The organism is Lederbergia citri, assembly GCF_018343625.1.
In the GTDB taxonomy this organism is placed as follows: Bacteria; Bacillota; Bacilli; order Bacillales; family Bacillaceae_C; genus Lederbergia; species Lederbergia citri.
In genome coordinates this window covers 176,115-233,785 of sequence record NZ_JAGYPG010000004.1, presented here as the reverse complement: position 1 = coordinate 233,785, position 57,671 = coordinate 176,115, and the positions used below count along the sequence as shown (strand labels likewise).

General features: G+C 37.3%; 57 protein-coding genes and 3 riboswitches (1 of these 60 only partly in view). Of the genes, 12 read left to right on the top strand and 45 right to left on the bottom strand.

What is annotated here, in order from left to right; all coding sequences use genetic code 11:
- The first annotated feature begins 115 nt into the window (after positions 1-115).
- On the top strand, positions 116-424 hold the full coding sequence (locus tag KHA97_RS20695) for a DUF3243 domain-containing protein (protein WP_213126693.1): 309 nt from the start codon (positions 116-118) through the stop codon (positions 422-424).
- 85 nt (positions 425-509) lie between these two features.
- Here the strand turns inward: KHA97_RS20695 and acsA are convergent, their stop codons facing one another.
- The 5 genes from acsA to KHA97_RS20670 all read right to left on the bottom strand — a co-directional run bounded on the left by acsA (position 510) and on the right by KHA97_RS20670 (position 6,261).
- Positions 510-2,222 carry an acetate--CoA ligase gene (gene acsA, locus KHA97_RS20690; protein ID WP_213126692.1) on the bottom strand — a complete coding sequence of 571 codons (1,713 nt, stop codon included), beginning with the start codon at positions 2,220-2,222 and terminating at the stop codon, positions 510-512.
- Positions 2,219-2,938, bottom strand: a complete 720-nt coding sequence (locus KHA97_RS20685; protein WP_213126691.1) for an ABC transporter ATP-binding protein — start codon at positions 2,936-2,938, stop codon at positions 2,219-2,221. The genes acsA and KHA97_RS20685 overlap by 4 nt, the downstream gene beginning before the upstream one ends.
- A 14-nt stretch (positions 2,939-2,952) precedes the next feature.
- Entirely contained in the window at positions 2,953-3,792 is an 840-nt protein-coding gene (locus KHA97_RS20680) for an ABC transporter permease (protein WP_213126690.1), read from the bottom strand.
- A gap of 21 nt (positions 3,793-3,813) precedes the next feature.
- Positions 3,814-4,782: an aliphatic sulfonate ABC transporter substrate-binding protein gene (locus tag KHA97_RS20675; protein ID WP_213126689.1), complete on the bottom strand. Its 969-nt coding sequence runs from the start codon at positions 4,780-4,782 to the stop codon at positions 3,814-3,816.
- 134 nt (positions 4,783-4,916) lie between these two features.
- Positions 4,917-5,027: riboswitch (SAM riboswitch) on the bottom strand.
- 88 nt (positions 5,028-5,115) lie between these two features.
- The gene (locus KHA97_RS20670; protein ID WP_213126688.1) at positions 5,116-6,261 is read right to left on the bottom strand and encodes a trans-sulfuration enzyme family protein; all 1,146 of its coding nucleotides are present in this window, start codon (positions 6,259-6,261) and stop codon (positions 5,116-5,118) included.
- A 126-nt stretch (positions 6,262-6,387) separates the two neighbouring features.
- Between KHA97_RS20670 and KHA97_RS20665 the strand changes: the two genes are divergently transcribed.
- The gene (locus KHA97_RS20665; protein WP_213126687.1) at positions 6,388-7,521 is read left to right on the top strand and encodes a zinc-dependent alcohol dehydrogenase; all 1,134 of its coding nucleotides are present in this window, start codon (positions 6,388-6,390) and stop codon (positions 7,519-7,521) included.
- Positions 7,522-7,560: 39 nt separating this feature from the next.
- Here KHA97_RS20665 and hisIE read toward each other — a convergent pair whose 3' ends face one another.
- From hisIE to KHA97_RS20565, 20 genes are all read right to left on the bottom strand, one after another.
- Positions 7,561-8,226, bottom strand: coding sequence for a bifunctional phosphoribosyl-AMP cyclohydrolase/phosphoribosyl-ATP diphosphatase HisIE (hisIE, locus tag KHA97_RS20660; RefSeq protein WP_213126686.1), 666 nt, complete (start codon positions 8,224-8,226; stop codon positions 7,561-7,563).
- Positions 8,216-8,977 (bottom strand): imidazole glycerol phosphate synthase subunit HisF, encoded by a 762-nt coding sequence (gene hisF / locus KHA97_RS20655; protein ID WP_213126685.1) that lies wholly within the window; start codon positions 8,975-8,977, stop codon positions 8,216-8,218. The genes hisIE and hisF overlap by 11 nt, the downstream gene beginning before the upstream one ends.
- Positions 8,974-9,678: a 1-(5-phosphoribosyl)-5-[(5-phosphoribosylamino)methylideneamino]imidazole-4-carboxamide isomerase gene (gene hisA / locus KHA97_RS20650; RefSeq protein WP_213126684.1), complete on the bottom strand. Its 705-nt coding sequence runs from the start codon at positions 9,676-9,678 to the stop codon at positions 8,974-8,976. The genes hisF and hisA overlap by 4 nt, the downstream gene beginning before the upstream one ends.
- Positions 9,679-9,913: 235 nt before the next feature.
- On the bottom strand, positions 9,914-10,501 hold the full coding sequence (gene hisB / locus KHA97_RS20645; RefSeq protein ID WP_213126683.1) for an imidazoleglycerol-phosphate dehydratase HisB: 588 nt from the start codon (positions 10,499-10,501) through the stop codon (positions 9,914-9,916).
- Positions 10,485-11,555 (bottom strand): pyridoxal phosphate-dependent aminotransferase, encoded by a 1,071-nt coding sequence (locus tag KHA97_RS20640; RefSeq protein ID WP_213126682.1) that lies wholly within the window; start codon positions 11,553-11,555, stop codon positions 10,485-10,487. The genes hisB and KHA97_RS20640 overlap by 17 nt, the downstream gene beginning before the upstream one ends.
- Positions 11,552-12,835, bottom strand: a complete 1,284-nt coding sequence (gene hisD, locus KHA97_RS20635; RefSeq protein ID WP_213126681.1) for a histidinol dehydrogenase — start codon at positions 12,833-12,835, stop codon at positions 11,552-11,554. Before hisD ends, KHA97_RS20640 begins: the two co-directional genes overlap by 4 nt.
- Positions 12,832-13,452, bottom strand: a complete 621-nt coding sequence (hisG, locus tag KHA97_RS20630; RefSeq protein ID WP_213126680.1) for an ATP phosphoribosyltransferase — start codon at positions 13,450-13,452, stop codon at positions 12,832-12,834. The genes hisD and hisG overlap by 4 nt, the downstream gene beginning before the upstream one ends.
- Positions 13,449-14,573, bottom strand: coding sequence for an ATP phosphoribosyltransferase regulatory subunit (locus KHA97_RS20625; RefSeq protein ID WP_213126679.1), 1,125 nt, complete (start codon positions 14,571-14,573; stop codon positions 13,449-13,451). The genes hisG and KHA97_RS20625 overlap by 4 nt, the downstream gene beginning before the upstream one ends.
- A 145-nt stretch (positions 14,574-14,718) precedes the next feature.
- Positions 14,719-15,714, bottom strand: coding sequence for an ABC transporter ATP-binding protein (locus KHA97_RS20620; RefSeq protein ID WP_213126678.1), 996 nt, complete (start codon positions 15,712-15,714; stop codon positions 14,719-14,721).
- Complete coding sequence (locus KHA97_RS20615) at positions 15,689-16,717, bottom strand: ABC transporter ATP-binding protein (protein ID WP_213126677.1); 1,029 nt, start codon at positions 16,715-16,717, stop codon at positions 15,689-15,691. The genes KHA97_RS20620 and KHA97_RS20615 overlap by 26 nt, the downstream gene beginning before the upstream one ends.
- Positions 16,718-16,734: 17 nt before the next feature.
- Positions 16,735-17,664, bottom strand: coding sequence for an ABC transporter permease (locus KHA97_RS20610; RefSeq protein WP_213126676.1), 930 nt, complete (start codon positions 17,662-17,664; stop codon positions 16,735-16,737).
- The gene (locus tag KHA97_RS20605; protein WP_213126675.1) at positions 17,664-18,593 is read right to left on the bottom strand and encodes an ABC transporter permease; all 930 of its coding nucleotides are present in this window, start codon (positions 18,591-18,593) and stop codon (positions 17,664-17,666) included. The genes KHA97_RS20610 and KHA97_RS20605 overlap by 1 nt, the downstream gene beginning before the upstream one ends.
- A gap of 224 nt (positions 18,594-18,817) precedes the next feature.
- Positions 18,818-20,512 carry a peptide ABC transporter substrate-binding protein gene (locus KHA97_RS20600; RefSeq protein ID WP_213126674.1) on the bottom strand — a complete coding sequence of 565 codons (1,695 nt, stop codon included), beginning with the start codon at positions 20,510-20,512 and terminating at the stop codon, positions 18,818-18,820.
- Between the two features lie 618 nt (positions 20,513-21,130).
- Entirely contained in the window at positions 21,131-22,084 is a 954-nt protein-coding gene (locus KHA97_RS20595) for an ABC transporter permease (protein WP_213126673.1), read from the bottom strand.
- The gene (locus KHA97_RS20590; protein ID WP_213126672.1) at positions 22,077-22,997 is read right to left on the bottom strand and encodes an ABC transporter ATP-binding protein; all 921 of its coding nucleotides are present in this window, start codon (positions 22,995-22,997) and stop codon (positions 22,077-22,079) included. The genes KHA97_RS20595 and KHA97_RS20590 overlap by 8 nt, the downstream gene beginning before the upstream one ends.
- A 5-nt stretch (positions 22,998-23,002) precedes the next feature.
- Positions 23,003-23,707, bottom strand: a complete 705-nt coding sequence (locus tag KHA97_RS20585) for an ABC transporter ATP-binding protein (protein ID WP_213126671.1) — start codon at positions 23,705-23,707, stop codon at positions 23,003-23,005.
- Complete coding sequence (locus KHA97_RS20580; protein WP_213126670.1) at positions 23,691-24,077, bottom strand: GntR family transcriptional regulator; 387 nt, start codon at positions 24,075-24,077, stop codon at positions 23,691-23,693. Before KHA97_RS20580 ends, KHA97_RS20585 begins: the two co-directional genes overlap by 17 nt.
- A gap of 5 nt (positions 24,078-24,082) precedes the next feature.
- Positions 24,083-24,868, bottom strand: coding sequence for a hypothetical protein (locus tag KHA97_RS20575; RefSeq protein WP_213126669.1), 786 nt, complete (start codon positions 24,866-24,868; stop codon positions 24,083-24,085).
- A 345-nt stretch (positions 24,869-25,213) separates the two neighbouring features.
- Entirely contained in the window at positions 25,214-25,792 is a 579-nt protein-coding gene (locus tag KHA97_RS20570; RefSeq protein WP_213126668.1) for a DNA-3-methyladenine glycosylase, read from the bottom strand.
- Between the two features lie 16 nt (positions 25,793-25,808).
- Positions 25,809-26,753: an alpha/beta hydrolase gene (locus tag KHA97_RS20565; protein ID WP_213126667.1), complete on the bottom strand. Its 945-nt coding sequence runs from the start codon at positions 26,751-26,753 to the stop codon at positions 25,809-25,811.
- 174 nt (positions 26,754-26,927) lie between these two features.
- Here KHA97_RS20565 and KHA97_RS20560 point away from each other — a divergent pair, with 174 nt between their 5' ends.
- The 4 genes from KHA97_RS20560 to KHA97_RS20545 all read left to right on the top strand — a co-directional run bounded on the left by KHA97_RS20560 (position 26,928) and on the right by KHA97_RS20545 (position 31,455).
- Positions 26,928-28,229 (top strand): homoserine dehydrogenase, encoded by a 1,302-nt coding sequence (locus KHA97_RS20560; protein ID WP_213126666.1) that lies wholly within the window; start codon positions 26,928-26,930, stop codon positions 28,227-28,229.
- Entirely contained in the window at positions 28,226-29,287 is a 1,062-nt protein-coding gene (gene thrC, locus KHA97_RS20555) for a threonine synthase (protein WP_213126665.1), read from the top strand. Before KHA97_RS20560 ends, thrC begins: the two co-directional genes overlap by 4 nt.
- Complete coding sequence (gene thrB / locus KHA97_RS20550) at positions 29,284-30,192, top strand: homoserine kinase (protein ID WP_213126664.1); 909 nt, start codon at positions 29,284-29,286, stop codon at positions 30,190-30,192. The genes thrC and thrB overlap by 4 nt, the downstream gene beginning before the upstream one ends.
- Positions 30,193-30,291: 99 nt before the next feature.
- A complete protein-coding gene (locus KHA97_RS20545) occupies positions 30,292-31,455 on the top strand; it encodes an iron-containing alcohol dehydrogenase (RefSeq protein WP_213126663.1) in 1,164 nt (387 codons plus the stop codon).
- 93 nt (positions 31,456-31,548) lie between these two features.
- Here KHA97_RS20545 and KHA97_RS20540 read toward each other — a convergent pair whose 3' ends face one another.
- The 3 genes from KHA97_RS20540 to KHA97_RS20530 form a co-directional block, all read right to left on the bottom strand.
- The gene (locus tag KHA97_RS20540) at positions 31,549-32,319 is read right to left on the bottom strand and encodes a FixH family protein (RefSeq protein WP_213126662.1); all 771 of its coding nucleotides are present in this window, start codon (positions 32,317-32,319) and stop codon (positions 31,549-31,551) included.
- 206 nt (positions 32,320-32,525) lie between these two features.
- Positions 32,526-33,686, bottom strand: coding sequence for a polysaccharide deacetylase family protein (locus KHA97_RS20535; RefSeq protein ID WP_233713696.1), 1,161 nt, complete (start codon positions 33,684-33,686; stop codon positions 32,526-32,528).
- A 168-nt stretch (positions 33,687-33,854) separates the two neighbouring features.
- Entirely contained in the window at positions 33,855-35,585 is a 1,731-nt protein-coding gene (locus tag KHA97_RS20530; protein ID WP_213126661.1) for an AAA family ATPase, read from the bottom strand.
- A 422-nt stretch (positions 35,586-36,007) separates the two neighbouring features.
- Here KHA97_RS20530 and KHA97_RS20525 point away from each other — a divergent pair, with 422 nt between their 5' ends.
- From KHA97_RS20525 to KHA97_RS20515, 3 genes are all read left to right on the top strand, one after another.
- Positions 36,008-36,490, top strand: a complete 483-nt coding sequence (locus KHA97_RS20525; RefSeq protein ID WP_213126660.1) for an RNA polymerase sigma factor — start codon at positions 36,008-36,010, stop codon at positions 36,488-36,490.
- Positions 36,480-37,328: a zf-HC2 domain-containing protein gene (locus KHA97_RS20520; RefSeq protein ID WP_213126659.1), complete on the top strand. Its 849-nt coding sequence runs from the start codon at positions 36,480-36,482 to the stop codon at positions 37,326-37,328. The genes KHA97_RS20525 and KHA97_RS20520 overlap by 11 nt, the downstream gene beginning before the upstream one ends.
- A gap of 128 nt (positions 37,329-37,456) precedes the next feature.
- Positions 37,457-37,606, top strand: coding sequence for a hypothetical protein (locus KHA97_RS20515; protein ID WP_213126658.1), 150 nt, complete (start codon positions 37,457-37,459; stop codon positions 37,604-37,606).
- A gap of 280 nt (positions 37,607-37,886) precedes the next feature.
- Here KHA97_RS20515 and mgsA read toward each other — a convergent pair whose 3' ends face one another.
- From mgsA to KHA97_RS20490, 5 genes are all read right to left on the bottom strand, one after another.
- The gene (mgsA, locus tag KHA97_RS20510; RefSeq protein ID WP_213126657.1) at positions 37,887-38,270 is read right to left on the bottom strand and encodes a methylglyoxal synthase; all 384 of its coding nucleotides are present in this window, start codon (positions 38,268-38,270) and stop codon (positions 37,887-37,889) included.
- Positions 38,271-38,288: 18 nt separating this feature from the next.
- The gene (locus KHA97_RS20505) at positions 38,289-40,406 is read right to left on the bottom strand and encodes a tetratricopeptide repeat protein (protein ID WP_213126656.1); all 2,118 of its coding nucleotides are present in this window, start codon (positions 40,404-40,406) and stop codon (positions 38,289-38,291) included.
- A gap of 169 nt (positions 40,407-40,575) precedes the next feature.
- Entirely contained in the window at positions 40,576-41,562 is a 987-nt protein-coding gene (locus KHA97_RS20500) for a Gfo/Idh/MocA family protein (RefSeq protein ID WP_213126655.1), read from the bottom strand.
- A gap of 328 nt (positions 41,563-41,890) precedes the next feature.
- Positions 41,891-43,084 (bottom strand): MFS transporter, encoded by a 1,194-nt coding sequence (locus tag KHA97_RS20495; RefSeq protein ID WP_213126654.1) that lies wholly within the window; start codon positions 43,082-43,084, stop codon positions 41,891-41,893.
- A 260-nt stretch (positions 43,085-43,344) separates the two neighbouring features.
- Positions 43,345-43,656 carry a hypothetical protein gene (locus KHA97_RS20490; protein WP_213126653.1) on the bottom strand — a complete coding sequence of 104 codons (312 nt, stop codon included), beginning with the start codon at positions 43,654-43,656 and terminating at the stop codon, positions 43,345-43,347.
- 468 nt (positions 43,657-44,124) lie between these two features.
- On the opposite strand from KHA97_RS20490, the gene serA reads away from it, so the two are divergent.
- Complete coding sequence (serA, locus tag KHA97_RS20485; protein WP_213126652.1) at positions 44,125-45,738, top strand: phosphoglycerate dehydrogenase; 1,614 nt, start codon at positions 44,125-44,127, stop codon at positions 45,736-45,738.
- A gap of 162 nt (positions 45,739-45,900) precedes the next feature.
- On the opposite strand, the gene KHA97_RS20480 is transcribed toward serA, so the two are convergent.
- Both KHA97_RS20480 and KHA97_RS20475 read right to left on the bottom strand, forming a co-directional pair.
- Entirely contained in the window at positions 45,901-47,037 is a 1,137-nt protein-coding gene (locus KHA97_RS20480; protein ID WP_213126651.1) for an HAD family hydrolase, read from the bottom strand.
- A 65-nt stretch (positions 47,038-47,102) separates the two neighbouring features.
- Positions 47,103-47,336, bottom strand: coding sequence for an excisionase family DNA-binding protein (locus KHA97_RS20475; RefSeq protein ID WP_213126650.1), 234 nt, complete (start codon positions 47,334-47,336; stop codon positions 47,103-47,105).
- 80 nt (positions 47,337-47,416) lie between these two features.
- On the opposite strand from KHA97_RS20475, the gene KHA97_RS20470 reads away from it, so the two are divergent.
- On the top strand, positions 47,417-47,629 hold the full coding sequence (locus tag KHA97_RS20470) for a hypothetical protein (RefSeq protein WP_213126649.1): 213 nt from the start codon (positions 47,417-47,419) through the stop codon (positions 47,627-47,629).
- 114 nt (positions 47,630-47,743) lie between these two features.
- Here the strand turns inward: KHA97_RS20470 and KHA97_RS20465 are convergent, their stop codons facing one another.
- Positions 47,744-47,881: a DUF2292 domain-containing protein gene (locus KHA97_RS20465; RefSeq protein WP_213126648.1), complete on the bottom strand. Its 138-nt coding sequence runs from the start codon at positions 47,879-47,881 to the stop codon at positions 47,744-47,746.
- A 98-nt stretch (positions 47,882-47,979) separates the two neighbouring features.
- Positions 47,980-48,090, bottom strand: a riboswitch (SAM riboswitch).
- Between the two features lie 184 nt (positions 48,091-48,274).
- Positions 48,275-48,319, top strand: a riboswitch (PreQ1 riboswitch).
- 8 nt (positions 48,320-48,327) lie between these two features.
- Between KHA97_RS20465 and KHA97_RS20460 the strand changes: the two genes are divergently transcribed.
- The gene (locus KHA97_RS20460) at positions 48,328-48,816 is read left to right on the top strand and encodes a QueT transporter family protein (protein ID WP_213126647.1); all 489 of its coding nucleotides are present in this window, start codon (positions 48,328-48,330) and stop codon (positions 48,814-48,816) included.
- A gap of 36 nt (positions 48,817-48,852) precedes the next feature.
- Here KHA97_RS20460 and KHA97_RS20455 read toward each other — a convergent pair whose 3' ends face one another.
- The 9 genes from KHA97_RS20455 to KHA97_RS20415 form a co-directional block, all read right to left on the bottom strand.
- Entirely contained in the window at positions 48,853-49,677 is an 825-nt protein-coding gene (locus KHA97_RS20455) for an STAS domain-containing protein (protein WP_325167519.1), read from the bottom strand.
- A gap of 164 nt (positions 49,678-49,841) precedes the next feature.
- Positions 49,842-50,222 (bottom strand): hypothetical protein, encoded by a 381-nt coding sequence (locus KHA97_RS20450; protein ID WP_213126645.1) that lies wholly within the window; start codon positions 50,220-50,222, stop codon positions 49,842-49,844.
- A gap of 147 nt (positions 50,223-50,369) precedes the next feature.
- The gene (locus KHA97_RS20445) at positions 50,370-51,755 is read right to left on the bottom strand and encodes an extracellular solute-binding protein (protein ID WP_213126644.1); all 1,386 of its coding nucleotides are present in this window, start codon (positions 51,753-51,755) and stop codon (positions 50,370-50,372) included.
- A gap of 112 nt (positions 51,756-51,867) precedes the next feature.
- Positions 51,868-52,767: a carbohydrate ABC transporter permease gene (locus KHA97_RS20440; RefSeq protein ID WP_233713695.1), complete on the bottom strand. Its 900-nt coding sequence runs from the start codon at positions 52,765-52,767 to the stop codon at positions 51,868-51,870.
- A gap of 13 nt (positions 52,768-52,780) precedes the next feature.
- Positions 52,781-53,680, bottom strand: a complete 900-nt coding sequence (locus KHA97_RS20435) for a carbohydrate ABC transporter permease (protein ID WP_213126877.1) — start codon at positions 53,678-53,680, stop codon at positions 52,781-52,783.
- A 296-nt stretch (positions 53,681-53,976) separates the two neighbouring features.
- A complete protein-coding gene (locus KHA97_RS20430; RefSeq protein ID WP_213126643.1) occupies positions 53,977-55,038 on the bottom strand; it encodes a Gfo/Idh/MocA family protein in 1,062 nt (353 codons plus the stop codon).
- A gap of 13 nt (positions 55,039-55,051) precedes the next feature.
- Positions 55,052-55,915, bottom strand: a complete 864-nt coding sequence (locus KHA97_RS20425) for a sugar phosphate isomerase/epimerase family protein (RefSeq protein WP_213126642.1) — start codon at positions 55,913-55,915, stop codon at positions 55,052-55,054.
- A 108-nt stretch (positions 55,916-56,023) separates the two neighbouring features.
- On the bottom strand, positions 56,024-57,004 hold the full coding sequence (locus KHA97_RS20420) for a Gfo/Idh/MocA family protein (protein WP_213126641.1): 981 nt from the start codon (positions 57,002-57,004) through the stop codon (positions 56,024-56,026).
- A 1-nt stretch (position 57,005) separates the two neighbouring features.
- Positions 57,006-57,671, bottom strand: partial view of a Gfo/Idh/MocA family protein gene (locus tag KHA97_RS20415; protein WP_213126640.1) — the 3' portion only. Its footprint extends 306 nt past the window's final position; only the last 666 of its 972 coding nucleotides appear in the window; the start codon falls outside the window, past its right edge — the gene reads right to left on this strand; it ends in the stop codon at positions 57,006-57,008.

The window sequence follows — 57,671 nt, the reverse complement described above, 5'->3', positions numbered from 1 at the left end:
GAATCTGTAATTCTATTTTATATGATTACAAGAGTTTATTCTTCTATATTTTAATAGTTTAACCTGTTCCAGAAAAGGAAATGTAACAGTATCAACTAAAAGGAGATGTATATAGATGGATTCATCAAATTCTCAAGAAAAAGTTGAACAACAGCTACAACAAATGGACGAAGAAAAAAAGGAAGACATTCTAGCTAGTTTCGATTCTTTTAAATCCTATTTAGCTAAACAGGTAAAAAAAGGAGAAGAGCTCGGACTTAGTGAAGAATCTCTTGCAAAAGCTGCTGAAAAAGTAGGAAACTATTTAGCAGCCCATGAGGAACCACGAAATCGTGAGGAACATTTACTCAAAGAAATGTGGAAAACCGCCGACAAGAATCAGCAACATCAACTTGCACATATACTAATAAATATGGTGAAATGATAATTCCCAGCAGTTCCTTAAGCTATGTCAACTCTATTTTCCATCATTAATGCTAAAAAAAGAACCCACAACAATGGGTTCTTTTTCATACTTCTACTGGATATAATTTTTCTATTTCTCTAGCCTTCAATTCTCTACGCAAAATTTTTCCGCTTATTTTTGTTTTCGGTAATTCCTCTATTACTTCAATTTCACGTGGGGCTGAGTGTGCCGCTAATCGATTGCGGACGAAGAGGCGAATGTCGGCTAATAATTCAGGGGACGATGTATATCCTTTTTTCAATACGATATAGGCTTTGACGATTTCTCCACGGATAAAATCCGGTTTTCCAATCACACCAGCTTCGGCAACGGCAGGATGTTCTATTAATTTGCTTTCTACTTCAAACGGTCCGATTCGTTCCCCGGAAGAATTAATCATATCGTCGCTCCTGCCTTGGAAAAAGATATAGCCATCTTCATCTTTTAATGCTAGATCACCTGACAAATACCAGTTGGGTCCAAAAGGAAAATATGATCGATATTTTTCTTCATTTCTCCACACTTCCTTCATAATCGACGGCCATGGACCTTTAATCGCCAAATGTCCAACTTCCCCGACTGGCAACTTGTTTCCATCATCATCTAAAATGGCGGTTTCTATTGTGGGTAATGGTTTCCCCATTGATCCTGGCTTAATCGGTTCCGTCGGCAAGTTCACAATTAATTGTGCACCCGTTTCGGTCATCCACCACGTGTCATGGATTCGCAATTGCAAATGCTCTATACTCCAATAAATGACTTCTGGATTAAGAGGTTCACCAACACTTAAAATGTGGCGGAGCGAACTAGTATCATATCGATTTAAAGTATCAACACCTTCAGCCATTAGCATCCTGAATGCTGTAGGTGCACTATACCAAACTGTCACACCCGCTTTTTCAATCGTTTCATACCAGCTGTCGGCATTGAAACGTCCGCCATGCAACACGATTGTTGCCCGGTTTAGTAAAGGAGCAAATACACCGTACACACATCCCGTCACCCAGCCTGGGTGGGCAGTGCACCAATAAATATCATTTTCTTTTAAATCCAGAACCCAACGCCCTGTAATATATTGTTGAATCATCGCTCTATGGGCATGAATGATTCCTTTCGGTTTCCCAGTTGAGCCGCTCGTATAATGGATATTCAAGCCATCCTCAAGATCCACCCATTCAATAACATTTTCCTCTACCTCTGTCTGGGCAAGCGCTTTTGGAATCGAAATGGCGTGATTTGTCTTAATCTGTTCATCGGTTAAAAAAATTGTTCCTAAGCTTGGTAAATCGTTTAGCGGAACACGCTGTAAATATTCTTCGTTTGTAATTAGATACTTCCCTTCACAATCTGCAATTCTGTCACGAATAGCTTCTTCCATAAATGCTTCAAATAGTGGTCCTACAACCGCCCCTAGTTTAATCGCTGCTAAAATGGCGATATGACATTCAGGATGTTTAGGCAAAAATACGAATAAAAAGTCTCCTTTTTTTACTCCGTGCTTTTTTAAGACAGCAGCCCAACGATCGGTCGCGTCTTTCAGTTTCCGATAAGTTAATGTGGCTTCACTATTTCCCGCTATATAATGAATGGCAATTTTTTCACCAAACCCATCCTCAACATGGCGATCTACACATTCATATGCCATATTGACTTTCCCAGTATTATGCCAACTAAAGTTTTTTTTAATTTCTTTCCAATTAAAAGAATGACTATTGACAAGATCATTCTGGACATTGTAAGAACCACCGCTAGGAGGAATAATCGATTGTCTTGTCATAATTTTACCTCCTTCGAATTATGATTTAAATCAAGTAAGGTTAATATTTCTGCTTTTTTCTCAGCTAATGCAACGTCTCCTCGTGAACGTGGTTTCGCTTGATCTATTTTAATTTCGGCATATAGCTCTCCTGGCTGTCCGCGCAAAATAAAAATTCTATTAGCTAGATACAAAGCTTCGTCTATATCATGAGTGACGAGGATGGTCGTTGTTTTTCTATTTTGCCAAATGGAGAGCAACAAATCTTGGAGCTGCATTTTTGTAAAAGCATCAAGAGCACTAAATGGTTCGTCTAATAGCAACACATCTGGCTCAGTTATAAGGGATCTAGCAATGGCCGTTCTCTGTGCCATTCCTCCAGATAAATCTTTAGGATGATGATCTGCGAATTCTTCTAGACCAACCAATTTTAATAGTTCCTCGGCCAATTCTTTTTTCTGTCCTTTTTGAACTCCGAAGCAAATGTTTTCATGAACGGTAAGCCACGGCATCAAACGCGGCTCTTGGAACATCATGCCTACCGTTCGTTTGGAAAAGGAGAACTGCCCTTCATATTCCTTATCTAGACCCGAAAGCACACGTAATAGCGTACTTTTCCCACAGCCACTCGTACCAAGTATCCCGATCACTTCACCCTCTTCAATGGAAAAAGTGACATTTCGAAAACCAGCTTTTCCGTCATTAAAAGTTCTTGTAATATTTTGTACCGCCAACATTTCGATGTCCTCCTTTAGCGCTGATTAGAAAAGCTATCCTGCCAGCTAAGCGATTTTTTCTCGATATTTTTTAACAATGAATCAGTCAACTTCCCTATAGCGGCAAATAATAAAATACTCGCAATGACTAAATGCGGAGAGTATGTGTTTTGACCAACAACTAATAAGTAGCCTAATCCTTTGCTTGCTCCCATAATTTCAGCTGCTACAACGAACATCCAGCCAAGCCCTAGCCCGCTTCGCAGTCCTACTAGAAAGGAAGGCAGTGATGCAGGTAAAATAATTTTTCTTAATGTTTGCGTAGACGTGAATCCATATATTTTTCCGACTTCAATCAGTTTGCGATCGACCCCTTGAATGCCAGAAACGATGTTTAAATAGACAGGAAAAAATACACCGACAGCAATGAGAGTAACTTTTGATGACTCTCCAATTCCCATCCAAAGGATAAACAAGGGAACCCAAGCTAATGAAGGGATTGATCTAAACGCCTGAATCAATGGATCTAGTAATTTCTCGATGACAGAAAAATATCCAACAGTTGACCCAAGAATGAGTGCGGCTATCGTACCTAGAAAAAATCCGAACGCTACTCGAAAAAGCGTTGTCCCAATGTGTCCCCACAAGGTACCGGTTGCTCCCATTTCAATAATTTCTTTTATTATCTTAGAAGGAGTAGGGAGAAGATGGGCTTCAATGAACCCAAATCTCCCAGCTATTTCCCAAGAAACCAATAGAATTAGAGGAATAATACCTCCAAGTATCCAATTCAAATTAAATTTATTCTTTTTTTGTATATCACGTGTTTTTGGCTTTTTTACAACAACTTCAATCGCTTCACTTCTTCCACTCATAGAAAGCACCGCCTTGTTGTCTTATTTAAAATAACTTGGATTAATTAATTCTTTAACGATTTTTTCGATATCTGCCTCTCCCTCGACTAACCCTTCATTTTTTAACACATCGCCTGCAGCAGTAATGGCAGCTATCTGCTCATCGCTAGGTTTAGAAGTGGAAAAATCATTCCGTCCAATTTGAATTTTGGCAACATCCAAATCAATTTGAGCTTCCTTTGCTAAAATTTCAGCCGTTTCATCAGGATTATCGATCGCCCACTGCCGAGCTTTTTCATAAGCTTCAATGACCTTAGTCACGTATTCTGGGTATTTTTCAGCAAAATCTGTGCGAACGTTTAACGTTCCATACGTATTAAAATCTGGGTTTCGGTAAAAAAGATTCGCTCCAACTTCCTTTTCAACTCTTGCCATATGCGGATCTAGTCCTGCCCATGCATCCACTTCCCCAGACAGGAGAGCTGCTGCTCCATCTGCATGTTGAAGGTTGATGATTTCTACATCTTTTGCAGATAGTCCCTTATCTTCTAATGCGCGTAATAGGAAAATATATGGATCAGTTCCAAGCGTCGCAGCTACTTTTTTCCCTTTCAACTCTTCAACACTATTAATTGAAGAGTCTTTAGAAACGAGTGCTGTCCATTCTGGCTTTGAAAAAATATAGACCGTTTGTATAGGCGAACCTTTCGCTTTTGCGAGAAGGGCGGCTGCACCAGCAGATGAACCAAAGTCAACACTTTTTGAATTTAAAAACTCCAGTGCTTTGTTGCTTCCTTGACTCAGTACAAATTCTACCTCTATCCCTTCTTTTTTAAATAATTCCTCTGCAAATCCTTTTTCCTTTAAAATAAGGCTCGTCGGCGAATAATAAGCGTAATCCAAGATGATTTTTTTCGGTTTACCATTTGCTCCACTCGCGTGACTTGAGCAGCCTGTTATTGTGACCAATGCCAAAAGTAAAAATAATAGTTTAGTAAACGATGATTTCATTTTGCTTCCTCCAATTATGATTAATATGATAGATTTACTCGGCTTAGTAAAAGTAAGTTACTCAACGATTTAACATTTTTAACATCAAAAAGGCCCCCTTCCTAAGAAGAGGGCCTTTATCTATCGGGTGCCTCCTCTTATCTTTCAGATCCATGATCTGTAGGATTTAGCACCTTTGCCAAACATAATGTTTGCAGGTTGCCGGGCTTCATAGGGCCTATTCCCTCCGCCACTCTTGATAAGAGATCGTAATTTAGTTGTTTAAAGCATTAATACATTTCATTTGTAATGAGAGTATAAAACACTTTATTAGATGTGTCAAACCATTTTTTTCTAAATTAATGATGTTTCAATTGCTGATATAAGCTCAGCTAAGATTTCTTTTGGATTTTCTATTCCAATGGATATGCGAATAACACGTTCATTTATACCTAGTTTTTCTTGTGCTTCTGGAGGCAAATTTCGATGAGACGTTCCAAATGGATAAGACACCGATGTTTCCACCCCACCTAACGAAGGAACAATTTTAATCCATCCAAGCGATGCAAAAAAGGTATGGATGTCACATTGAGGTGATAGTTCGATTGTAACGACTGCTCCATTTCCTTTTTCGGACACTGACTTAGGGAAGTACACTTTTTGAACATTGGCATTTTCCTTAAGCTCGTCTGCAATATATTGAGCATTATTATTTTGTTTTTCCATTCGCAAGGCGAGAGTTTTTATTCCTCGACACGTAAGCCACGCTTCAAATGGACTTAAATTTGCTCCGAGACTAATAATTTTTTGGCGGACGGATTGAATCAATTCCTCACTTCCAACAATCACACCCGCGGAAACATCACTATGTCCACCAAGATATTTTGTAGCACTATGAACGACAAGGTCCACTCCTTCTTTATACGGCTGCAAAACATATGGAGTTGCAAAAGTATTATCTACCATTGTAGCAATATTAAATTCTTTGGCTATGCTGACAAGCATCTCTATATTCTCCGCACGTAAAAATGGATTTGTAATTGTTTCTGTATATAATAGTTTCGTATTTTCACGAATAGCCTCTCTAATCTCTTGTTCATTTGCGAAAGACACGAATGTGACATCAATTCCAAAGTTCTTAAGTTCCGTATCAAGTAAATGATATGTACCACCATATAAATCATCACATGCGACAATATGATCGCCATTTTTTGCAACAGAGACTATTCCTGCTAAAATCCCAGACATCCCAGATGAAGCGGCAACTCCTGATTCCGCACTTTCTAAAGCAGCCACTGCAGCACCTAATTCATCTGTATTAGGGTTGCCATAGCGTGTATATAAGTACGGCGTTTCACCCTCAAAGTAACTTTCTAATTCATCCAGATTTTTAAATGAAAATGAGGACGTTTGGTAAATAGGTGTTGCTTTACTCGTAAAATGGTTCTTATTTTTTAGTGATTGGTGGACAGACAATGTATCAAAAGAAACGTCACTCATCTGTAATTCACTCCTAAGTTGATTAATAATTGAGATTATACTTTTAATTCTTTACAGTGTCAAAGGGTGAAAAATCTAGATATGGGCAATATAGAAATATCTGTTCTTAAAGTGAGGGGGATTTCAATGAAGGCAGTAACGTATCAGGGAGCAAAGAAAATTGAAGTGAAAAATGTGCCGGAACCGAAGCTTGAAAAGAAAGATGATATTATCGTTCGTATTACATCCACTGCTATTTGTGGATCTGACCTTCACCTTTATCTTGGAAATATGAAAATGCGTGACGATTATATTATTGGACACGAACCAATGGGAATTGTAGAGGAAGTGGGACCTGAAGTCACGAAGGTGAAAAAAGGGGATCGTGTTGTCATTCCGTTTACTGTAGCCTGCGGGAAATGCTTTTATTGTCAAAATCATATGGAAAGCCAATGTGATAATGCCAATCCTCATTTAGATACTGGAGGATATCTCGGCTATACGGAAATGTTCGGGGATCATCCTGGCGGTCAAGCTGAATACTTAAAAGTTCCGTTCGGAAACTTCCTTCCATTCGTCATACCTGAATCAACGGAACTTGAAGATGAATCGCTTCTTTTCCTTTCGGATGTTTTACCTACAGCTTATTGGAGTATTGAAAATGCGGGTATTAAAAAAGGGGATACTGTCATTGTACTAGGCTGTGGTCCAGTTGGGCTTATGACACAAAAATTTGCTTGGATGAAAGGTGCAAGAAGAGTCATTGCAGTCGATCATGTTGATTATCGTTTGAGACATGCAAAGAAAATAAATAAAGTTGAGATTTACGATTTTACACAAAATGAAGACGCTGGCCTATATTTAAGAGAAATTACAAATGGCGGGGCAGACGTAGTAATCGACTGTGTTGGCATGGATGGCAAAAAAACACCAATGGAAACAGTTGGACAGAAATTAAAACTACAAGGCGGAACACTTAGTGCGATTGAAATCGCGATGAAAGCTGTTAGAAAATATGGAACGATTCAGTTAACCGGAGTATACGGATCCAATTATAATCTATTTCCTTTAGGCGAATTCTTTTCGCGAAATATTACTCTAAAGATGGGACAGGCTCCTGCTGTTCACTATATGCCTGAACTATTTGAAAAAATCGTCACTAAGGAATTCGATCCAACGGAAATTATTACTCATAAAATACCATTGGATCAAGCTGCTCATGCATACCAAATTTTCAACGATCATGAAGATGAATGTATTAAGGTTGTGTTAAAACCATAGTAATGAGATTCAAAAAAGGGGCAGTTTTTTTACTACCCCTTACCAATTTTCAATTTCCGGCCTTTCTTTTTTGGCGTTTCCTTTTTTCGAAGAGCGCTTGCGGAGCTCGGCTTCCACATCTTCTAGTGTAACGCCTTGATTAGCAAGGAGAACGAGGCAATGATACAGTAAGTCGCTCGTTTCATATACTAGCTCTTCCTTGTCATTATTTTTTGCAGCTATAATGACTTCTCCGGCTTCTTCAATAAGCTTTTTAGCGATTTTATCTACGCCTTTTTCAAACAAATAATTTGTGTAAGACCCTTCCACAGGTTTTAATTTTCGATCTTGGATTTCTTCCATTAAATCAGCATAAATCGTTTGGGATTCATCCTGAGCACCACTACCTACTTCGCCTTCCAACTGAACCGAATGGAAAAAGCATGTTTTCTCACCAGTATGGCATGCAGGTCCTAACGGATCCACCTTAATTAAAAGGGTATCACCATCACAATCATACTGTATGGACTTTACAATTTGCTTGTTTCCTGAAGTAGCTCCTTTATTCCAATATTCTTTTCTAGAACGTGAATAAAACCAAGTTTCTTTCGTTTCTACGGTCTTATTAAAGGCAGTTTCGTCCATATAGGCAAGCATAAGCACTTCTTGAGTACGATCATCTACAATAATCGCAGGAAGCAGGCCTTTGGAAAAATCAAGCTTCACTTACTTCAACTCCTCGTTCCTTGCAAAGTGCTTTTACTTCACCAATGGTTACAATACCTTCGTGAAAAATGGAAGCCGCCAAAGCCGCATCTACATTTGTTTTTTCAAACACTTCTACAATATGTTCCGCATTCCCGCAACCGCCCGAAGCTATGACCGGAATTTTAACGGCATCTACTATTGCTTTCGTAAGTTCTAAATCATAGCCATCTTTCACACCGTCACGGTCAACACTTGTCGGCAAAATAGAACCCGCTCCAAGTTCTTCAAGCTTTTTACTCCACTCGATGGCGTCAATGCCAGTATCCTTTAATCCTCCGTGAGTCATAACATGCCATGTGCCGTCCGGAAAAAGTTTAGCATCCACTGCTGCGACGATGCGCTCAGAGCCAAATTTCTCAGCGGATTCTGCAATCAATTCAGGTCGTGCTACTGCGGCAGTGTTAATTCCTACTTTATCAGCACCTGCATTTAAAATTCGTTCAATATCATCCAGTGTTCTGATACCGCCTCCGACAGTAAATGGAACTGTCACTTTTTCAGCTACACGTTTTACAACATCTACCATTGTATCGCGCCCTTCAGTAGTAGCGGATATATCTAAAAACACCAATTCATCAGCACCATTTTCGGAATAGGATTTCGCCATTTCAACAGGGTCTCCCATTTCGCGCATACCTTCAAAATTAATTCCTTTCACGACTTTTCCGTCTTTTACATCTAAGCATGGAATAATTTTTTTTGTTGTCATAAAGCGCCACCCCTTAATTTGATTGTACCTTCATACATCGCTTTCCCAACGATCGCTTCATTGATTCCAATTGCTGATATTCTCTCTAAGTCTTCTTGATTTCTAATACCACCAGAGGCAATAATGTCACATTTAACGGCATCATTGATTTTCTTTAGCTGTTCAAGATTTGGACCTTGCATGGTACCGTCTTTAGAAATATCAGTAAACACAATGCGCTTTACACCGAGTTCTTCCATTTTCTTAGCAAACTCGATATAATCAACATCCGTTTCCGTTTCCCAACCACTGACAGCTACTTTTTCATTTTTAGCATCAATACCAATTACAACATTATCTTTATAGTTTGCTAGAGCTTCTTTTAAAAACTGCTCATCATTTATTGCAGCTGTACCTAAAATCACTCTCGCTACACCAGCTTCAATGTATGCCTTTACTGTTTCAATGGATCGAATTCCTCCACCAATTTGGATGGGAACTGTACTAATTGAGCAAAGCTTTGTAATCAGTTCGATTTGCTCTGGCTTTCCCGAACGGGCTCCGTCTAAATCTACGATATGAATGATTTCCGCTCCATCTTCAATAAACGTTTTCAGCTGGGACTCAGGGTCACTTCCCACCTGAGTTGTTTTATTAAAATCTCCTTGATAAAGCCTTACACATTTTCCATTTATTAAATCCATTGCAGGTAAAATTTTCAATTTGCAGCCCCCTGAAACAAAGATTCTATTTTAAAACATTCCCGTGCAGGTAATCACCTTTGGATATCACTGCATTACTCCCGGATAACACCATGTTACCCTCTGATAAAGTCTATCGGAAAGCAACGCATAAACTGTTTAATTCCTAAATAATACTTTCTTTAGGAGGGTGATTCAGTCCTATTAACGGATAACAACCTCCGTATTGGCGGAGGGATACCACTTAGCCTAAACACTATTCAATTAAACCCTTCGTTGAATTTACCCCTTGTATATTAGGATCAATCCGAATTGCTTCTGCCAACGCACGACCGACCGCTTTAAAAATTGCCTCAATCTTATGGTGTGTATTTTCGCCATACAATACGCGAACATGCAGCGTGATTCCGGCATTAAAGGCAAATGCTCTGAAAAATTCTTTCACTAATTCAGTGTCAAAATTTCCGAGTGATGGTGTTTGAAATTCTCCTTCAAAGTGAAGAAATGGACGGCCGCTTATATCAATTGCAGCAAAACCAAGTGTTTCGTCCATTGGAACGTAGGAAGATCCGTAGCGTACAATACCTTTTTTATCTCCCAATGCCTCGCGGATTGCTTTTCCGAGTACGATTCCAGCATCCTCAACTGTGTGATGACTATCGATATGTAAGTCACCATCTACTTTTAATGTTAGACCAATTCGGCCGTGTCTCGCGAATGCCTCCATCATATGATCAAAAAATCCGACACCTGTTTGAATTTCTACAACTGACGGGTCATCCAATCGACATTCTAGTTCAATTTTTGTTTCTAACGTTTCCCTTTTATTAGATGCACTTCGCATACATCTCACTCCATTCGTTTAATGCAGCACGGAGCTTCGCATGTTCCTCTTTCGTACCTGCTGAAATCCTAACTGCCTTCAGTGTGTCATCATCAAAAAAGCGAATCTTAATTTTTCTCTCATAAAGGAAATCAGCAAGTGACTTTGCTTCATTCATTTTGATTAGAAAGAAATTTGTATGGCTTGGAAATAATGTTGCACCTACAATCTTACGGACAAATTCGGTTAAAATTTCCTCAAGTTCAGCTATTTGACCAAGCTGCAATAATAAAAATTGATCCAATACATTCGGATTTTCCAGTAACTGTGTACCGATTTGGGCTGAAATGGTATTTACGTTGTAAGGAGGTTTAATGCAACTGATTCCTTCAATAATTTGATCATTAGCAATCAAAAATCCAAGTCTTAGGGCCGCCATTCCCATGGCTTTTGAGGCGGTTCTTAAAATAATTAGATTTTCATAGTTCAATACTTTTTTAACAAACGGAGACTCTCCGGCAAAGTCGATATATGCTTCATCTAGTATTAGAAAACCATCCACTTGACGAAGTGCTGAAATCAACTGCTCAATTTCAGCTGGTGGATAAAATTGACCAGTCGGATTATTTGGGTTTGATAGGTACATTAGCTTAGGTTTTCTCTCTGCAATATCTGCCAATATCTTTTCTAAAGGCAACGAGAAATCCTCATTTAAGGAAATTCGATGTACCACTGCTCCCATAATGACAGCATTTTTCTCATACATCGAAAAATCCGGTTCCAAAACAAACACTACATCGCCAGGATCAAGATAATATTGAGAAATGATTGAAATTAATTCATCCGATCCATTCCCAGCAATAATATTATCAGCAGGAAAACTACTGAATTTTCCATAAGCCTTAACAAGTGCTTCAGAACTTTCAGCTGGATAACGATTAATTAATGTTTCCTGTAATTTTCCAAGGTCTATCGATGACAATAAACTCATAAATGCTTCATTATTATCAAGTCTGACCATATCAAATTCAGATTTTACTTTATATGGTGCTAACCCTTGAAGTGCTTTTCTCATCCTTCCAGCCTCACTTTCACGGCACGAGCATGCCCATCTAATTTTTCTTCGGTAGCAATTTTTTCAATATATGGTGCTGCATTACGCAGAGCATCCTCCGAATAATAAACAAATGTAGTTTTTTTCACGAAGTCATCCACTGATAGCCCTGAAGAAAATCTTGCTGTACCTGAAGTCGGTAAGATATGATTAGGCCCAGCAAAATAATCACCAACAGGCTCTGGTGTGAAGCTGCCGATAAATACGGATCCGGCATTTTTCACCTTACTTAAGTATTGAAGAGCATTTTCAACTTGAATTTCTAAATGTTCAGGTGCAAGTGCATTGACCAATTGAAATGCTTCATCAATCGAACCAACAACCACTGCTGCTCCCTCATTCATAAGTGATACTTCTGCAATTTCTTTTCTTGGCAATTCTGCACATTGTTTTTTTACTTCAGCCAATGTTTCTTCTACTATTTGCTGTGATGTTGAAAATAGAAAAGCTCTTGCTTTTTCATCGTGTTCAGCCTGTGCAATAAGATCTGCGGCAACAAACTTAGGATTTGCTGTTTCATCCGCAATGATGGCAACTTCAGATGGTCCAGCAATCATTTCGATTCCAACGTCACCAAAAACGAGCGACTTTGCTGCAGCCACATACGCATTTCCCGGGCCGACAATTTTATCAACAGGCTCAATTTCTTCCGTCCCGTAAGCTAAAGCTGCAATCGCCTGACTGCCCCCTATTTTATAAATCTTATGGACCCCTGCAATATCTGCGGCAACCGATAAAATCGGTGTAATGGCACCACCGCCGCGAGCAGGAGTGGCCATAACAATCTCGCGAACACCCGCCAACACAGCTGGAATAGTATTCATTAACACACTCGAAGGATAGACCGCTGTCCCACCCGGTACATATACCCCAACACGGTCAATTGGGCGAAAAAGCTGTCCAGAAATAATGTCATCCGTCATTTCCATCATCCGCGATTGCTGTAATTGCTTCGAATGAAAAGTACGAATATTATTGGCTGCTTTTTTCAATGCTTCAATCAATTCTTCTGGAACTTGGTTCCATGCTTCTTTTCTTTCTTCTTCAGATACTTCCCATTTTTCGGGAATACCACCATCAAATTTTAATGTGTATTCCTTTAAAGCCGCTTCTCCATTATTTCTGATGTTTTCAAGCACTTCTTTGACTGTATTCAATACTTGATCTTCAAAAGCTTGTTTTTTTGTTTTCCTTGATATAAAAGCCGAAATAAACTGTTCGGTTGTAAAAACAGGAATCATATAATACCCTCCTCTACTCGGAACGAATCGATTAATGGAGTTAAAATGGCTCTTTTTAGTTTCAATGAGTTTCGATTTGCAATTAGTCGGGCAGAAATAGTTAACATTTCTTCTTTCACAACGAGTCCGTTTTCTTTTAATGTATTGCCGGTCTCCACAATATCGACAATATCGTCGGCAAGTCCTAGAAGCGGCGCCAATTCTACAGAGCCTTCAAGCTTCACAATGTCGACCGATTTTCCTTGGTCACGGAAATATTTCGTCGTGATATTTGGATACTTCGTTGCAATTCGTTGTTTTCTTAGAGGTGATAAATTCGATGGTTCACCTGCAATTGCAAATCTGCATTTACCGAATGGAAACGGCAACAGATCAAATACATCTGGTTGGACTTCCAATAAAATATCCTCTCCTACGACCCCAAGATCCGCAATCCCATACTCTACATAAGTCGCCACGTCTATTCCTTTTGCAAAAATGGCAAAAAAATCATCCGTTTCAACTTGTAGTTTTCTGCCTTTATCAAGAAAAGGGTTCACATCATAGTTTCGCTCTTGTAAAAATTTTATAAATTGCTTCTCCAATCTTCCCTTTGTCAGCGCAATTACAGGTTTCATCGTTCAATCACCTCAAACTTTCCGTTTAATTTCTTAATTTCGTAAACTTTATTATAATCGTTAGCATTCTCTGCTTCTGATTGGACATCCACTATGCAATTCTCAAAAGATTTCCTAACCTCTTCCGCAAACGCCAAGGATTCTTCATTTGCAATGATGCAGACTTTTTCCAATGTATCTGATTCTTTTACTTGTGCCGCTAGCACTTCAACATCTAAGGCAACACCGACAGCTGAAATACTTTCCCCGAATTGCTCATACAAGCGATCATATCGTCCTCCGGAAAAGCAAACAGCTCCTGAGTTCTGTAAAAATCCTCGGAACATCAAACCTGAATAGTAAGGGAGATTTTTCACTCTTCCTAGATCCACAAGAATTTCTCCACTACCAGATTGTTTTAAGATTTCCGCAAGTTTTTTTATATGACGCAATGTACCGAGCACATTTTCTCGTTCTTTCCATTTTTCTTCATATTCTGCGATGATTTCAATTGGACCGAACGCATCAACAAGTGATGCAAGTTCTTCCGCTTTCTCTTTATTGCTGCGAGCAATCGCAATTTGATACACTTCATCTTTTTTCTTATCATGCATTGCTAGTCTTAATCGCTCTGCATCAGCCTTCGATAATTGCATCTCAGCAACAAGACTTTCATAAATTTCAGTATGTCCTAGTTCAATGACGCAGGTGCCAACGCCAATCTCTTTTAGGAAAGCCTGCGCCATCAATAGGCACTCACTTTCTCCCATCAACTCTGGGTGATGAATAATCTCCACACCAATTTGGTGGTATTCAACTCCTGGCATATTGCGTTTAAAAATTGATCCTTGATACGCCCATTTTTGTGGTTTCTTTTCTAGGTTTGAAAGTGCACGCGCGATTGCTGTTGTCCAGTCGGGGCGAAGTACTTCAATTTCGCCCTCACCGTTAAACCACTTCATCATATCTTGTAATTTCATATCAATAAATTCGTTTGTAAAAGTCGATGCATATTCAATAACCGGTGTTGAAATGGGCTTATATCCTCTCAGAGTCGTCACTTTTCTAAACTTCTCCATAACGTGAAAACGATTATTCAGAGATATCCCCATTTCATCTTTACTTCCAGCTGGTAAAAACAATCTCGATCACTTCCTGATTCTTTAGTTCGTTATCACTCTACCAAACTAAAGGATTTTTAATTTCTACAACTATATCATAAATTAAAAACATGCACAAGTATAATTTTATCCATGAAAAAAAGGAGCTTGAATGCTCCTTCCAATCTTATATTTCATATAAATGACACGCAGTAAAATGCCCCGGTTTAACTTCCTGCCACTTAGGCTCTACCTTCGAACAAATTTCCATTGCAACAGGACAACGTGTGCGGAATACACATCCACTTGGAGGGGCAATAGGACTTGGAACATCCCCTTTTAAGACAATACGTTCCCGGTTTATTTCTGGATCTGGGATCGGAACTGCTGAAAGCAATGCTTGTGTATAAGGGTGCAAAGGATCGTCATACAAGCTGCTGCTGTCTGTTAGTTCGACCATTTTTCCAAGGTACATAACAAGAATACGATCAGAAATATACTTAACCATCGATAGATCATGGGCGATAAATAAATAAGTCAGCCCCATCTTGTTTTGTAGTTCCTTAAGTAAATTCACGACTTGAGCTTGAATTGAAACATCCAATGCTGAAATCGGCTCATCACAAACAATAAACTTCGGATCTAATGCGAGAGCGCGGGCGATGCCTATACGTTGACGCTGACCTCCACTGAATTCATGTGGAAAACGACTCATATGATCAGGATTTAATCCAACTAATTTCAATAATTCCTTTATGCGCTCCTTTTTCTTTTTTCCACTGAGTGTCCGGTGAATTGCAAAAGGCTCACCAATAATTTCTTCTACCGTCATCCTTGGATTTAGAGAAGCATAAGGATCCTGAAAAATCATTTGAATTTCCCTGCGTATTTTTGCCATTTCTCTTTGCTTATACGAATAGATATTTCTCCCATTATATAAAACTTCGCCATCCGTAGGTTCATATAACCGAATAATCGTCCTACCCGCTGTTGACTTTCCGCAACCACTTTCACCAACTAAGCCGACAGTTTCCCCGGGAAATATATCCAATGTTAAACCATCAACTGCTTTTAATTGATGATGATCAATAGAAAAATATTTTCTTAAATCTTTTACCTGTATTAAAGGGGACTTGTTTTCGTTAGCATTTACTCTATTAGTTTCTGTTAATTGTGTTGGCATTTGTCTCCCCCTTTCCAGCTTCTTTCTTCGCCATTGGATGATGCAGCCAACATGCCGCAAATTGGCCAGGGTTTACTTCTTCAAGCTCAGGGTTATGCTGTTTACAAACATTCATCGCGTATTCACATCTAGCAAAAAATGGACATCCTTTTGGAGGATCAATTAAATCCGGAGGAGTTCCGATTATGGGTGAAAGCGGCTGTTTCTTATCCATATTTAGTTTCGGAATCGATTTTAATAATCCTTCTGTATATGGGTGCTGCGGCTTACTATAAAGGTCACGTACCGTAGCTGTTTCTACCACTTGTCCAGCATACATAACTACTACCCGATCACACATTTCAGCCACTACTCCAAGATCATGAGTGATCAATATGATCGATGTTCCTGTTTTTTGCTGTATATCTTTCATTAGCTCTAGTATTTGTGCTTGAATCGTCACGTCGAGAGCTGTTGTAGGCTCATCTGCAATCAATAAATTTGGATTACATGCCAAAGCCATCGCAATCATAGCGCGCTGCCTCATCCCTCCTGAATATTCATGAGGGTATTGATGAATCCTTTTTGAAGGCTGAGGAATCCCTACAAGTTCCAACATATTTAAAGCTTTATCAAAAGCTTCTTTTCTACTAATCTTATTATGACGTAAAATAGTTTCAATAATTTGGTTTCCAACTTTACTCGTTGGATTAAGGGAAGTCATAGGATCTTGAAATATCATACTAATTTGCTTCCCACGGATTCTTTGCATCTCTTTTTCAGAGCTTTCCAATAAATTTCTTCCGTTAAATTGAATGGACCCTTGTTTATATTGAACGGATGAAGCCGGTAATAGCTTCATAATAGATTTAGCCGTCACACTTTTTCCGCAGCCAGATTCGCCTACGATTCCAATCGTTTCTCCTGCTTTAACCTCGAAATTCACACCACGAACTGCTTTTACTTCTCCAGCATACGTATTAAATGATACATGCAAATCTTTTACTTCTAATATTTTTTCCATATCCCTTTAACCCCTCTCTAATTCCGCAATCTCGGATCTAGGGCATCTCTCAGTCCGTCCCCGAACACATTAAATGCCAGCATCGTGAGTGAGATTAAAATGGCCGGAATATAAAGTTGATACAAATTACCGATATGAATGCTGCCAAGAGCATCGTTCACGAGCGTTCCCCAGCTTGCTTGTGGTGGCTGTATACCTAATCCGAGATAGCTCAATGTCGCTTCTGCAAAAATAGCTGTCGGAACAGTAAGGGTTAAGTTTACAAGTATTGGCCCTAGCGTATTAGGGATCATATGCTTTCTTAAAATCCATCCCATTTTGGCCCCCATTGCATTAGCTGCGTGTACAAACTCCAATTCTTTTAATTGCAATACTTGTCCACGAACAAGTCGCGCCGTTGGGATCCATCCTGTGATCGTCATCGCTATGATGATCGGCCAAATCCCCCTATTCATCGCAATCATAACTAAAATAACCATGAGTAAATAAGGAATCGCATATAATACTTCCGCAATCCTCATCATGATATTATCAGTGCGGCCACCCTTTATTGCAGAAATTCCTCCATACAGGACTCCAATGACAAAATCAATCAATGCGGCCATAAATCCTATAAATAAAGAGATTCTCGCTCCGTACCATGCTCTCGTAAATAAATCACGACCTGAAGTATCCGTACCAAACCAATGTTCAGCATTAGGTTTAAGATTTTTTTTAGTAAAATCTTGTTCATAGTAGGAATATCCATTTAAGTATGGACCAATAATTGCCATGATTAATAACAAAATAATAATAACAAGACCAAACATTGCAAGTTTATTTGTTTTTAACCTGCGCCAAACATCTGCCCAATACGACATGGAAGGACGGGATATTTTTTCGGCTTCTTTAAAATTATCAGTAGCGGGTTGAAACATTTCTTCTGTTAACTTGATTGATTTTTCCATCAGATGTTCTCCTTTGCGACTTTAATTCTAGGATCAATCCACGTATAAGCTATATCAACAACAAAGATTAGGAATATTAAAATAGCACTATAGAAAACCGTTGATCCCAAAATAACGGAATAGTCACGATTGAAGATACTTTTAACAAACATTTCTCCCATTCCAGGAATTCCAAAAATATGCTCAATAATGAAACTTCCTGTAACGAGATTTGCGGTCGTGATCCCAAGTACTGTCACAACTGGAAGGATGGCATTCCTAATTGCATGCTTAATAATAATCATGCTTCTAGCAAGACCTTTTGCTTTCGCCGTTAAAATATAATCTTGGTTCATGACCTCCAACATGCTCGACCGCATCAGTCTTGCTAGATAAGCCATAGGCATCAAAGCCAATGAGACGGATGGTAAAACGGTATGTGCCCATGATTTCCATGTTGCAACAGGCAGGACTCTTAAGTGCACTGCAAAGTATTGAATAAGGAAAGTGGCAAGAATAAAGCTAGGAACAGATATACCGATAATGGCAATGACCATTGAAAGATAATCTGGCCATCGATTATGGTATAAGGCTGCAATGACACCTAGTATTAAACCAAATGTTATAGCAATAATAAGTGCCTGCAGTCCAAGATGAAGAGAGACTGGAAATCCTTTCTTAATATAATCATTGACTGTTAAAGTCTTAGATTTCATCGAAGGACCGAAGTCTAGTTGAAGCAATGACTTTAAATATAGGCCGTATTGGACAATTTCAGGTTTGTCCAAATTATAATGTTTCTGTAAGTTATTATAAATGGCAGGAGGCATTGGACCCTCTTTTGCAAAAGGGTTTCCAGGGATAATCTTCATAATAATAAACGTAATCGTAATAATAACCCATAATGTAATAATCGCCCAAAGTAGGCGTTTTAAAGTATATTTCAGCATGTTAACACCTCTTTCCACGCAGTACGTATCCATGTCGGTTATACACATTGACAAAAGGATAATGCCTAATGATAAATTTATTTAATTGCACGTAGTATATAAGCGCAGTATTTTTGAGATTCGTATATTTTTAGAAAAATTTTTTAATCTATTAAAAATCGGGGTATGCCACTCAGGATGACATACCCTTCATTTTCATGCTTTTACCTGTCCACCATTAACTTTTATTTTTCAATATCAGCATAAATAAACTGCGGATAACGGTTAATTGGTGTAAAGATTCCTTTTACATGCGGCTTAACCATAAATGGTTTTGTATAGAAATAAATCGGAACGATTGGCATTCCATCCATAAGGATTTCTTCAGCTTTATGCATTGCTTCCATTCGTACTTTTTGATCGTTGGAAGTTTTAGCAATTTCGATTTGCTTATCATATTCAGGATTAGCATAGTTGGCATCATTGAATGCACCATCAGATACCCATAAATCGACAAATGTCATTGGGTCTACATAGTCGCCAGACCAACCAGCACGGGAAATTTGATAATCGCCAGCTTTTTCACGATCTAGTTTAACTTGGAATTCAACATTCTCCAAATCAACAGTAAAGTCGAGGTTTTTACGCCACATTTCTTGGACAGCTTCTGCAATTTTCTTATGGCCTTCTGACGTATTATAAAGAATCGTGAATTTAGGCATTTCTTTCATGCCCTCTTCAGCAAGTCCTTCCGCCAATAATTTCTTAGCTTCTTCTACATCTTCTTTAAAGAGATCTCCGGAATTTTCTTGGAAATCACCGCTTACGTCATTGATTCCTGGTGGAATGATTCCAAACGCTGGTTTTTGTCCACCTTGGGCAACGTGCTCTGTAATGGTATTCCTTTCAATTGCCATTGAAAGAGCTTTTCTTACTTTGACGTTGTTAAAAGGCTTTACTTTATTGTTTAAGTTATAGTAATACACTGAAAAGTCAGGACCATTATTGAATTCAGGGTTTCCAGAATCCACCAACTGCCCTTGTACATCTTGAGGAAGTGGATACGCTAGATCCAACTCATCAGCTTGATACATTTGCCAAGCTGTATCTTCGTTATCGATAATGACAAATTGCACTTCGTCTAACTTAATTTTATCTTTATCATAATAGTTTTCGTTCTTTTCTAATTTCATACTTTCTTTATGATTCCATTCAGTCAGCTTAAACGCTCCGTTCGATACGTAGCTAGAAGCTTCATGTGACCAATCCGGATTTGCTTCCTGCACCTTTTTGTTTACCGGATAGTAAGTATAGAAGGAAGTCAAATCAAGGAAATAAGGTGTTGGTTGAGCTAGTTTGATTTCTAGTGTTTTTTCATCAACTGCTTTAACCCCTACTTTTGCCTCTAATTCTGCATACTTTGACTCATCTTCGGAGCTGTTATATTCTTCTGCTCCTTCAAGATAATAAAGCTGGTAAGCGTAGTCAGAAGCGCTTGCAGGATTTAGTGCATATTTCCATGCATATTCAAAATCTTCAGCTGTAACAGGATCTCCATTTGACCACAACATTCCATCTTTTAAATGGAAAGTCCATGTAAGATTGTCATCACTGACATCCCATTTTTCAGCCATTCCATCTACAATTTCTCCTTCAGGAGTTTTCTTCGTTAAACCTTCAAAAGTATGCTCCAAGATCCATGAGTCATGTGTACCTTGTGCGATACCTGGGTGTAAAGCACCAGGTTCTTCATTGTTATTTAGATATAAAATTTTTCTTTCAGGAGCTTGTTCAGGCTCTTTTCCTTCTTCTGCTGTCTTTTCACCTTCATCTTTTGGAGCAGAGTTCGTTGGTTCATCAGTTTGTCCGCTGAAACAACCACTGAGCACTAACATAAATACCAAAATCAGTGAAAATAAAGAAAATCTTGATGCTTTCAATTGTAATCCCCCTTTGTTCATGTTTTATACGAAAATACAAATCAATGAAGCTTTTGTGTAAATGTTCCGGGTTTGTGAACCTTTGTTTTAACTTAATTCATGTTTTTGACGTTGATAAGTGTCAAAATAAAAATTGATTTTCATCTACTTGCAAAATCCGAAAACGCTTACACTTTTAAACATAATACCCATTACCATTGTATGATACCACTGTGTATTTAATTTGTAATTTTCGTATGTCTCAAATATATCAAAATTTTCTACAAAAAAACAACAACAATTTAGTTTCTAAATAGAAATAAATATAAAACAATCAATACTAGAACTAGATATTACGCAATTAATCTACTTATACTTGGAAAAAATTAATAACTTATTAAGAAAAATACTGGCCAATCATTAGTATATTGCCGTCACAATCTTTAAAATTAAAACCAGCATAGTCTTCATATTTCCATATTTTTATAGTAAAGTACACGATTTTATAATTAAATGAAAAAAATCAAGTCATTTCATACCCACAAATAGGTATGAATGAGCTTGATTTTTTTAAAAACTGCTTCACTACATTGTTGCTTTCATCTTGAAATATATAGTAGTTGTATTAGGATTCCAATCCTAGTTCGCAATATCTCTTTTCGTAAAAAACACAAATGCCATGGCATGAAAAATGACGAAATATACAATGATCATTATAATTGAAAATGATAAGGTCATCCCCTCAACAAGTGGCATCCCATCTACATATTGCATTAAATTGGTATTAGCAAATAAACTATATTTTGCCCAATCAAATTTAGCAGCTAATAAGTTTGTGATTGTTCCACCCATCAATAACAAGAAGATTGAAATCCCGATCGCTAACCCGCTATTTCTAAAAACAGCAGAGATCATAAATGCCATTGTCGTTAATAAGAAAACACTTAAGGAGTTTAATAGATACGTTTTGATTAAATAAAGTAAAAGATTTTGCTCTACTACAATTCCGTTAACATAGGCAAGATGAACATTGTCCCCCGTACCTTTTCCAAATAAAATTAACCCCAAAATAGAAACCGTTACAAAAAGTATTGCGAGCATCGTCACTAAGTACAGAATGGTCGTTAAATATTTTGCCAATAATATTTTCCAGCGTTTATAAGACTTGATCAATAAAATTTTGATCGTTCCCCATGAAAATTCATGAGCGACAATACCTGATGCTACAATGATGACTAGCAATCCTACAAAACTTGTTAAGCTAGAAGATTCTGTTATAAAACTCCATACTGAATATGAATTTTCCGGTGGCATATTATGTTCGATCCGATATTCATTGATGGCAATTTCTTTCGAATAAAATTCTTTTAGTGATGGTGCTGCCACTCCCGCTTCTTCCAATTGCGCTTTTTTCTGCTCATTCTGTTTAACAAGCTCTTGTTTCCAATTATCATTCACTGGTTTTTCCTTAGATACAACGTATTTCGTAATTCCTCCAGCTCCAAAGATGACTAGCAACAGAAACCCAATCATAATATACGTACTGACCTGTTTGAAAATCTTTATCCATTCATTCTTGATGAGATTAAGCATTGGCCGCGACCTCCCTGCCATTCGTAATTTCTAAGAATCTATCTTCAAGTGTTCTCGTTTGGCCCTTTACTTCATAAATAAGGAAATCATTAAGAACGAGAAGATTGATCACATTCGGCACTTGTTCCTTATTTAGTACTAATCCTATACCCTCTCCACTCACTTTCGGAGAAAGCCCTTGCTTATCCAAAAGATTTAAGGCCTTTTTTCGGTTATTGACAATAAATACATATTCTTTTTCATTCGTATTATTATCATCACGAACATGTTGAACATTGATCAGTTTTCCTTTTTGGATAATGGCAATCCGGTCACACATCATTTCCATTTCAGAAAGCAAATGACTTGAAACGATAACAGACATTCCCTTATCTCTTGCCAGACTTCTTAAATAATCACGTATTTCTCTAATCCCGGCAGGATCCAGTCCATTCGTTGGCTCATCCAAAATTAAAATTTTCGGATCATGTAAAAGACTTTGTGCGATCCCTAATCGTTGTCTCATTCCTAAGGAATACGTTTTTACTTTGTCATGAATTCGATCTTTTAAACCTACTAGTTCAATAACCTCATCTATCTTTTCTTTTGTAATTCCTTTTATTAAACGAGCAACTTGCTCTAGGTTTTGATAGCCAGTTAGAAATTTATAAAGCTCGGGGTTTTCAACAATAGCACCAACATGCTTAATAGCCTCTTCGTATTCTTTCACAACATTTTTTCCACAGATGACGATTTCACCAGATGTAATGCCAATTAATCCTACCATCATTCGAATAGTCGTTGTTTTTCCAGCACCATTTGGTCCGAGAAATCCAAACACTTCACCTTCCATTACTTCAAAGCTCAAATCATCAATGATTTTTTTCCCACGAATTGTTTTCGTCACATTTTTTATTTCTACAACTGTTTTCAAGTAACTCACTCTCCTCTTTGTCCCATTGTTGATTTAAACCATTCAAGGACGGAATAGCCTTGTTCTTCTCGCAAACTTTCAACATTTTCATGGCCTATAATATGACCCTTATATATGGCAATTACTTCATCCATAATGGGTTCAATTTCGTCTATCTCATGGGTGGCGATAATAACTGTTTGTTCATCAAAATCGATGTATGTCAGCAAACTTTTTATTATCGAGTCTCTCACCATCGCATCCAAACCTGAAAAAGGTTCATCAAGTAAAACAATCGATGCTTCGCGAGCTAATGTTAAAACAAGCTTTAATCTTCCACGGTTCCCTTTTGATAGTTGTTTTATTTTCTTTTTTCCATCCAGCTTCATATCTTTTAAAAGCTGAGCAGCCTTTTCCATATTGAAATCAGGAAATTGAGTTTCATAAAATCTAACCATTTTATCTACCGTAAAAGAATCATAAAACATATCGAGTTCTGTTAAATAAGCAACTTTCCTGCTTATTTTTCTCGTCACTTCTTCTTCCAAAACAGTTACTGTACCACTACTTGGATAGACAAGTCCGGCAATTAGTTTTAAAGTGGTCGATTTCCCGCTTCCGTTAGGACCTAGCAAACCGTATATTTTTCCAGGTTGAAACTGTAGGGAAACATCATCCAAGGCTTTTTCAGGACCATATTTCTTTGTAACTTGATTAAATTGGATTGCCATTCCGATCCCCCTCACTTAAATATGCTTGCAATCCCCGTATCATTTCTTCTTTTGAAAAGCCAAGTTCTTCCATATTTTTAACAAACTGAGTGATGATTTCCTTTTGCATCGTCTGCTGTAATTCCACCACGACGCTCTCACTTTCAATAACAAACGTGCCCTGCCCTCGTTTCGTTTCCACTACACCCATCCTTTCCATTTCTGCATATGAACGTTGAATGGTATTTGGGTTTACACCAAGTTGAATAGCCATTTCACGTACAGAAGGCAATTTATCTCCAGGTTTTATTTCTTCTCGAACAATCTTTTGAAAAATATGATCCGCGATTTGCAAATAAATTGGTTTTGATGCTTCAAAATCTGTTGCCATCCCCATTACACCTCCACTTTTTTATCAAGGAGTTTGCTAGTAATAAGGAAAAGAACGATTGCAAAGATGGTGTAAAGAATAATAGGAACAATTGGTATAGGTACATCTGTATAAACAACTGACCATCCATTTCCCTTCGTGTATTCCATTGAAGGGGCAACATTTACATTAGCTGTAAACGAAAATAGATTATGTTGCAACACTTTGAGTTTTACTAATTGAGCTTCGATGAAACCAAAAGCTATCCATATTAAAATCACAACTAACCAACGGAAATTTTTCAATGAAGGATATCTTCCAAGAGAATGGTAAATCGTCCAGAGAAAAACAATCCAGATTGTCATGTAAAAGGATGTTGAGAAAAGTGCAGTATGGAAAAAAGTTCCCTGTTCAAATGGTAAAAAATCATTAAACGTTGTAATCAATCCCGCTTTAAGGAGAAACCGCATAAGGAATAATCCATAAATGACGAGCAATAATTGCGATATGACTTGTAATAAGGCGGCAGCACTTAACTTTGCAAGCAATAATTTTTTACTGCTTTGCGGATTGTAAAGCCATAATTGCGTTTTTCCTTCAATGTTTAATACGTGCAAAATCATTATGGGCATTAAAAATAATTGCAAGCTTATTAGACCAATATAAATTGGAACAACAATGCTTGGTTCATTCCAGTAATCTTGCATAATATATCCACCGACAATGCATATTAGTGAAAAGGCAAGCCAAGTAATATACCAAAATCTCATTAAGAGCATATCTTTTTTCATTAGTCCCCAAAATGCAACCATTATGTGCACCTCCAAATATTATGTATTAGTGTACTAACCGAATAGTACACTAATACATAGTGACACGTCAAGAAGGTTTTTTACTAAAAGATAAATCTTTTTTCAAAATGTATTTGTTCATTATCGCGGCTAGGTTATGCTATTATTGGTTCTTTACAATCAACTTGTCCATCATGACTTTTATTTTGGACACATCTCTCTTCTTCTGCATTCATTCTGACCAATATGCTTAAGATTTTGGCCAAATCTCTCTTCTTCCGATTCATTCTGTCCAATATGATCGCTATTGTAGACAAATCTATATAAACATTTTTGCTCAAAAAAAAAACGCAATAACTGCGTTTTTTATCTTGAGACAAATGGATTATCTTTAATCCAAAATCTCCATGGATAGTTACGGGCTTCTCCGGTATTTTCAATGCCGATTCGTTTTCCTTCCACGATTTCCTCAGGTACGATCCCATGAGTAATATAGAGAGGCGATTCAAATAAAGGATGACCATAGTCTTCCATGGTAATCCCCATCGCCTTCGTTAGTTTCCCTGGCCCATTCGTAAGATTTTTCTTATTGTCTACAGGTCTGCGTTTAAGCATTAAATCAATACCATCGTGAGGTTCCAGCGCGCGGATTAATACAGCATGCGGTTCATCCAGCCCTGCACTTACTACATTAATGAGACAATGGGTATGCATTGTATATGTATAGGCAAGCCCCGCTTTCCCATACATAATCTCAGTCCGTTTAGTCCTTCTATTATTAAAACTATGCGCTGCACGATCATGCGGTCCCATGTAAGCTTCCGTTTCAACGATATAGCCGGATGTGATGCCTTCTTCTGTTTCTTTCACAAGGAGACAGCCAAGAAGTGCCTTCGCTAAATCTATTGTAGGCAGCTGATAAAATTCCTCCTTTAATGGATCCATGGATATCTCCCCTTTTCTATTGCGTTTTCAGTGCAGATTCAAAGAATTCGTTCACTCTTTTTACATATTCCTCAGAATTTTGGCTATATGACTCCACATGACCTTCCCCATCAGTTAGCCATATTGAAAAATCATCTGGATGTTTTCGTGCCATCTTTTGGCTTTCGGTAAAAGGAATTAATTCGTCTCCTATATTATGTATGAAAAGTACCGGTTTCGTTGATAACTTATCGAGCACATTAATAGGACTAGCATCATTTAAATCAATATTCATCAAAAGAGGAATAATATTTAATATCAGTGGGGTAAAAGGAAAATCGGGAAGATGTGACCATTTCGGCATATTTTCCTTAAGATATTCATGCAGATCACTAAATGGACTATCTGCGACTACGGCAATTACATCTTTAGATTCAGCCGCAGCTAATAGTGAGGTCGTGGCTCCCATAGAAACGCCAAGCAAGCTGATTGGTTCTTCAAAATTGTTGTTCGTCCAATTAATGACCCCAAGCAAGTCCAATTTTTCCTTTACTCCAATGGTTGTCATATCTCCCTCTGATTCCCCAGCGTGGCGGAAATCAAATGTAATGATTCGATATCCTCTATCAAGAAGTTCTTTTGCTAGTGATAAAAAAGGCATTCCTTCTTCTATACGATTTTCTCCATATCCATGCGAAAAAATAATATTCATTTTGGGTTGTCCTTCAGGCTCAAGAACCCAACCAGAAAGCTCTGTTTTTCCATCTTCACTAAAAATATTAATATCTTGATAGTATATCCCATAATCCTTAGGTGTTACATTAATCGTTTTTTTATCTGGTTTTAACAAGGCTAATCCTTTATACACCGACGCAACCATGAATATTAATATAGCTAAAAAGAATAAAGAGCATATTATGATCACTGCTCTTTTCATCATACTTCGTTTTTTAACCGTTTGCTTCACCGCACTCACACTCATATTCTCACCCTTCTTTCCTATTTATCTAATAAAAAAAGATTCTACCTAAATGGTAATACAAACCATTTTCACGTACAATTAACGTGTGAAAATATCTTGACATAAGGCCACAAAATGTCTACTATATGGAGACAAATGTTTTTTCGAAAAAGACACACGAGGGGTGAGGACAAAATGAAAAAATACATTTCTATTGGTTTGCTGGGTTTGGGAACTGTTGGTTCCGGAGTTGTACAATTAATCAAAAATCATCAAGAGGAGCTTGTCCATCAAGTTGGCTGTGAAGTAAAAGTTAAAAGCATTCTTGTTCGCGACGTTGAAAAAGAACGAGATATCCAAATTGGGCAAACACACCTCACCACTGATCCAGATGAACTTTTAAAAGATCCGGAAATTGATATTGTCATTGAAGTAATCGGTGGAATCGAAGAAGCACGTGAACATATTATTCGAGCATTAGAAGCTAAAAAGCATGTTGTTACTGCAAATAAAGACTTGATTGCATTATATGGCCCGGAATTACTGCAAAAGGCACTAGAAAATAATTGCGACTTATTTTATGAAGCGAGTGTTGCTGGCGGTATCCCTATCTTAAGAGGGCTATCAGATGGACTTGTCTCCGATCGCATTCAAAAATTAATGGGTATTGTGAACGGTACAACGAATTATATTTTAACTAAAATGGACGAAGACGGTCTGTCCTATGAAACAGCATTAAAAGAAGCACAGGAGCTTGGTTTTGCAGAAGCAGATCCGACATCTGATGTAGAAGGCTTGGATGCTGCACGAAAAATGGCGATTTTAGCGAGACTTGCTTTTTTCACAAATGTAATACTTGAAGATGTGGAAGTCTCCGGAATCAGCAGTGTTTCTGTAGAAGATTTAAATTACGGAAAAAAATTAGGCTATGTCATGAAGTTAATTGGCCATGCCCATTTTGAAAATCAACAATTAGAAGTAAGTGTTCAGCCAACTTTCTTATCGAAAAGCCATCCGCTTGCCTCGGTAAAAAATGAATACAATGCCATTTATGTAAATGGCGAAGCAGTTGGTGAAACGATGTTTTATGGTCCAGGTGCAGGAAGCCTTCCAACTGCTACAGCAGTAATGTCCGATGTAGTGGCTGTCATCAAAAATATGAGGCTTGGAGTAAACGGAAAAAGCTATGTTAAGCCTAGATTTGAAAGAGTGTTAAAAACTCCGGATCAACGCTTTGGCCAATATTATTTCCGTCTCCATTTGAAAGATCAAGTAGGAGCTTTCTCTAAGATTACTACACTATTCAATGAATTGGACATTAGCTTTGAAAAAATATTACAAACACCATTAAGTAAAAACGAACTTGCAGAAATTATTATCGTCACACATAATATTTCAATGGAACGTTTTGAAAAAGCACTCATGGAATTAAGAGATTTAAGTGTAGTAGAAGAAGTCATCAGCTACTACCGTGTAGAAGGAGATGTCAAAAAATGAATTGGCCGGGATTAATAGCAAACTATAAAGAATTTTTACCAGTAACAGAAGAAACACCGGCATTAACGCTACAAGAGGGAAATACCCCATTGGTACATCTCTCAAACTTATCAAACCAACTTGGAATTGAACTATACGCAAAAATTGAAGGTGCGAATCCGACTGGCTCATTTAAAGATCGTGGGATGGTAATGGCTGTTGCTAAAGCTGTTGAAGCTGGTAGCAGATCCATTATTTGTGCCTCTACGGGAAATACATCAGCCGCTGCTGCTGCCTACGCAGCAAAAGCAGGTATTAGAGCAATCATTGTTATTCCAAAAGGAAAAGTTGCCCTTGGTAAGCTTGCCCAAGCGATGATGTATGGTGCTGAAATAGTAGAAATTGAAGGTAATTTTGACGAAGCTTTAAATATGGTACGGAAAGTGAGCGAAACTTCCGCAGTAACACTCGTTAATTCCGTAAACCCTTATCGTCTGGAAGGTCAAAAAACAGCTGCATTAGAAGTTTGTGACCAATTGGGCAGCGCCCCTGACATTCTTGCTATTCCTGTAGGAAACGCTGGTAACATCAGTGCTTATTGGAAAGGGTTCAAAGAATATAATGAAGTAAAACAAACAGGACTTCCAAAAATGTTTGGCTTTGAAGCAGAAGGAGCAGCAGCCATCGTCCAAGGAAAGCCAATTACCGAACCAGAAACAGTCGCTACTGCCATTAGAATCGGAAACCCTGCCAGCTGGAATCTTGCCGTTGCAGCTCGCGAAGAATCAGGTGGAATCATTGAGTCTGTTACTGATTCTGAAATTCTTGAGGCGTTCAAACTTCTTGCAAAGACTGAAGGAATATTTGCTGAACCAGCTTCTTGCGCTTCCATCGCAGGAGTTTTACAACAAATTCAATCTGGAAGTATTCCATCCGGAAGCAAGGTCGTTGCGGTATTAACTGGTAACGGATTAAAAGATCCGCAAACTGCGATTTCAGAGATTAATATAGAGACTGTCTCTCTTCCAAATGATGAAAAAACCGTCATAGAATATATCGAAGGTGTTGTAACTGCATGAGGATGTTCAGCATCACAGTTCCAGCGAGTACTGCAAATCTAGGTCCTGGATTTGACTCAGCTGGATTGGCATTAAATCTATACTTAACATTGCATGTAGAAAAATCGGAGCAATGGGAATTTGTTCATCAATCTATGCATCTTCCCCCTGTTCCAGATGCAAGCGAACACTTAATTTACGAAACGGCGGCTCGGACCGCGAGTATCTATAATTCCACTTTGTCGCCTTGTAAAGTAATTGTGGAAAGTGATATCCCGCTCGCTCGTGGACTTGGCAGTAGCGCCTCAGCCATTATTGCAGGTATTGAACTGGCTAACCAATTATGTGAACTATCCCTTGCTTTTGAGGAAAAATTAAGGATTGCGACAGATATTGAAGGGCATCCAGATAACGTTGCCGCTTCCCTTTACGGTGGTTTAGTCATTACATCACAGCTGCAAAATGGAGATATAGAGGTTTTTCAAAAAACAGATGCGGAACTAGATTTTATCGTTTATATTCCAGTCATAGAATTAAAAACCGAAGATGCACGCAAAGTTCTTCCCGAGCAATTTACTCGTAATGAGGCTGCTAAAGCAAGTGCGGTGGGAAATATCATGATTGCCGCTCTAGTTTCCGGGGATTACAAGCTTGCTGGGAAATTGATGGAGGAAGATTTATTCCACGAACCGTATCGTTCCTCCCTCATTCCTAATTACGAGAAAATACGTGAAGAAGCAAAAATCGCAGGAGCATATGGTACTGTTATTAGTGGTGCGGGACCAACGATGATTTCCTTTACAGCAAAAGGAAAAGGCAAAAAGGTCGCAGCTCAACTTCAGAATTTACTTCCATCACATCAAGTAAAGATTTTAAAAATGGATCAAGGTGGAAGTCGAGTTACGAATGATATTTTTAATCGTTAAGCCTTTGGCATGTAGCCTAGGCTTTTTTACTTTGAATTTTGTATTTTGCATTCTTCTAATTTTTCTATGATAATAATACATGAAAGGGGCTGAAGATGAATGGATAATTTTACTTTTTGGAATACAACAAAATTAATTTTTGGTAAAGGTCAATTACAACAATTAAAAACGGAAGTTCCTAAGTACGGTAAAAAAGTTCTGCTTGTATATGGTGGAGGAAGTATTAAAAGAAATGGATTATACGATGATGTCATGGCTCTTCTAAAAGAAATTGGCTCTGAAACGTTTGAGCTGTCCGGTGTAGAGCCTAATCCACGCATTTCAACTGTTAGAAAAGGTGTGGACATTTGTAATAGCGAAGGTATTGATTTTATTTTGGCTGTTGGAGGCGGAAGCGTCATTGATTGCACGAAGGCGATTGCAGCTGGAGCTAAATATGATGGAGATGCGTGGGATATCGTCGTTAAACGCGGTACAGTAAACGATGCACTTCCGTTTGGAACTGTGTTGACTTTAGCAGCTACAGGATCAGAAATGAACTCCGGTTCCGTTATTACAAACTGGGAAACGAATGAAAAATATGGTTGGGGAAGCCCTCATACTTTTCCTAAATTCTCAATTCTTGACCCAGTTAATACGTTTACCGTGCCAAAAGATCAAACCGTTTACGGAATCGTAGATATTATGTCACACGTGTTCGAACATTACTTCCATCAAGCGGAACATACTGAGTTACAAGATCGACTATGTGAATCTATATTACTTACTGTGATGGAAACAGCTCCAAAACTTGTTGATGATTTGGAGAACTATGTATATCGTGAAACAATTCTTTACAGCGGCACGATGGCATTAAATGGAATGGTGAATATGGGCTTTAGCGGAGATTGGGCTACTCATAATATTGAACACGCTGTTTCCGCTGTCTATGATATTCCACATGGCGGAGGACTTGCCATCCTTTTCCCGAATTGGATGAAGCATAATCTTCAAGTAAATCCAGCACGTTTTAGAAAGCTTGCAGTTCGAGTGTTTGGTGTAAATCCAGACGGAAAAACAGACGAAGAAGTTGGCTTAGAAGGAATTGGAAAACTTCGTGAGTTTTGGAATAGCATCGGTGCCCCTGCTCGCCTAGCAGATTATGATATTGATGGAAGCAAACTTGATGTGATGACTGACAAAGCTATGGTGAACGGTGAATTTGGTAACTTTAAAAAGCTAAACAGGGATGACGTTTTTGCAATTTATGAAGCTTCTTTATGATAAGTTGTCGGAAAGTGAATTGAGCTGTCACTTCACGGCCATTAAATAAGCATTCCTTTCCAAAACAAAAAAACCTGGGAATCCCAGGTTTTTTTACTTAACTTCTAACTCATAATCCTTATGTTCATGTAAGCCTTCATCATTCTGGACATGAATTTTTATTGTGTAGATTCCTGCATCACTAAATGTATGTTTTCCCAAGTACTCTCCAGCAGTTGTTTCACTAGCGTCTACCCAATCATGTTTATCAGAGATGTCATCGTTCCAAATTTCATAACGAACACGTGCTTTTTCTAATGGTTCGTTATGATCTTGCAAGTGGACAACGAATTCCGTCTCTTTCCCTTTTTCAATTGAGTCAGGCTTTATAAAGTGCATACTAAAGTCTTCTGAATGATGGCCATGATCTTTATCATCACCATGTTCGTGATCTCCATGGTCATCGTGAGCATGTTCTTCTGTTGCCCCTTTTCCAACCGTCACTGCCTCTTTAGGCATCGTGTGTATTCCACGTGCAGTAACATGAACCTGGACAGTGAATATACCATCATGGTCAAAGGCTTTTTTTGCTTCATATGTGCCATCATTATTATTAACAGCATCTATCATTTCACTATCGTCTTTTTTGCCATCTTCCCATACTTCAAAAACTACCTCATCAGCGTCGGAAACTTTTTCATCTCCTTGTGTGACGGTAGCTTTTAATGGGATCTCTTCTTTTACATCTGCTGTATGTGGTACTTCTAGAACCACTTCAAGCATTTTAGGGATATCATCTTCTGTGCTTTTTTTGTTACTGCTATTACATGCTGCAAGCATTAAAACGAGCATACTTATAGAGATTGTTGTAATTATCTTCTTCAAATTTTTCTCCTCCATGCATGATATGGCTGATCATATATTCATTTTACAATATTAGTATGTCTTAGATATGAGATCAATGTTACTATTTCGTGAAAGGTGGGAGTTTGTCATGCTTTGGACACTAAAAAACACAGAGAATGTTCCCTGTGCTCATGTATTCCCATATTTATATATTCTAATTCTGAGATCATTAATTTACAATACTCTTATTTAAACTGTACTGGAATCATTGCCTCATCTAATGCTTTCATTTCATAGCCGTTGTCTTTATAATATTTTAATAGTTTTTCTAAATTTGCGAGGGTTGTTGGCTTTTCATGCATTAAAACGATTAAAGGATCCTTACTTTTAAACTGCTTTGTTTGTTGAATGACTTTGTCTACATATTGTCCGTTTGTTAGCTTCCAGTCCATTGAATCAATGTTCCAGTCCCATAAAATCATCTTTTCTTTATCCGAAGCCGCTTTGAATGGAGCTGTGACATATGGTTTTGAGCCATATGGAGCTCTGATAAGATGTGTTTGCACGTTCGTTGTTTTTTGGATGAAAGCAATCGCCTGGTTCATTTCACCTACAAAGCTTGCTGGTGAACGATATATTTTAGAAACTTGATGTGTCACCCCGTGAACTCCGACTGTATGTCCCTCATTCACCATAGCTTTTACCGCGTCAGGGTAATTTTTCATATTTGGTTCAAGCATGAAAAAAGTAGCTTTTGCATTGTATTTTTTTAAAAGTTTTAAAATGTCTTTAGAGACTGCATGGGGGCCGTCATCGAATGTCAAATAAACAACTTTTCCCGCAGGAGCCTGAACTTTGGGTTGTTCATTATTTGGTTTGTCACCTGAAGGCTTTTCTTCTGATGGCTTTTCTTTTGCGGGTTCTTCTGATTTTTGCTCTTGCTTTGTATCTTCATTTTTCTTTTCTACATCATTTTGTTGCTGCTTTATTTTCTGTTCATGTTTTTCTATATCTTCTTTATGCTGATCAAGTTTTTCTTCATGTTTTTGCATATCTTGATCATGCTTTTCTAATTCTTGCTCATGTTTCTTTATATCTTCTTCAATCGCAGCTTTATCATCAGGAACTACGTTATTTTTTTCATTAACTTTAGGATCTTGATTCGCTGGATTTTTATCTAATACAATATTTGTTTTGCCTTCAATCTTATCAGACTGTTTATCTATTGGATTTAGATTTTCTACGATTTTTGTCGGCATTTGTATATTTTTTCGTGCCGCTGCATTTTTTTCTGCTATTCCATCCCAAATAAAATAGGTTAAAACCGATATGAATAAAATAAATGATCCTAACGTCATTTTTCCTAAACGGTTTAATTTTTTGCGTTTCTTTTCTGACCCCTTCAATCCCTTCAACCCCTCGACATGATTCTACTATTATCCTAAAACATCTTTAAACAAAAGTCGTTACAGAAAGGTTACAAATATTACAGTTTAATTGTAACCTATTTTAACGAATAATTGGGACAGAAAAAAACCCTTCTTCAAAAAAAATTGACGAAGGGAATAAAGATATTAGTTGAATGCTAGTTCATCATGTCGAGACGAATTTCCCGTTACAATTTCTTGCACTTCGAACCCATCTAATGTCTCTTTCTTCAACAGTATATCAACTAAATGATCAAATTCAGTTTGATGTGCTTTAATCATTAGTTCCGTTTTTTCCAAAGCTTTATGGAATAACTCTTGCATTTTTTCGTCTTTGTCTTGTTTATGGAAGGTTAATGTAAAGCCATCTTCGAGCATTCCTGTTTCAACCATATCCTCTAAAATTTGTTTCGCTTGCTGAACATCACCACTTACACCAATACTATGCTCACCAAGATAAATTCGCTCTGCTACACCACCTGCAAGAATCATACTCACTTGATCAAGCAGTTCACTCGTAGTCGTTAAATGAAGTTCTTTTTGAACTGGAGCAACATACCCTAGAGCTTGTCCACGAGGGATAATCGTTGCTTTCCGGATTGTTCCGGGTTTTGTTAATGCTTGAATAAGAGCATGGCCGGCTTCATGTATGGCAACGCGGCGCTTTGTATCATGATCATTTAATGCTCTTGAAGTATTTCCTAAAATCGTACGGTCAATGGCATAATCCAAATCTTCCATACCTACTACATCACGGCCTTCGCGAACAGCTTTTCTGCTTGCGGACTCAAATAAGTTACTAATTTGAGCTCCAGAAAAACCAGTCGTACTTTCGGCTAGTGTATTTAAAGAAGCAAAAACATCTTGAGAAAGTCTTTTTCCTTTAGTGTGAATATCAATGATTTCTTTCCTTCCTTTTGTATCTGGCAATGGCACTTGGAAGGTAAAGTCAATTCGTCCTGGACGTAGGAATGCATCATCCAACATATCTTTTCTATTAGTTGCAGAGATGAAAAGAATTCCATCGTTGGCGTGTCCACCGTCAAGTTGGACAAGCAACTCAGTCAATGTTTTTTCTGCTTCTTCCCCACCATGCTGTTTCCTTTTTCCCGCAAGTGCATCCACTTCATCTATAAAAATAACGGCAGGAGTTTGTTTTCGTGCATTTTCAAATAATCCGCGAATACGAGCAGCACCTACCCCGACAAACAACTCTGTGAACGCTGATCCACTTGCCGAAAAAAAGCTAGCTCCAATTTCATTTGCAATCGCTTGTGCAAGTAATGTTTTACCAGTCCCAGGAGGACCGTATAGTAAAATTCCTTTTGGTGCTTTAATCCCTATTTTTGATGATCGATCTGGATTTTTTATAATTTCCAGCGTTTGATGGATTTCTTCCTTCATTTCTTCAGGCAATCCACCAATATCATTTAACGTAATAGTTGGAAGCGGCAATGGTTTCGACGTACTATGTTTCATTTTTGTAATGCCAACTCCACTTTTTTTCTGAACGATAATCGCAGCAGCAATTAATAAGATCACAAGGCCGCCCATAACCCAATTTCCCATTTGGCTTCCGTCAGAGTACTTATAGTTAATATTATATTTATTAACAAGTTGCTCTACTAACGGGCTATTGGGACGAAAATGAGAAATATATTTTTCTTTAGGAGTATCTATATAAAGTGTGCCATCTGACATTTCAGTAAGAGTGACGAGTTCTCCATTTTGAGCTTGAATTGTTTTTTCAATAGCTGAAAACGGAATAACAGTGCCCTTATTCATTGTCAGAATTGCCCACACAGAGAAAGCTACAACAACAGCAATACCAATGGCAATAGGAACAATCTTCGATGCGATTCTTGAATTTGACTTCACTGTTCCATCTCCTTGTTAGAAAAGCGCAAGCGCCTGGTCATCGACGTATAAAAAACTCCAGGACCTTTGACATTTCGTAGGAAAAAGGACAAGAAGTTGCTAGTCAGTAGGCGCTGTAGCTAGACATATATTTAAAAAGAATCTAGCAATAAGTATAACATTATTTCAATATAATAGTCATAAACATTTTATGACATTTTAAAGAAATAATACTGATATCTTGGTCATGGGTGATTCATGCACAATTATAAGAAAATAAGGTCGTAATTTCATATAAGAAAAACCAAAAACGAGAAGAAAAAGATGAAAAACTAGGAAATTTAAATAAAAAAGTTGATAAAATGTAGCGAGTGAAAAAAATTAAAAAAGTTTGTAACGAAACGATCCTTTTTTAGATATATAGGTTGAAAGGAGGTAGAGCATTGGACGAGCTTACGAAAGTCTATGAACAATTTGCCGAACAAGTCTTTAAATATTTAATGGTACTTTGTCGTAATGTAGACATTGCAGAAGAACTAACACAAGAGACTTTCTATCAGGCTGTTCGTTCAATTGATACTTATAATGGCGAATGTAAAATGTCAGTTTGGCTTTGTCAAATTGCAAAGTATACATATTACAAGTACGTGGATAAACAAGTTAAACAACCACCATCACAACATTTACCGAACCATTTACCATCAGCAGAAAACGATCTCATCGAAAGTGAAAATAAAATTGGCCTATATCGGATGATTCATTTGTTAGAGGAGCCGTATAAAGAAATAGTATTACTTCGTATACTTGGCGGCTTAACCTTTAAAGAAATAGGAGAAATACACTTTAAAAATGAGAATTGGGCAAGAGTAACATTTTATCGAGCCAAATTGAAATTAAGAGAGCGAGGAATTATGAATGAAGAATGAATGTTATATTGTGCGTGACTTATTACCATCTTATATAGATGAACTATGCAGTGAAGAAAGCGCGAAATTTATAGAGCAACACATCGGCACTTGCGAGAAATGTTCTCAACTTCTCCATCAAATGCGTTTAGAATTCGATACTCAAGAACAAACAGAAATTCCAGCTAGACTCGAACAAAAGAAACCATTTCAAAAAATAGCACATTTTTTTAATGCACAAAAAAGTTTCACGAAGTTTTTTAGTATTTCCTTTTGGGTTACATTTATTGTAACATTGGGATTTTTTATATACTCTTTGAACGTCTTGTCCAATCTCAACGATGAGCGAGAAGATGCACAAGTTGTTGAACAACAAAAACAGGATATTATGGAAAAGACATTTGCCATTTTATCGAGCCAAGAAAGTATAAATGAAACAGCACTTCAAGCTGTTTTCGATCAATATAATGGGCAACTGCAGCATTTAGCTGTGTTTGCTACTAAAAACATTGATGATCTAGCACGTTTACAAAAAGGTCCCACCAATACTTTTCCTATCGATTATTCACAAGCATTACTTATCATTGGAGAAAAGGGAAAGATTTTAGAGACAATCGTTCCAAATGATTATGATATAGGAACTGTAGCAATGGCTAATGATCAATGGATTGTCCAATTTGAATATAAGGAGTCATATCTTAAAACGATTGAAAATGCACATCAAATTAAATATTATGCGCCTACTAATTGGACAATCTTTCAGTTACCGATTGTGTTTACCATCATTACAGCGTTCATTTTAGGAGGCTTGCTTTTTCAAAAACGTATTACAAAACCAATGAAAAACATATTAGACTAGCAGATATTAGTTGGAGAATAGCCTAACTCAAGTTAATAATTTGTTGTATATTAACATAAAATAACAGAGTTAATTCTACACATTATGTAGAATTCTCTGTTTTTATTTTGAACCGTAGGAGGATTAGTATGCAACAGGATCAACGAGCTCAAAGCTCTATTATGAAACCAAAGTTTGCCGGCACTGATGGAAAAAAAGTGAGACAAGAAATTCAAAAAGATGTAAGCGAAGGAAAAGGTGCAATGACTTCCCGAGAGGCAGGGTCCATGCGTGATTAAAAACCACTCTGAGTGGTTTACGGTTCAAAATTATACATTTTGGAGATGTTCCATATTCAATGAATAAGTACAGAATTATGTGAAAGAGCAACTAAAGCGGTTTTCTCTGATTTCAATTGTATTTTGTAAACATTTCTTTTCATATAAAAACAGTACATCACAATAAATGATGTACTGTTTGTTTATGAATGGTATAGAAGACGAACATAAACTCTTACTAGAAAAAGCACAATCTCTGTCGTTAATTCTATAGGGTGAAGATTCTTATCAAGAATAATGATTAACGCCAGTCAAGAAAACCTTTTTCAAGACCTCTAATTAAAATTTCAGCTGTTCCCATATTCGTCGCGAGTGGAACACCGTATACATCGCAAAGGCGCATAAGTGCTGAAACGTCCGGCTCGTGCGGTTGGGCAGTCAATGGATCGCGGAAAAAGATGATCATATCTATATCATTTTGAGCGATAAGGGCACCAATTTGCTGGTCTCCTCCTAGTGGACCGGATTGAAAACGGTGAACATCCAATCCTGTTGCTTCCATAATTCTTGTTCCTGTTGTACCCGTAGCATACAATATATGTTCCTGTAGGATAATTTTATAAGCAGTGACAAATTGTATCATATCATCCTTCTTTTTATCGTGTGCGATCAATGCAATTTTCATGCTATTTTTCCCCCAACATTAGAATTTATCAGCTGATTCCCTATCAATACGCTTACTATAATTAATCCACTCGCATTGTCGTAATCTTACTTTATATAGTGTCAAACGATTGCGGAAAAGCTCCGGATTTGATTTTATTCTTGCTAATTCTGACTTTTCGTTTACTACTTTCTCATTCATTTTATCGACCGTATTCTTCAGTATGTTTAACGGTTCCCTTAAGAAAATATGAACATCTCTGCCAATTGATTTTTCAATTAATTCAAATTGACGGAAAAACTTTGATGTAATTGAATTGGCTGTTTCTTGATACGTATCATTTTGAATATAGCTTTTATACGTATTTGCGAGGATTGCATTATTCTTTGGAATGGCTCCTAATATTTTTCCAGCACCTTTTAACAGGACTTGTGATGGGGTTCTTCTAAGTAAAATATTCTCATTATCAATATGGACTGAACTTGTCATTCTGTCAATATCCCGCAGCCAATCCTCAATGATTTGGAAATCACATTGAAGAATAAGCTTTTCTTCGCCGAGCATTGAGTTAAAACCATTGCCCCATTCAGTTAATTGATCTTGGCATTTTGAAAGTTCTTCTTGTGAAAAAGAAATCCAATCTTCGAGTGATCTGATAAATATAGGGATGATCGTATTATTTATATATTGATGAATTCTTTTATTCATCTCATTGTTTAAATCGAGATGAATGTTTTTAAAATCGCTATCTTCTTTTATAATTTCAGATGATTCTCTTATTAGTTTTGGAATCATTTTTTGGAGGTCGGCATTAATTTCCTCTTTTATTTTATTATAAGCCTCTTTTATTACATGAGTTTTTTCCTCTTCCAAATCCTGCAATTGATGTATCGATCCTTGCATCCTTGCCAGAATGTCGCTATCAAATTGAATTGATTCGGACAGAAGAAGAGTTGTTTGTTCTTGTTGCTTAAGCAAATTTGAAATACTTTTTCTAATGGCTGCTAAAAGGGTTGTCGCTCGCTCGTCCCGATCCATACTTTCATCGTGTATTATCCAGTCAATCCCCTGCTCCATTTCCAATTGATTGGTATGAGCCCAATTACTAATAGATTGAAAGATTTCAATGCATTCTTGGAAAATGTCTTCGTTATGATGGACCTTAGAGAGATTGAACTCTGCTTGTTCAACAATCTGACCGCTGACCGTTTCAGGAAAATTATCATTCCAAGATAGTATCGCAGTAGAAACGAAGAGAGCATTATTCGAGTTAGAAACCTTTTGCCACGCTGCCAATAACATAGGTACAATCTTTTCTACTTCAAGAAGATCATACTTCCCATCCAACAATTCCGAAAATGCACTTCTATATAAAGTCGATAAAGTCGAATACTCCTCTTTGACGTCAAATTCTACCTCTAGGATTACTTGATTTAAAACGTGAAGCAATGAAAGGAAAGAATTTTCATTTTGATAAGTAGACGATAGCTCTGAAACAATACGCTCAAATTGAGAATAATGATCTCTCGCCAAAATTGTTAATAATGGAGCAAAGAAAAATGGATCGTGATATTCCACGTATCCTTCTACAATATAATAATGTAAAGTATTAAACCAATTAACAGATTTTGTTCGAATAGCTTCATTAGTTGCTAATTCAATCGCATGATTCCAGTCTTCTTGATTTTCAAAAAAAGCACGGGCTATGTTCGTTACATTAGGATAATCTGGATCCATATGGACAGCATGTAATATTGTTTCACTTGCTTTTGAATAGTTTCTCTGAGCTAAGTACACTCCGAACATTTGCAAGGTGATTTCCATATTTAAGGTAAGTGAATCCGTCGTAATGGTCTGATAAATATTTTCAGCTGTATCGTATAAATCGAGTTCAAAATAAGCATCAGCCATATTTTTTCTAGCCCACGGCTCTAATTCATTATGAACATTTTCCCATTTGAATATTGCCGCTTCGTAATCTTGGCTTTCATAGTATACTTCACCTTGTGCAAAACGGATTGTAGATAAATCGGCAAGATCCTTTTTTTGCTCAGCAAAAAATAAGTCCCCCAATACTCTAATAGGATGTCGTTTTTCGTTTTCCAAAACAAACTCCGTATAGTATGTTTTTTGGATTAATTTCTCTTCAAACGCCATTGTTATCACCGTCTTCCAAAAGATTTTTATTGCAGCCTTAGCCATCGAAATACGCGACGATGACATAAGGTTAGTTTTAGTCGACGTTCCCCTTTCAACCTTTGACTTATGTAAAAGAAAAGTTCAAGATTTACTGTTCGATAGGCTGCTTACGCTTTTCATGGATTTCTTAAACTAGATCGGCTGGATACGTAAGTCCTATTTGTTTCCTAGCTTCACTAAGAATATGCGCAGTGATTAAGGAATTTTCATATGAGTTGACTTTAGATTCCAGCGTTCCAGATTTTATTAAGTTGATAAACTCTTCTACTTCATAATACATGGAAGGAACAGTATATGGTTGACCTATTTTTTCCAGTTTCCCATTCCGGTACTTGATTTCAACATTTTCTGGCGTTGAAATTTCATCAATAATTATACTACCATCTTCTCCTTGGATTTCTGACGGAATATAAGAATTAACGATTTTTGAATGAGTCAATACTGCTTCAAAATTGTCATATTGCAAAATGAGACTTCCACTCCCATCTACACCAGACTCCAGCATAACTGCATTTGCGTGTATCTTTTTTGGTTCTCCGAACAACACAACAAGAGGATACACACAATATATACCCAAATCCATTAACGATCCATTTGAAAAAGTTGGATTAAATGCATTTAATATATTTCCTTCTCTATAAGCATCATACCGCGATGAGTACTTTGAGAAATTCGCAAAAAATCTTCTTACCTTTCCAATTTTATGTAAATTTTCCTGAATCGCTTTAAAGTTCGGAAGTACTGTCGTTTTCAATGCTTCCATCAATAAAACATTATGATTTTTTGCTGTTTGTATCATCTTTTTGACTTCTGCCGGATTGGATGCAATAGGCTTTTCACATAATACATGTTTCCCGTGGCGAAGGAATGTAATAGATTGCTCAGCATGGAATGAATTTGGACTGGCGATATAAACGGCATCTAATTTATCACTTTCAGCCATTTCATCTATGTTAGTAAAAACAGCATTCACACCATATTTCGCTGCAAATTCCTGTCCTTTTTCTTTAGTGCGAGAATATATAGCCGTTAGTTGAAAATCCGCTATATGCTGAGCTGAACGAATAAGCTCATCTGTAATCCAATTCGTTCCAATAATTCCAAAACGAATCATCCCTATCCCTCCCATTATAATGAAAAACTATATATGTTTATTCTAACTATATTGTATTTACGAAAATCTTGCATGTAAAAGCTAGTATTTTATCGAATGATCAATCTTTTCCAATGAAAATAAATATGACGAAAAAAAATAGGAATTCTATTTTTCGTCCGTGTTTTACCTAACCGGATGTAGAGGGTAAAACGTCCTCGTAATGACTAACCAGGAAAAGGATATGACGCCTCCAATAAAGTATAACTGGATGAGTAGTTACACAGAAGACGTCACTGTAAACAAAAATATGAATATTGTATAAGGCTCATAACTTGCCTGAACTTTACTACGATGATCTTTGGTGCCGGGTGGTAGCTTTCTTTGTCCAAATAAAAGTCAGAATGAAACAGCCGAGTAATATAATCGCACCAAATGTAAAAGGGATGTTCCTATGCCAATCAAATAAGGTACCAGCTAATGCAGGACCAATCATATTTCCCAAACTCATATAGGAATTATTCATACCGGCAGCATAACCTTGTTCATCCCCGGCTGTTTTTGAAATCAACGTATTGACGGCAGGTCGAATTAAAGTAGTGGCAATTGAGAATATAGTAGCGACCAATAAAATGATGTAAAAACTGCTGACAAATAACATGCCATAAAGACTAAATGCAGCAACAAGAAGACCGAATAAAATAATCTTCATTTCACCGAATGTATTAAATAATTTATTCAGTGCAAAACCTTGAATAATAACACCGACAAATCCTCCAACTGTCATGACAATGGCAATATCGTTAGGTGTATAATTAAATTTATATGTCAAAAACATCGTCAAAGTAGATTGGAAGTTTGCAATACCAAATGAAAAAACGAACACAACGATTAATAAAACAAAATAGCTTGTCTTAAATGATCGGGTCATTTGTTGCAGTATATTTTCTCCCTTTGCTTGCCTTTCTGGAGTCTCTTTCATTACAGGTTTGATTGACGGAAGGATTAATAAAGATAAAATTCCAGCTACTATTGTTGCGGACCCAGCAAAATAAAATGGGAAATGCAGGCTGACATTTGATAAAAAACCGCCGATTCCGGGGCCAATCATAAAACCTAATGAAATAGCAGCACCAATCCAGCCCATTGCTTTTCCGCGTTCTTTAGTGGTTGTGATATCAGCAGTATAGGCCATAAGAGGAGGAACGATAAAGGCCGATCCGACTCCTGTAAAAAATCGACAAAGATAAAGCATCCAAAGTTCGGTAGAAAGCCCAAAGGCAATTTGAGAAAGACCATTCACTAAAAGGCCTATAATTATTAAATTTTTGCGTCCATGGCGATCCGATAAATTTCCTGCAACCGGAGAGAAAATAAACTGGGCAAAAGCAATAATTGCAATCAAAAAGCCAAGTGCCTGTCCTGCGGCTCCAAAGGTTTTCAAATAAGTTGGCATAACTGGGACTATAAGTCCAATTGCACTAAATGTGATAAACATATTTAACATTAAAATATATAAAACAAATTTTTTAGAGAGTTTCATGTGATTTTACTCTTTTCAATAAAATAGTATTCTTCAATGCAATACATTATAGCTTTGTTTAACCAGATAAACAAATAATACTTTCACCATCAAACATTGGTAGGAGGTAAGAATACAAAGAAAGAAACAGGGTGATATATTCCTGCTTGTTTTTGATCCGTTTATAACATAGGTCGTTGATTTTTCCTCCAAGCTCTCGCTGTCTGCGGTTGGTTCTCACCTTCCTCTCCAATCAACTGGCTCTTTTAACATAGGCAAAACTAAAGATTAATTTTGAAAGTAGCAGATGATGTATTAGGGGTGACTACAACACCTTGTTTACTATTTTCAATTGCTGTGTCTTTACATGTATCTGTAAATATATTTCTTAAGATTAATTTCCAGTTTTTATTTGTTTTTGCATCGGTGCTAACGATTAAAGTTCCGTTTTCATTCACTACACTAACTAATAATTCTTTTTCACCATTCATAATAAACGAGTAGGGGTTTTTGTGATTTGTTAGTGGTTTGTTTTTAAAGGTGAAACAGCAATTTACAACTTTCTTCGAAAATATTTCTACAACCTCTTGCATCATAATCTTCTTGTGGTAGAATATTTTGTATATTTAATTCTAATAATGATATGTAATGATGAAGACGGCTTTTAGATAATTGCAAAGAGAATCGGTGGTTGGTGTAAACCGATGTATTGTCTATTGTTGCCCAGCACTTCTGAACTGGCATTTGCCCGGCCCACGCCGTTATCTACTCGAGGCTGTTTTGATTTCAAATCAGTGAACGAGGGTGGCACCACGATTTCACGTCCCTCATAACTTGGCGCATGCGCCTGTTATGGGGGCGTTTTCATTTTTATCAGAAAAGCGGAAGGCGCCCGTTCAGCGACGTACAAACTTTTTAAGCTTCTGACGAGATAAAGGAAACACGGCGAGGAACGAGCCGATGTTGACTTATCGTAGGAAGAAGCTGAAAGTTTGCTAGTCGCTGGGCGCCTAGAGCTAGACAAAAAAACAAAGAAAAAGCAGAGGAGATATGGATTAATCATGTATAAAATTCTCGTATCAGATGCAATTAGTGATAGTGGTTTAAAGGCGTTGTATGATCATCCAAATTATACAGTCGATAAAAGACCTGGCCTTCCAGCTGAAGAATTGAAGAATATTATTCAAGATTACGATGCATTAATTGTCCGCAGCCAAACGCAAGTAACGGCTGAAATTTTAGAAAATGCCGATAAATTACAAGTGATTGCACGCGCTGGTGTTGGTGTAGATAATATTGATGTCAAAGCTGCTACAAAAAAAGGAATCATCGTCATCAATGCACCTGGTGCCAACACAATTTCTGCTGCTGAACTAACGATGGCTATGATGCTTTCGTTAGCGAGAAGCATTCCACAAGCTCATGCCTCCACTTCAGTTGGAAAATGGGAACGGAATTCTTTTAAAGGTGTCGAATTGTATGAAAAGACACTTGGTGTTGTGGGTATGGGTAAAATTGGAACCGAAGTAGCAATGAGAGCAAAAAGCTTTGGTATGAAGATTCTTGGCTATGATCCATATTTAACAGCGGACAGAGCAGATCAGCTTGGGATCAAGAAGGCATCGCTAGATGATATTGCTCAAAAAGCTGATTTTATTACGATTCATACACCACTTATTAAAGAAACACGTGGACTTATTAATGACGACTATTTAGCTAAAACAAAACAAGGCGTCCGTATCATAAATTGTGCTCGCGGAGGAATTATTGATGAAGCAGCACTTGTAAGAGCCTTAAATTCTGGAAAAGTTGCTGGTGCCGCACTTGATGTGTTTGAAACGGAACCATCAACTAACTTAGAACTATTAAGTCATCCAAGTGTCATTGTGACACCGCATCTTGGTGCATCAACTGTTGAAGCACAAGAAAAAGTGGCACATGAAGTCAGTGAAGAAATCATCGAAATTTTTGAAACACAATCCATTAGCCATGCGGTCAATATGCCACAAATTTCTGGAGAAACTCATAAGAAGCTTGAGCCATATATTACACTTGGTGAACAAATGGGAATGCTTGCGATTCAGTTATTAAAAGAAGCTCCAGATAATGTGGAAATCAATTATTACGGTGAGCTTGCAAAAGAAAATACAGATTTACTAACTCGCACAATGGTTAAAGGCATCCTTTCCCACCATTTAGGAGATACAGTAAATCTTATCAACGCTCACCACTTATTAAAAGATCAAGGCGTATCTTCTAACGTTTCAAAACACCCTAAGAGTAAAGGTTTTGCAAGTTATGTTGAGCTTACGCTTTATCGAGATGGTGCCAAGTCTAATATTGGTGCTACTGTATTGAACGGTTATGGTGCACGAATTGTCAAAATGAACGATTACCGTGTTGACGTTCGTCCAGAGCCATATCTTTTATATATAAAACACCATGATATCCCAGGTATGATTGGACGCGTAGGTTCAACACTCGGTGATTTCGATATTAATATCGGTACAATGCAGGTTGGACGTTCCGAAATTGGCGGCGAAGCAATCATGGTACTTACCCTTGATAAAATTGCCGATAAAGATGTAATTCATGCTTTAACAGTAATAAGAGGGTTAGAATACGCACAATTCCTTGAACTGCCTAATGGCGGAGTTCCTGTAATGAATTCTTAAGTTTGCGAGAAAATCAGAAGTTATCACCCCTTTAGTGGACTGATTTTCTGGATAAATGGATGTTTTCCAATATTCCTAAAATAATTCAGAAAAAGAATATTCAACTTTCACAGTAACTACCAAAAAAATATCCGAAGGAAGCAGAACTTCCTCCGGATATTTTTATTTTACTAATGACATAACTAATTCTTTTATGTCTATCACACTATCAAGTATATATTCTGCATGATGTTTTTCAAATTCTGCTCTTGCGCCTTTTCCTGATAATCCCGTCAATACTGCTGCAAAAGTACATCCCATTTTTCGTGCGGCGAGTAAATCGGCAAATGAATCGCCAACTATCAATGTTTCCTTCCCATTTGGAATTGGCATTTTTTCCACTATGCACTCTTGATCCGTCTTCTTTTTCCCAGATAATGCTTTCACATACGTAAAAGGATTTGGTTTTGAAAGTGGTGTTGCATCTGGAAAAGCCCGTTCAGCCGCCAAAACATCGTCAGCCGTAACAATATAGTTTACATCGAAATATTTTAGCCAGCCTAAATATTGAAATGGTTCAATCGTCTCGAGTTCAGGGCGACCTGTTCCAATGCCGATTGTAATCCCTGCTGTTTTTAGTGCTTCAAATAGCAATGCAATTTCTTCTGTCGGCGCCAAAACTTTTTCAGCCGATAAAAATCCTTTTTTTCCTTTCTGAACGGAAGGACGACCAGTTGATGCTAATACGTGCCTATCCCCTACATACCACTCCTGGGAAACATGTTCACACGTCGACCAGAGTTCGCCAATTTCACCGAAAACTGTTTTTTCCACTCCAAGCTTTTCTTTCGCTAAATAATCAAGATGATTAAATAAACCTTCTTTTGTTCGTTCTGAATGCTTAAAGTCATCTAAAAACGTGGCAAAATCAAGTTTTATCTCTTTTCCCGACAAGGACTTTCCAATTTCCATTAAAACTTCTCGATTAATTTCATTGGAAACCCACTGTGCCACCTGTTCTGAATTGTTCACTTGTTCTAAAAGTCGAACTAGTTGATAAGCTAGAGTTAAATATATCATATCCCAATTCGCATTTAATCCACATGACTTTTGAAATTTCAAAACGAGATCTTGTTCAAAAACTAAATTGCGAATTTCCTCTATTTCGGAATCGGAATAATCAACCTTAAATTTTTCTGCATTTAGCCCTAGATAATTGTGACTATATAATATTTCCCAAACCGTTAAAGCAGAGGCATCGAAGTAACGCTCTTCGCTTAATAAAACCCCATCAACATCAAACAAAACCGTCTTAATCATCGACCTATCTCCTCGTGTACATGTTATCGCTTCTATCCTTTAGTGTATCATAGCGATTCTCGTTTTCAATCCTCATCCTTTACATCGATATCTTCTGGAATTGGCTCATTCGCTAAGTCTTCTACTAACCTTTTATATTTTTCAAGCTGGTCAAAATGAGTATTGAATTGGTCTTTATAAATTAAAACAATGCCATCACTATCTTTTAAAAAACGAATTTTGCCTTGTAAAATTAAACTTTCCACATAATGAACTGAAACGGATAAATACTCTGCCGTTTCTTCTATCGTTAAATACATTTTCGTCACCCCTACTGAAAAAACACGAATAATTCTTATTATATAATACCATCCTTATATTTAAAGGAGTGATCAACAAAATGCCAAGAAGAACACGGGATACGGGTTCACAAGCAACGCCACATTTTGATGGGGAATATGAGGATATTATTAATGATCCAGGGATGCAAAGTCCACAAATGGGTTTAAATATAAACATTACTGGCAAACAAAATGCGTTCCATGTTTCCGAGCTGCCAAACGAAGATATGAAAGATTTTGAAAAACTGACAAGAGGTAAAAATGTAAAATGATATACAAAAAAGCATGAATGGATGACAATTACTCTATCCTTCATGCTTCTTTTAATTCACGAGCTACAGCCTCAAGCCCTTCCAGTTCTCCGAAATAAGCTATTTTTCCATCGTCTACCAATTTTCAATCCGAATGATTTTCACGATTTTCCCATCTTGTACAGTAATCTGAAGTTCACCAGAATGCATATTGTTTAAAGAATCCATAATTACTTGTAATTGATCACTTTCTACCTTCACATTTTCCGCCATACTCTCATCCCCTTAAATCGTTATCAGCAAACTACACAATAAAAAGACCTCTTACCTAAAAAGATAAGAGGCTTCTGCTTTTATATATCAAGCACCATCTCTTATCTGTCAGACCATAATAATCTGCTGGAATTGGCACCGTTTGAATACAATATCCAATGGTTGCCGAGGCTTCAAAGGGCCAGTCCCTCCACCTCTCTTTATAAGAGTAATGAATATGAAATTTTTTACGTTAACATTAATTGTATGTGGAAAAAAATAAGTTGTCAATCGGCAATTCTGTTTGGATCGAGTAATGTTGAGCATCCTAATAAGAACAATTACCAAAAATTGTTCTTCCCTTTTTCGTTACATTCGTTATAATAGAGCATGTTGATCTTTTTTCAACATTAGCAAGACGTGGTTCGAAACCATCCCACGTAAAAAAACTAAGGAGAGAATTGAATATGAAAACAAAAACACTGGTGATCAATGGTATTTTGGCCGCACTTTATATTGTGGTAACTCTTTTGATTAAACCATTCGGCTTTTCAAGCATCCAGTTTCGAGTATCTGAGATGTTTAACCATCTAGTAGTATTTAATAAGAAATACTTTTTTGGTATTGTTGTCGGTGTGTTTATAGCAAACTTGTTTTTTTCGGAGCTGGGATTATATGATCTTTTCTTCGGAGTTGGTCAATCGATTGTCGCTCTATCTATTACTATATTTTCAAGCAAATTTATAAAAAGCATTTGGATGAGAATGATTTTTAATACTCTCATTTTTTCCTTTACAATGTTTTTTATAGCCATTGCGCTTAACTTAGCTCTCGGTTTCCCATTTTGGATTACGTGGCTTACAGTAGCAGTCAGTGAATTTATTGTAATGGCTATCGGCGCACCACTAATTATGGCACTCAATAAAAGAATTAACTTTGCTAAACTACTTTCTTGATGTTAAAAAACCCCTTCACACTGAAGGGGTTTTCATTTATTCAAAAATATAACCTTTTAAGGCTTGTTCCATTGAAGCAAAGACTTCCGCTTGAGTATCAAACGTAACTCCTAACTGAATCATATTTTTTACAACCTCAGGTCGGAGTCCGGAAATAATGACTTTACAGCCCATCATGAACGTACCATCCATTACTTTTTTCAGCCGATCAATGACATCTGGCTCCATTTCAGCTACACCAGATAAGTCAATGATTAAGGTTTGAATTTTCAAGGCAGAAATTTCAGTTAATACTTTTTCCATGATAATCCTAGCTCGATTTTCATCTATAGGGCCAATTAAAGGAAGTACACATGTTTTTGCAGTAACTGGGATAATAGGAACCGAAAGATGTTCAACAATTTTATTTTGCTCCTCTATTAATCTGTCTTTATAATCTGAATAACTAATAAAGAAACAATTTAAGAATTGATCTACTTGGTTGTTAATTCTACTTTCAAGAATATAAAAGCCATCTCTACTTGTTTGATAATTGTATTTAGTTTCAAACTTATGTAGAAATATCCAGAGGGTTCTTCTAATTGCATGTAGCCATTCTAATTTAAATGCTAGCGTCATCTGAAATTTCGCCCAAATTTTCCCTTCTTGCTTCGCAAAATCAATTACTTCTTCCTCTTTTTCTTCTATTACATAAAGAATAAGACGATGAGCATTTTCTAGTAAATTTATATTACCAATCGAGTGAATGTCATCTATTTTATCCCTTACATTAACTGCTTCACTTAATAATTTCTCTTCAAATTCCGGGCGATTTTCAATTAAAAAATCTTTTAATGCATCTACATCATATGCAGTATTCACGATATCTTTTCCCCTTTTTTGGTGAATTGATTCAATAAGCATTTAGTTTATACATCATATTTTTAATAGTATCATACATTATATTTTTAATGAAAGTAAGAAGAAAGGCGTGTCCATAAAATACTAAGACCAGTGCCTATCAAACAGGAACTGGTCTTATATTACTACTTTCTTTCTGGCGGGACTTCTTTGTTTAATGCATCAAAGAATTTTAGGACTGTAAAATAACTTAAGCCTAAATCTCCAACTCCCTCATATGCTGAGACAATATCGACGCTGCAACGTAATGGTTCTACTTGAAGAACGGTAACGACAATTTGATTTTGTCTCATCACTTTTTTCTCAATTAACATTTCGCCGCGGTTTTCATCTAAATGTGTAATTTTCCAACCAGAAAGTTTATTATTTACAACGTGAGTAATCTTTTCAAGTAATACACGTTTACTCACTTTGTAATAACGTGTTTTCAATTGTGGATCTTTCGCACGGTCACTAGTTTCCGTACTATTTTTCCATAGTCCAGTCAAAATACGGGCAACTGACATCGTTTTCCCCCCTTTTTTACAAATGTCTAGTAAATATGTACATATGTGTTTATTATATGTCTTTTCAGATGGTTATGTCTATTAAGCGAATTAAATTGTAAAACAAAAAGAAAAGAAAGTCACCACTGACTTCCTTTTCTTTACATCTTATTGTCTTGCAGACCAATCTTCAGCCCGTTTTTGTAAATCATCCAAAAACTTTTGAATATCTGGTGCCTGGTCATTCGCAGCCTGGCTAATAAATCCATTTATTGCAGGTGCAATTTCACTGCTAAAGAATGGATTCGCTTCATCCATCATGACGGATGGAGAAACAGCGGCTACTTCCATTGCTTTTTTCACGAATTTATCTTCAGGGAGCACAAAATCAGCTTCTGCTAGAGTCGGAGTGGCTTGGAAATTTTCATAATTCCATTTTTGAGTTTCATAGCCTGCTAAAAACTTCATAACTTCCCAGGAAGCTTCTACGTTTTTCGCATCCTTTGCCATAACAAATGGATCCATCGCCACCCATCCTTCACCTTTTGGACCAAGATTTAAAACAGGGACAAATCGATCTAATAACTCTTGATTCTTAGTAGCTCGAAATTCACCCATTGTAGGTCCACCTGAGTGATCGAGTGCGATGGCAATGTTGTTCGTTTCAATACCAAAGTTTTCTTGACCTTGCCCATTTACGAATTCCACTGGAGGATATTTTGCCGCTGCTGTAATCCATTCCAATACTTTCACCATTTCTGGTTCATTTAGTTTCCATTCAATATTTTTAAGATCGTCCAAGGATCCCACAGCCCCAACTGCTCCAAACGCGTGGGTCAATGCGACAAAGGTAGCGGCGTTTAAGGCGTTCCCACTCCACCATAATCCATAATTCTCTTCACCAGTAACAAGGTTTTTCCCTGACATTTGCTTTGCTTTATCCAAAATTTCTTCAGGTGTTGGGTTCTCAGATAACGGTTCTACTCCCCAGTCTTCAAATAGCTTTTTATCATAGATCGTTACTCGTTTTCCTAAGATAGCCGGAAGTCCGAAACGAGTGTTGCCATCAAAAGCAACGGTACTATAAGAATTATCCCAAATTCCTTTCAAATACATATCTCCACTAAAGCTAGAATCATTCGCTAAAAGATCGTCGATACTTCTTAAAAGTCCTTGCTGCATCCATTGAGAGGCAAACGCTCCTCCTGAATAGATGAGGTCCACATCACCTGATTGCAACATAGCTGTTTGTTTTGCTTGGGCATTTTCCCAAGGCACTTGATATACTTCTAGCTTTATATTCGGAAACCTAGGGCTAAATTCTTCTTTTACAAAGGTATCAAACCCAACGTTGTCTATACCTGTAATGGGATCAATCCCATCTTCAAGCTGCCAACCAGCTAAAGAAACACGAACAGTTCCCTCTATATCTGAAACAACTTCAATATTACTCTTCTTATTACCATTTTTACTGCCCCCACCAGAGGAAGAAGAGCATGCCGCTAAAGTAAAAATGAGAACAAGCGCGCTAAACATTGCTAAAAGTTTCTTCATTGTTAGCCCCCTTTAAGGAATTTATTGCTTTTGAAAAACGAATCAAACGAGAAGCATCTCCAAAATAAGCATCACCTCCCAAAAGATAAGTTCCGGGTCTTGGGAAAATGGATTACTGTTTAATACCTGACAATGCTATACTCTCAACGATGTACTTTTGAAGAAATAAATATAATGTAATAACTGGAATTAAACTGACGGTAGTGGCTGCCATGATGATAGAAGGAAGTGGTTGGCTCTTATTGTAAGTAAACATGGCCAAACCAAGTTGAATGGTGTATTTATCTGGTGTTTTTAATGCTAACAATGGCCATAGTAAATCATTCCAAACACCTAAAAATTGAAGAATCGTCATTGTTGCGATAATGGGGATGCATAACGGAAAATACACTTTGAAAAACACTCTAAATTCTCCCGCTCCATCAATAATCGCCGCCTCCCTCAGGGTAGATGGAAGCTGATCGATAAATGATTTTGCCAAGAACGTTCCGAATGCATAGTTTAATGCAGGTAAATAAAATGCCCAATATGTATCTAGTAATTTTATTTTGGCAAAGAGCAAGTATTGGGGAATCATCGTCATCTCAAAAGGTATCATCATTGTACTTAGTGCTAATACTAGTACAATCAATGATCCTTTAAATCTAAGTTTAGAGATAGCATATCCTGATAAAAGGGCCGACATCATGCTAACAAAAATGACTCCTATCGAAATGACCGCAGAGTTAATCATATATTTAAGCATCGGAATATTTTTGAAAGCGAGTTCATATGTTCTCGTCGAAAAATCCTTCGGCCAAAACCGTGGTGGAAAAGGGATGTTAAGTCTTGCCGCCCAATCAAAACTTGTTAACAGCATCCAAAGAAATGGGATAATCATAATTAACGATCCTAATAACAAAACGACTAAAAGAGTAAAGCTCCCAATTAGCTTAGATTTTTTCAAAGATTTCCCTTGGAAGGATTTTGGATCTTCCATTTTCAAATTAGTAATAGTCATTGGATTGCTCATATGATCCCTCCTTCTAATCAAGATTGCTCTTTCGATTTGATAGCAACATGAGTACTGTCAATACAAGGATAATCATGAATAATATGTATGAAGCAGCAGTTGCGATACCCATTTGACTTGCAAGGAAAGCGTTTCGGTAAATATATAAAACGACTGTCATTAAAGAACCAGCAGGGTTTCCAGCTGTCCCCCCAATGAGCCAAACATCTGTAAAACGTTTCATCGCACTAATCGTACTTATGATGACCATAAAAAGAATGATTGGCTTTAAATAGGGAATAGTTATGTAAAGCCATTTTTTAAACCAGTTCGCTCCATCTACCTCTGCAGCTTCATATAAGTCACGTGGGACACTTGTTAGGGCTGCTATAAAAATGATCGTATTATATCCGAGCATTCCCCATAATGTCATTAAGACGATACTAAATCTTGAGAAGCTTGGATTTGTAAACCAACCGATAGGATCCATTCCTACCCAACTTAATACAAAGTTTAAGAGTCCTTCTTTTCCAGGATTAAATAAGAACTGAAAAAGAATACTAGTGGCAACAAGAGAGACAACGTTAGGGAGAAAATAAACTCCTTTAAAAAAGTTTCTCCACCTAAGCCACGGAATGTTATGAATAAACGTCGCTAGAATAAAAGAAAAAGAAACTCCTAGTATTACAGCTAGAACACCCATATAAACAGTGTTATATAGAGATTTCCAAAAGATTGAGTCAGATAGGACAAATTTATAATTGGACAACCCGGTCCATTCGCCGCCAAAAGTGGATGCAGATTTTTGAAAGCTTAACACAAGGGCTCCAAACATTGGATAAATCGCAAATACTAAAACTCCTATTACTAGTGGAGCTGAAAACATATATCCAGCCCAATCAGTAGATGTGAATTTCCTTTTTTTGCGAGGCATGATTTCCATACGTTTTTCTGTGGAAGGATTGATTTTTGTTTCCATCACTTCACCCCTTTAAAATTTGCATTCAATGAATTAATTTCTCCTCCTTATAAGACTTTTATACCATCTTTCTCCAGTGCCTTTATTAAGTTTACAATACCATAAACAATATCTGATTTTCAATAGCTTTTTCAGTATTTTAAAAACATTCAGATAATTAGACAGTGTTCAACAATTACTGAATGAAAAACGGAAATACATTCCTATTTTTAGGAACGTATTTCCGTTTAAAATAATTCTTTGTGTAGAGATTAATCGAAATAAATCTCTTTTCCTTTTTGTGCGGATTCATATATACCACATAAAATTTTGGTCATTTCGACACCATCTTGTACCGGGCTGAATGTTTCTTTTTCTCCCAAGCAAACGTCGACAAAATGATTAATTTCATTTTGGAAGCCATCAATAAAATCAAATGTTAGACTATCTACTTGAGGTGTCATATTTAAGATTGTATCGTGTTTTTCCGAAATGATAGCAAGCTCTGGCTCTACTTCTGCTCCACCTTTTGTACCATATAGCTTCACAGCAATTTCATCCTTCTTAGCGTGGAGGGTAAAGCTTACGTCCACAAGCATAGATGCACCATTTTCAAAACGGATCAACGCATTTGCCATATCTTCTACTGTATTTTTTTCTGGATCATAGTCTGCCGCTTGATAGAACGATAGATTCTTAATATTTTTGCGGTTTCCAAGTTTGTTATACGTATTTCCAGAAATGGATTTTACTTTCGGACGGCCCATCAAATACCATAGAACATCAATAACGTGAACACCAATATCAATTAGAGGACCCCCGCCGGATCTTTCCACATCAGAGAACCAGCCTCCAGGGTTTCCGAGACGGCGAATACATGTTGCTTTTGTAAAATAAATCTCACCTAAGTCATCGTTTTCGATGAATTTTTTCAATACTTGAGTGTTGGAAGCATATCTTCTCACGAAACCTACTTGTAATTGCTTTCCACTATTATTCACAGCTTCTTCAAGTTTTAATGCTTTTTCAACGCTTGTTGTCATAGGTTTTTCTACGAGTACGTGTTTCCCACTATTTACAGCTGCCGTTGCAATTTCAGCATGTGTGTTATTCCAAGTACAAATACTTACTGCGTCAACTTCAGGATCGTTCATCAAATCGTTGTAATCAACATAAACTTTCTTCGCACCGTATTTTTCCGCTTTTTCTTTTGCCCGTTGTTCATTTAAATCACAAATAGCATAAAGCTCTACTTTGTTATTGTTAACATATGCTCCTAAATGCGCTTCTGAAATTGAACCTGCTCCAATGACACCAATTTTTAATTTGCCCATTAGAAATTCCTCCTTACTCTTCTCCAAATAGTCTACGTACATTATCTAAAGCTATTTTTGATGCTTGCTTACATTCTTCCATACCTTCGAATTCTATAGAAACATATCCATCAAAACCGGAATTTTTCACGATTCTTACAATCTCTCGCATATCAATATCACCTTGGCCGACAATCGCCCCTCTTAAATAATTGCCAGCAATCGTTTGGAAAAATCCTTCACCAGGATTCTGATAGGAAGGTCTAATATAAAAATCTTTAAAATGGACAACAGAGGCATGCTCAATATTTTTCTTAACTGCAGATACAGGATCTTCATCAGCACATAAGAAGTTGCCAATATCAACTGTCGTTTTAAAATTGTCGCGGTTGACTTCATTCAGCAAACGAAGGACGCGGTCACTTGCTTGTACATGAAAACCGTGGTTTTCAATACTTGTCGTAATACCATATTGAGCAGCATAATCAGCGATTTGCCTACAAGCATCCACGATTGACGGAAGATCTTTTTCAAACTGAACAATCGATGTATCCCCAGGGGCACGCCAAGCTACATCGTGTCTCATGAATTTAACCCCAAGTGCATTAGCAATATCCACTTGCTTTTTAACTCTTTCAATTTCATCATCATAAGCCTCTTTTGTTTCTGTTAAAAAGTTGGCTCCGATTAAATAATGGGAAATATCGATACCTACACTTTGAGCTTTTTCTTTAATTTGTTCAACGAGTTCATCGTTGTCGTCAAGACTAAAGCCAAGTGGAACAATCTCGATGTGTTCCCCGCCATTGTCCGCTACCCACTGAATAGCATCTAAAATCGTCATTTCTCCAGAATTGATCGCTTGGTATAAACTGTATGAACTTAAACCAATTTTCATTTTGTCCACCTCGAATGGATGAGAATTTAATTTTGCATAGAAACTTGTTGATTTTGCCCAGCCTCCTAATTTATTTCTGCTGAACATTTCAACACGATTTTAACAAGACTATCTATTAACCAACACTGCTTGGCCTTTTTCACTTGATTCATAGGCAGCCTTTACGACTTCAAGTGTACGTAAGCCGTCAGTACCTGTAATGGAAGGGCTTTTTCCTTCTTTTATACTGGCGATGAAATCACGAATGAGCGATTCATCCATATCTTCCGCAAACGGAAGTTGAGAAATTTCTTTAGAGGCATCATTATAATAAACGGAATGTTGCTTAAAGGCATCAACTTGTAAGTTTCCTTTTGTTCCGATAAAGTTAATGATTGCATCACCCCAAGTTGGGAATGTTTGTGGTCTTGACCAGCTAGGATCAATGGAAACGATGACTCCTGACTCAAGTTCAAGTGCAACCATTCCACAGTCTTCCACGTCAATTTCATAAAATCTTCTATCGAGTTCAGCGTAAACACTTTTTACTTCATCGTTAAGAACCCAACGAATGATATCCATAATATGTACGATATGGTCAGTCGCAGCTCCACCTCCTGACAATTCCTTTTCTATGAACCAACCACCCGGCATTTTCCCGTGGTTCGTTCCATTGATAGCGACAATTTCCCCAAGGGCTCCGGAATTTATTAATTCTTTCGCTTTTTGGAAACCTGGTGCAAAGCGAACTGGGTAAGCAATTTGCAGGTTAACTCCTTCTTCTTCACATACCCTGATCATTTCTTTTGCATCTTCAATTTCTGTGGCAATTGGTTTTTCACATAAAATATGCTTCTTAGCCCTTGCAGATTTTACGACATGCTCTTTATGGTTTGCGTTTTCGGAACAAATAACGACTGCTTCGATATCAGTACTTAGAAATTCATCTAGGCTGGATTGATATTGGCAGCCAAATTTATTTGCCATTTCTTTTCCACGCTCCGCATCTTCGTCCCAAATATACGCCAATTCAGTATCTGGATGATTAACTAAATGAGTTGCGTAACTATCCGCATGCATATGAGCAAAACTTATGATACCGACTTTCATCTTAATTTCCTCCTTTTCCTAGAGTGACAGGTTGTCCTTCATTAGCAGATTTTATAGCTGCTTCAACAACCTTTGTAACCTTCAATGCATCTACTGCTGTTATGATCGGTTGTGCCTCTCCGGAAATACATTTCACGAAATGCTCCAATTGGCGTTGGTACGGATCCTTCTCTAGGATATTTCTTGGTAATTGCACATTCTCATCTGAGCGGAATTGAACAGCTAACGGATTGCTGTCATCGTGATTGTATGTAATCATCCCTTTATCGCCTGTCAATTCAAAGGAAGCTTTAAATTTCGTCTCTGCCCAAGATAGTTCAACATGTACAATGGTGCCATCGGTCATCTTGAGATTAATAAAACCGTACTCTAACCCGCTTCGTTTTACGCGTTTAGCCATTACTCTTTCTACATCACCAAATGTCCATAGTACCCAATCCAAATCATGAACACCGAGATCCATAAATAAACCGCCGCTTTTTGACTCATCTGTATACCAAGAATCTTTCGCTGGATGTGGCACTCCTCTAGATAGCCTCATCACACCTGGATTTCCAATCGCGCCATTTTTCACTTGTACTCTTGCATTGGCGTATTCCGGGAAGAAACGAAGAGTTTGGCCAACAAGTAATTGAACATTATTTTCAGCACAAACTTTAATAATATC

Excerpts from the sequence above, each read along its gene's own strand:
- KHA97_RS20565 (WP_213126667.1), bottom strand. The coding sequence starts at position 26,753 with ATGAGTGTGAGTGCGGTGAAGCAAACGGTTAAAAAACGAAGTATGATG.
- KHA97_RS20470 (WP_213126649.1), top strand. The coding sequence starts at position 47,417 with ATGCCAAGAAGAACACGGGATACGGGTTCACAAGCAACGCCACATTTT.
- KHA97_RS20615 (WP_213126677.1), bottom strand. The coding sequence starts at position 16,717 with ATGGAAAAAATATTAGAAGTAAAAGATTTGCATGTATCATTTAATACG.
- thrC (WP_213126665.1), top strand. The coding sequence starts at position 28,226 with ATGAATTGGCCGGGATTAATAGCAAACTATAAAGAATTTTTACCAGTA.
- KHA97_RS20460 (WP_213126647.1), top strand. The coding sequence starts at position 48,328 with ATGAAAACAAAAACACTGGTGATCAATGGTATTTTGGCCGCACTTTAT.
- KHA97_RS20595 (WP_213126673.1), bottom strand. The coding sequence starts at position 22,084 with ATGCTTAATCTCATCAAGAATGAATGGATAAAGATTTTCAAACAGGTC.
- KHA97_RS20475 (WP_213126650.1), bottom strand. The coding sequence starts at position 47,336 with ATGTATTTAACGATAGAAGAAACGGCAGAGTATTTATCCGTTTCAGTT.
- acsA (WP_213126692.1), bottom strand. The coding sequence starts at position 2,222 with ATGACAAGACAATCGATTATTCCTCCTAGCGGTGGTTCTTACAATGTC.
- KHA97_RS20570 (WP_213126668.1), bottom strand. The coding sequence starts at position 25,792 with ATGGATCCATTAAAGGAGGAATTTTATCAGCTGCCTACAATAGATTTA.
- KHA97_RS20560 (WP_213126666.1), top strand. The coding sequence starts at position 26,928 with ATGAAAAAATACATTTCTATTGGTTTGCTGGGTTTGGGAACTGTTGGT.
- hisB (WP_213126683.1), bottom strand. The coding sequence starts at position 10,501 with ATGCGAAGTGCATCTAATAAAAGGGAAACGTTAGAAACAAAAATTGAA.
- KHA97_RS20490 (WP_213126653.1), bottom strand. The coding sequence starts at position 43,656 with ATGCAAGAGGTTGTAGAAATATTTTCGAAGAAAGTTGTAAATTGCTGT.
- mgsA (WP_213126657.1), bottom strand. The coding sequence starts at position 38,270 with ATGAAAATTGCATTGATCGCACACGATAAAAAGAAGGATGATATGATA.
- KHA97_RS20685 (WP_213126691.1), bottom strand. The coding sequence starts at position 2,938 with ATGTTGGCGGTACAAAATATTACAAGAACTTTTAATGACGGAAAAGCT.
- KHA97_RS20425 (WP_213126642.1), bottom strand. The coding sequence starts at position 55,915 with ATGAAAATTGGTTTAAGTTCATACAGTTTATACCAAGCGATCAATTCT.
- KHA97_RS20500 (WP_213126655.1), bottom strand. The coding sequence starts at position 41,562 with ATGATTCGTTTTGGAATTATTGGAACGAATTGGATTACAGATGAGCTT.
- KHA97_RS20605 (WP_213126675.1), bottom strand. The coding sequence starts at position 18,593 with ATGCTGAAATATACTTTAAAACGCCTACTTTGGGCGATTATTACATTA.
- thrB (WP_213126664.1), top strand. The coding sequence starts at position 29,284 with ATGAGGATGTTCAGCATCACAGTTCCAGCGAGTACTGCAAATCTAGGT.
- KHA97_RS20585 (WP_213126671.1), bottom strand. The coding sequence starts at position 23,707 with ATGGCAATCCAATTTAATCAAGTTACAAAGAAATATGGTCCTGAAAAA.
- KHA97_RS20480 (WP_213126651.1), bottom strand. The coding sequence starts at position 47,037 with ATGATTAAGACGGTTTTGTTTGATGTTGATGGGGTTTTATTAAGCGAA.
- KHA97_RS20445 (WP_213126644.1), bottom strand. The coding sequence starts at position 51,755 with ATGAAGAAACTTTTAGCAATGTTTAGCGCGCTTGTTCTCATTTTTACT.
- KHA97_RS20465 (WP_213126648.1), bottom strand. The coding sequence starts at position 47,881 with ATGGCGGAAAATGTGAAGGTAGAAAGTGATCAATTACAAGTAATTATG.
- hisF (WP_213126685.1), bottom strand. The coding sequence starts at position 8,977 with ATGACAACAAAAAAAATTATTCCATGCTTAGATGTAAAAGACGGAAAA.
- KHA97_RS20440 (WP_233713695.1), bottom strand. The coding sequence starts at position 52,767 with ATGAGCAATCCAATGACTATTACTAATTTGAAAATGGAAGATCCAAAA.
- KHA97_RS20580 (WP_213126670.1), bottom strand. The coding sequence starts at position 24,077 with ATGGCAACAGATTTTGAAGCATCAAAACCAATTTATTTGCAAATCGCG.
- KHA97_RS20450 (WP_213126645.1), bottom strand. The coding sequence starts at position 50,222 with ATGTCAGTTGCCCGTATTTTGACTGGACTATGGAAAAATAGTACGGAA.
- KHA97_RS20695 (WP_213126693.1), top strand. The coding sequence starts at position 116 with ATGGATTCATCAAATTCTCAAGAAAAAGTTGAACAACAGCTACAACAA.
- KHA97_RS20505 (WP_213126656.1), bottom strand. The coding sequence starts at position 40,406 with ATGGCGTTTGAAGAGAAATTAATCCAAAAAACATACTATACGGAGTTT.
- hisD (WP_213126681.1), bottom strand. The coding sequence starts at position 12,835 with ATGATTCCTGTTTTTACAACCGAACAGTTTATTTCGGCTTTTATATCA.
- hisG (WP_213126680.1), bottom strand. The coding sequence starts at position 13,452 with ATGAAACCTGTAATTGCGCTGACAAAGGGAAGATTGGAGAAGCAATTT.
- KHA97_RS20610 (WP_213126676.1), bottom strand. The coding sequence starts at position 17,664 with ATGGAAAAATCAATCAAGTTAACAGAAGAAATGTTTCAACCCGCTACT.
- KHA97_RS20665 (WP_213126687.1), top strand. The coding sequence starts at position 6,388 with ATGAAGGCAGTAACGTATCAGGGAGCAAAGAAAATTGAAGTGAAAAAT.
- KHA97_RS20420 (WP_213126641.1), bottom strand. The coding sequence starts at position 57,004 with ATGAAAGTCGGTATCATAAGTTTTGCTCATATGCATGCGGATAGTTAC.
- KHA97_RS20545 (WP_213126663.1), top strand. The coding sequence starts at position 30,292 with ATGGATAATTTTACTTTTTGGAATACAACAAAATTAATTTTTGGTAAA.
- KHA97_RS20620 (WP_213126678.1), bottom strand. The coding sequence starts at position 15,714 with ATGCCAACACAATTAACAGAAACTAATAGAGTAAATGCTAACGAAAAC.
- KHA97_RS20680 (WP_213126690.1), bottom strand. The coding sequence starts at position 3,792 with ATGAGTGGAAGAAGTGAAGCGATTGAAGTTGTTGTAAAAAAGCCAAAA.
- KHA97_RS20430 (WP_213126643.1), bottom strand. The coding sequence starts at position 55,038 with ATGGGCAAATTAAAAATTGGTGTCATTGGAGCAGGTTCAATTTCAGAA.
- KHA97_RS20670 (WP_213126688.1), bottom strand. The coding sequence starts at position 6,261 with ATGAGTGACGTTTCTTTTGATACATTGTCTGTCCACCAATCACTAAAA.
- KHA97_RS20640 (WP_213126682.1), bottom strand. The coding sequence starts at position 11,555 with ATGAGAAAAGCACTTCAAGGGTTAGCACCATATAAAGTAAAATCTGAA.
- serA (WP_213126652.1), top strand. The coding sequence starts at position 44,125 with ATGTATAAAATTCTCGTATCAGATGCAATTAGTGATAGTGGTTTAAAG.
- KHA97_RS20520 (WP_213126659.1), top strand. The coding sequence starts at position 36,480 with ATGAAGAATGAATGTTATATTGTGCGTGACTTATTACCATCTTATATA.
- KHA97_RS20675 (WP_213126689.1), bottom strand. The coding sequence starts at position 4,782 with ATGAAATCATCGTTTACTAAACTATTATTTTTACTTTTGGCATTGGTC.
- KHA97_RS20575 (WP_213126669.1), bottom strand. The coding sequence starts at position 24,868 with ATGGTTGCATTTTGGGGACTAATGAAAAAAGATATGCTCTTAATGAGA.
- KHA97_RS20495 (WP_213126654.1), bottom strand. The coding sequence starts at position 43,084 with ATGAAACTCTCTAAAAAATTTGTTTTATATATTTTAATGTTAAATATG.
- KHA97_RS20435 (WP_213126877.1), bottom strand. The coding sequence starts at position 53,680 with ATGCCTCGCAAAAAAAGGAAATTCACATCTACTGATTGGGCTGGATAT.
- KHA97_RS20515 (WP_213126658.1), top strand. The coding sequence starts at position 37,457 with ATGCAACAGGATCAACGAGCTCAAAGCTCTATTATGAAACCAAAGTTT.